Genomic DNA, 57,548 nt, shown 5'->3' with positions numbered 1-57,548 from the left:
TAGCCGAGGAGTTCCATGCCTCCGAGCGAGTCGATCCCCACATCGGACAGAAGCGTATCGGGCCGCAGCGCAACCTCTTTCGCCCGAGTTAAGCGGCCGACCTCTCCGGCGATGTCCTCGGCGATCCCCCGCCGACGCTCGATCGCACCCAGGCGCCGCTTTCCGCTTGCGGCGTCGATGCCCGACTCGCCGACGGAACCTTTGATGTTGACACCCGGGTCAGCTCTTTCCATCGCGGCACCGTTGAGAGAACGGATACGGGTGAGTTGACCTGACGCTGCTGTCTTGTCAATCGACCCAGGCTGCAAAAGTCCGCAACCTCGCCGAACTGCGATGCAGCTCAAAGCCTGTTGCTGCCGACCGCACAATCCAACGGTGAGCATCCGTGATGTTCAGAGAGCGAACGCTCTGCATGATCGACAAAAATCCGCACGCAGTCTCGGTTGCGTCGACTTCACCGTTGAGACGTTCTTTTTGGCTCCTTTGCAATAGGTTCTTATCAGCGACAAGGGGCCCGCACAAAATCGCGCCGCAAACCGGCTTCGGCTCGTCGTGAGTTTCCTCAGCCTACTTCTGAGCGTTCACCGAATTCGGGAGCGCGTAGTACGACGAATCGACCTCCACCATGGGAAATCGAGTCGCGTAGTGAAGCGTCCTCGTTCTTTCGAGTCATTCGAAAGTAGAGGTGGCAGGCGAGTGCGCCATTGCGTAGTGGATGGGGGATAGCCCGCCCAATGACCGGTGCGGGCGGTGGTAGTTGTAGTGGTGACGCCAGTCCTCCGCCATGCGCCGAACCTCGTCGAGGGTGGTGAAGACGAACCGATCCAGTATCTGGGTGCGGAACGTACGGTTGAACCGCTCGATGTAGGCGTTCTGGGTTGGCTTTCCAGGCTGGATGTGGAGCAGTTCCACGTGGCGGTGTCTGGCCCATTGCTTGAGCGCATCGCTGATGAACTCCGGGCCGTTGTCCAAGCGTAAGCGCGTGGGAGCGCCGCGAACCTCGACCCGTTCGTCCAGAGCGCGAATGACGCGGGCCGATGGCAGGCTGCTGTCGATCTCGATCTCGATCTCGATCTTCATCGATTCGCGGTTGAAGTCGTCGTTGACGTTGAAGGTGCGAAAAGCGCCGACCCGACCACAGCGCATCGGCCATGAAGTCGGCCGACCAGGTGTGGTTGGCGCTGAGCGGGATCTCCAACGGCTCGCGGATGCGCTCGGGCAAACGCCGCTTGCCGCGACGCGGCAGATTCAACTTCAGCGCCGCGTACACCCGCCAGGCCCGGGTTTGCCCCAGCCAAAAGGCCGCAACGCCGACTCGAACAACAACCCAAAGCCGTGCCCCGGGTTGTCCTTCAAATGAACCCCGATGGCCGCGATCAACGGTCCATCGTCGCGCACCCGAGGACGGTAATGCCGCGCCGAACGCGACAAATGCAGCACTCGATCGGCGCGTCGGACACTGAGCCCGTGATCGGTTTGCATCGCCAGACTCAGTTCCAGCCGCCGAGCCTGGCCTAGAGCTTTCGCGACATGACGTCCTTGAGCGCGTGGTGTTCCAGCGCCAGGTCCGCGTACATCCGTTTGAGCCGCGACAATTCGGCCTCGACGCCCTTCAGGTGCCGCAATTGCGACACCTCCATGCCCGCGTGTCATCGGAATATTGAGCCCACCAACCGACTGGAACGTTCCGGGTATGGAGTCCTTGTCACCTTGGACATCGCGGCCCGCTGTTATCAGTTTGCATCGCAGGCTCTTTTTGAAGGCGCCGACGGTTTGGCCGGAGATCAGCTCATGGCGGTGGAATCATTCCTGCTTCGCACACTGTTGAGCTCGGACGTCCGCAGTCTCGAAACCATGATCATGGCCGACAACCGATGTCGCTCTGCTCACTCACGATCACTACGTGATGCATCACAAAGTTTCCCGCGGAGATCGCGAACAACATGCTCCGACGCGAAACATTCATCGGAGATAGTCCGCCATGAAGCACTGCACTCCTTACGTGTTGCACGCAACACTCCTGGCTCTGCTGGCGCCCCATGCGTCGCAGGCGGACGCATCGGAACTGGGCTCGCTCGGTGGAAGTCGGTGCATCGCCATCGACGTCAACAATGCAGGCGCAGCGATAGGCCAGTGCCGAACCACGGAGGGAGACTTTGCGGTGACTTACTGGGCTTCCACCAGCGTGGCGGCAATGGCGTTGCCCGGATTGGAGTTCAACGGCCCGTGCACGGCATTAGGGATCAGCGGAAACGATGTAGTCACAGGTAACTGTGAGCGCGGCGAAGACGGCGAATCGTTTCCGGTGCGATGGCTAACGCCTTCCCTGCCGTCGACAACGCCGCAGACGTTGAATGCACGCACTGGCGACGACCGGGCCGAGGCGACATTCATCAATGCCGCCGGCACCGTAGCCGGCATTAGCACCAGTCCAGATGGAACGGACCACCCGGTGCTATGGAAAAGCGGCCAGATCCAGGCCACCTCCTTGCCGGTCCCCGGGTTGCTCCCGCCTTTGTTGTCGTCGATCACCGAATGTCACATCACCGCTCTCGGCGTTGCGATTGCGCCTGCGGTAGTCGGGTTCTGCGACCTGCGCCAAGGCGGGAGCCTCGCTGTCAAGTGGACGCCCACTACCTCGGGAGGCTATAGCGTCGCGTCACTGCCGCGAATTCCCGGCGGCTCTAACTGTGTCGCGGTGGCGGTCAATCCAAATGGCTACATCGCAGGTACATGCGAAGACCCCGTTGGAGATTTGGCGGCCGTGCGGTGGCGACTCTCGGGAGGGGCGCCAGCCATGCTGCGGGGGTTGCCGCGCGAAGCCGCCGTGGGCCAACAAGTCATGGCGGCAGACATCAATGCCACCGGCACCGTCATTGGCAATTACTACACTTCAGACGGGCTGCAGCGAGGCTTCGTTTGGGTGCCCACCGATGATCCGGCCACCGAGGACGGATTGGATCTCGGTACCCTGGGAGGAGCGGTGGTTCGTGTTCAACAGGTAAGCGATAACGGCACCATTATTGGAACGGCGGAGAGCCCTCAGGGCGCGTCGGCCGGTTTTGCCTGGAGCCCGTCGTCCAATATTCAGGATCTGGGCACTCTCGGTGGCACCTACAATCATCCTGCCGCGATCAGCCCCAACGGCATGTGGATAGTGGGCGCGAGCACGATCAGCAGTGGCCAGCGACTCGCCTATCGCATTGGCCCCATCCAAGCTGATATTCCGAAGTTGGTGAGGAGCGTCTCTCCGAAAATCATCTCGAAAGGCCTGATAGGTCTCGCGGGTCTTCCTTTTGAGACCGCATGGTGCGCAACACTTGGGAGAGAGAGTACTCACTGTCCAGGAGGTCGATGAGCTACGTCTTTCCTCCCTTCTTCTCGGCCGCCGCTGGCCCGAAACCATAACAACTGCCACACCCCGGTCACCCGAACGTACCGGAACTTGGCAATCGGGATCTCGATGATCTCGTCGGGATCGCCGTAAGCCGGTCCCGCCGAATAGACCTAGATGGCTTGATCCACCACGCGGCAAAGGACCGTCCCACCCGACTTCGCATGAGGGCAGTGGCGTGGCTTCAGAAGCGTCGCGACGACGTTTTCGGCACGCCTTCGTTCAATGTCGTTGAGCATGACGACAGCTTAGCGGCACCACCCTGACAGGGGCGACACTCAGGCCTTACTGGCCAGCCAACTCAGCGACGATCAGGCGTCTCGACCTGCACCAGCGACTCGCTAGTTGTAGCTGATCCCGACGTAAGCTTTCGGCGGCGCAGCCAAGTGCGGGATGAACTGCAATTGCAGGCTCGGATCAGCCGCGCGGTACGCCTCGCACTGCTCCTGCGCCTGTACGGGCATGGTCAAAAATCCCGCAACGAGAATCCATTTCATCTTATATTCCTTGCGTGTTTGGGCTGGGAGCACCCCGCCTCGGACGACTGGTAAAAATGCCGCTAATTCGACCGTCACGCTAGGGTTGCTGCGTGTCACTCGTACCGAATCGAAAAGAGCGATCGCTGGCAAAGCTGGCTTGCAGCCGGCCCACCCCGAGCGGATGATTGGGTTGGATCGCTCGCCGAGAACGAAAATGAATCCGAAAAGCGCCGAAAGCTGGCTCGGGTTGCTTGAATTAGCGTTTCGAAACGCCAATGCGTTCTACAGTGCCCTGCTGCTGGCATTGGCGTTCGACATTACGTTGACCATCTGCGGTCAGTCGATTCTTCAGTTGCGCTGGTCAACTCTAAACGAAGCTGTGTCGCCAGGAGCCGCAATCCTGTGCGCGCTCGGTACGCTCTTCCTTATCCATCATTCTGCACGCTTAGTTCAGTGCGTCCTTTCGATTCGGGAGTTGTTTTTGGATCGGATGGATAGGCTTTTTCGCTGGCTTCTCGATACGCCAGATGTATTGCCCCAGCCCCCTTGCCGCTACACGGTGTCGCTTGATGACGCCGAGCGACATGCCAGCAAGACTACGAACGTCGAACTAGCCCAAAAGGTGAAGGACGTCCGCGGTAGTCTTGTCGCAAAACAGACCATGAGGTTGATGGGCGCACGCTTGAGTGTCGTTTGTTTGATCTTGATCTTAATCGAGCTTGGTTTTCCGAACGGCACCTTTGTGGCCTCTGGCGAATATCGGGGAGCCCTCTGGCTGTGCCTAGCGTTCATCGCGGCCGTGCCGCTCCTCGAACTGCGTCGCCGGCACATCCAGGGGGACGGTCGGATAGAGTGCCCAGACCTGGCCTGGGCACTGACCTTGGAGTGGTACGCCGACCAAGGTCGAGAGCCACCTGGGCTCGCCTACCGGGCTGGCGTCATGGAAAGACTGCGCCGAACACAGCCCCGCTAGACTTATAAGCTGTGCTTCAATGTTCCTCGGCGTTCCCTTGCGTGAATAGACTGGTTTGAAAACCGTAGCCGTGGGCGCGCCAAATTTCGCGATCAAATCTGGCCGAGCCGAGCCGAGAAGCGGCTTCGGCTTGAATGAATTGTTGACCAGGCGCGCGATCAACTCTCCATTGATATCCCATCGATCTCACCGGCATCGTCGAAATGAACGGATAAAACGTAGTTCGTTACATCTTCAGGGAGCGAGAAATCGAAGTTCTCGATTTCATCCGCGCCCCAGTTGGAGCGAAACTCTAGTAAGCCGAGGACCGCGGACGGCTCAGGGTCGCTAGCCCCAAGGTGCTTTTGCCAATAGTCCCGAGGAATCTCTTCGAGATGATGCTTCACGAACATCGTGGCGCCATATTCGTCGGCTTCTGTCCCGAACGCTTGCTTGATGGCGGCGAGTCCCATATCCGCTCTTTTCTCAATTTCACTTGCCATGCTCCCTCCTCGTCTACCTAACGTCTGAACTAGGCCGAGCCGCAAAGCGGCTTCGGATTAAATGAATTGTTGCGCGCTACACGCTGATGCTAGAACGGCAACCAGCCTGCGCAGTGACTGAGCGATCGGCACACAGGCAAGCGTACTCGTAAGAATGAGTGCGTCATATCGCCTGGAAGTAATGACCTCAATAGCCGCCGCAAGCTCCAGGAGCTTGTGCTCTTTACCGGGAGCAACACAGAGCTCCAGGCTGTGCCTAGGCGCTTGCTCGATACTGGCGCCAGAGGAGACGGAATGGTGCTAATGCCCGCTTCCAACCCGAAGCGGACATTCGCGATGCGCGAGCCTGCCCAGCCTATTTCGAATCGATCGGCTCGATGTCGATCGACATGCCACGTACCGGCAGCTCTCCTGTGCGCTCCTGCACATCGGTGTCCGTCCTGAGCAAATAGCGATCAATGACGTGGGGCAGACCTTCTGCGGCCAGGATGTGCATGGCATCCGTCAACTGGAAATGCAGGTGCGGCTCGCGCGCGTCGCCCGAGTTTCCGATCCGGCCCAGCACTTGGCCGCGTCGCACGCGATCCCCTTTTTTCACGCCGATGGTTCCGGCCTGCAGGTGAGCGTAGTAGGCGAACTGCCCACTGCCCAGGTCGAGGACAACGTGGTTGCCGCCGATGTTGTCCATCATCACGGGGACGGCCGGACTGAAGCCGGTCGCAGTCCGCGGCACGTTGTCCGGCAGGCCATCCATCGTGCTCACGACGGTGGCGTCGGCTACCGCGAGCACACTCTGCCCGTAGGCGTGGTAGGCGCGGACATCGCGCGCGTCACCGGTGAACGCAGCGTCGTTCTTCATCCGCTTCCAGTCGATGGCAAACCGACGGGAGATGCGTGCGGTGCCGTCCATCACGATAAGTCCGCGCCGGTGGTGGGACGTGTTGCTGGGACCGTTCGCGACGATCCAGTCCACCCCCGATACCGGCGGCGCCAACACCCGCAGGGGGCCTTGCGCGACGTCTACGCGGGTTCCGTCCACGGTGCCATTGTCGAGAGCGACGCGGTGGGTCAGCCCTTGCGGCACCAGCGAGTCTTTCTCAAAGGCCAGGCACAGAAATGCGATGGCGGCGCTGCCAGCGGCCAGGCGGACGCCATCGCCTTTTTCGCCTGGAGCCGCTTCGTTACCGAACGTGGTGAGCAGCGAGCGCAGGGTCTCACGTTGGAACGCCGCAACGGGCGTTGTAGCCGAACGATCCGCAACCAGAACTTCAAGGCCCCGGATGTTCATCGGGGCATCCGACAAGTTCTGCAGATGCAACTCATAGATCAGGTAGCTTCGGCCTGCACTGGGGAAGGGCGCGGGCGCCAGGGGCGTGCGGATCTGGAGCTGCGGCGGGGGAAACGCGGTAGCGTCTGTGGTGATCGGCAGGGTTACCAGGTCAGTGCCGACGGTCCGACAACCCTCGGCAGGGTCGCCCACCGTCGCGGCCTCGGCGGTCATGCGGGCCCAAGCGGCCAACAGAAGGAGCGTCAACCAGCCGCAGGTGCGCGCAGTGGTCGGCATGGGGGTTGATCCTCAGTCATTCGAGAGGGGCATACGGTATCCAAGCCCAAGCGGCAAATGCGGACATACGACCCAGCGATCAGGACGCCGATTAGTACTGAACCGCGCCAGGTCCGGACACTGTTTCCTTCAGATCGAGCGATCCCTGGTCGAACATGTTTTTGTCCGCTTCTGAAGGCGGACCTTGAGTGCGTGGCGCTCCGGCTAATAAATTACGGTCTGTTACGATGAGGACGTAATTGGCCGAGCCGCGAAGCGGCTTCGGCTTGAATACATTGCTGGGCGGCGTGATCGGACGTTCGCGTCGACGTCGCTCAACTCGCGATATTTTCCCGCGCCGCGATTTCCTCGACGATCGTATCGATCGCCGCTTCCATGGCGTTGGCGGTCTGGTCGCCGCTCTGGTTGGTGATGACGAAGATGCCAAGATCGTATTTCGGCACGATGTAGATGTAGCACTGCGATCGCGGCACGCCGCCGTGGTGCGCGTAGTAAACGCCTTTCAACTGGCCGTCTGTGACAATGTTCCAGAAGTAGCCGATGCTGAACTCGGAATCGAATTTGACCAAGGTTCGATGCGATTCCTTCACGACAGGGCCATTGGCCAACTGGAACTTCAGGTACTTCATCATGTCCGGGACGGTCGCCTTCACATTCCCGGATGCGCCCCAGGGCAGCTGTGGCATCGGCGTGGTCGGAACCGGATTGTCGCTGTGGTAGCCGATGGCCAGCCGGTTCGCTTCGGCATCGCCGAGCCTGATACGGATGTCCGTCATTGCCGCCGAATCGCGGAAAAATTCGCGTAGTAGCGACTCGTAGTCGCGCTTGTAAACCGTTTCGAGAATATGCGCCGTCAGTTCTGTGCCGGAGCTGGAGTAGGCGTACTTCTTTCCGGGCATCCGCGTAATTTCGACGGCGTGGAGATCCTTGAAGAACTCCGCCTTGCCGTAGTGCGCGTAGATGACATTGAGTTCGCCGGGCGTGCGCCGGTCAGTGAAGTCGGCGAGTACCGTATTCGCGCGCTCGGGCAACATGTTCGGCAGGCCGCTGGTATGCGACAGCAGGTGGCGGATGCGGATGGGCTCGCCCTTATACTGCAGATTCGGATAGGGCTCGCTCAGATACATCTGGACGTCGTCGTCGAGACTCAGTTTGCGATCCAGGACGGCATGGGCCATCAGGGTTCCGGCAAGGGTCTTACTCAACGAGCCGATTTCGTAAAGGGTCGCGTCGGTCGGAGGGCTCGGCTTCCCCGCATGCATATCGCCGCGATGGCGGATGATTTCCTTTCCTCGGTACACGACCCCGATCGAGGTCGAGTGAAGCAGGGGCTGCTTGATCAGGCTAGCGGCGACTTCATCAATCTCGGTTTCCAGGTCTTTCGCCGGGTGCTCGCGCGGGTGCAGCCTGCGACCGAGAGAGCGACGGACAATATTAAGCAGCCAAGCCACAATCTGTTTCGAACCATCATCGAAGTCGCGTGCATGCGTTGGCGCCGTGAGGGGACATGGGAAGGGCGCTCAATATAGCCGAGTGCCGGAAAGATGACCGGACCGGGCGAGGTCTTCCCGGCACAGCTCTGCGTCCATGGCGACCTATGGGCACTCTGGTGACCGTCGGCAATGTCGCGCCGCTCGGCGAGCGTCAAGCAGCATTGCGCGACATCATCTCGCCCCTTGGCATCTTCGTCATTCAAGGCACGGAGCCCGGCGCCATCTCCCCGCTTGGCGATATGCCTCCCAGTTCCCTTTCCGCACGTGTTGGGTCCGATAGGCTCTAAGTTTGTTGAAAGCGTGAGTGCGCTGACCCAATGCGCTAGATATGTCGAGCCGCGAAGCGGCTTCGGCTTGAATGAATTGTTAGGCCTCATCCCTGGATTTGCACCAGTCAGCTGGGTACCTGGAGAACAAAGCGTAATACACGGCCTCAGACCATGAGCACTTGCCGCGGCCAACCAAAAACAAGCCGAGCATACTTGCAACTAGGACACAACCGATATAAATGAAAATAGGAATGCCGACCATGAAGGCGAGCAGTAGCCAGCCAGCAGTCGCGTTGAAAGGGACAGACCTAGTGACTGGAACACCAAGAACAGCGGTATACAAGTAGCTGAAGGACACGAAGAGAAGCCCGAAGCCAACCGCCACGCCAGCGAAGCCCACACAAGTGGTGAGAAGGTAGTAACGGGGCTGAAGCCTATAAGTCGCGGATTTGTTGGCGGCGAGTTCTCGGGGAAGTTTCATAAAGGGCCTAACACCAGAATTAAGCCGAGCCGCGAAGCGGCTTCGGCGTGAATGAATTGTTACGCACCACGGCCGCAGCTGTAGACCTGACGCTCCGAGAACTCTACGCGTTGACCAATTGTGAGGCCTGCTGGACTTTCGGGGAGAGCTGGCTCGAACCCGCAGATCTCGCCTGAGAAGCCGTAGGGTTGAAGGAGGTGTACGTTGCGAACCTGGACGAGCGTGTCTCCGGCCTTGAGCGTGACTGAATCCCCATTGGCGATCTCTAGCTTGGGTAGCTGTTGGCTACCAACGTAGAAGATGTTCTGACCAGCTGATCTTTCAATGAACATGAGGCCTCCATGTAGCGCCTAACGCCTGAAATAAGACGAGCCGCAAAGCGGCTTCGGCTTCAGTAACGAGCTAGCTGGAAATGCGCTGCACCATCATTGGCAACAGCTCGGCTTCTGTGGCGCCGAACGCCACGATGTAATTCAGTGGAGTGCCTTGAGACACAATCTGCAGCCGCACCGCGTGAGCATCGACATAACGCTGCCTCGTGAACCGCGCCAGGTTGCTAATGATTTGGCCATCGCTGACATGGACCTCTGTGAGCATCTCGGAATGAAGTCGGCGCTCATCAATCAGTTCATTGTCATCGACCGGCTTGAGGTAAAACCTAATTACGATCGCCTTTTCCTCAAGTACTACCTCGAATCGATCTGCCCCGATGGTGTACCCGCCGCCAGACTCGTAATTGAAGTAGACACTCGATCTGCCCTTACGTAGATCTTGCCGCACCAGGGTGCCGCTCTTGCCGGCTGAAACTTGAATTGGGTCAAGCCGTTTAGACATCATTGGCTTGCTCGGCGAAATAGAACTTCCAATAACCTTTTCCCTGGTCGACATCTGTCTTCCAGTGGCCGGCCGCGCAACTGAACATCTTGGCTCGGCCTGAAAAATCCGAAGCTATTTCCTCTCCTGAGACATCACCAATACCTCCATATGATTTCAAATGCGCGAGTGCGCCGGCAATAAGGCAAGCGTCAGACAAGGTTGGAGCATCAGCGTCTGCAAATTCATCCGACGTCAGGATAAGGAATGCCATCCTTTCTGCCAAAGAAACAATCGGATCGGAAAGAGGCTTCCCACTTCTTAGCCTGTCCACAAGCTGGGCGAACTCGGGCAGGGATGGGGCGCGGTTCATTTCTGATTCGCAGTAATCGGTAACGGCCGTAATTTCATCAAGGCTGCAATCGTTGAGGTAAAGACACCAAACTTTGACCCACGCTGTTTTTTCAGAAGGCAGCCTCCATTTTCGATTAAACCTATCGTAGCTGCGAGTAAGCGCAAATTCGATGCCATAATTCATATTCCCTCCTCTTCTGACAACTTCGGTTGCGACATGTCCACGAGGTGCGGGGGCTTCAAGCTCCAGTCGCGCACTTCGTATTCGCCCTTCGCGACCTTATTCAAGCACCCCCGTTTGTTGATAATCGCCGTTGCCGTAGATATTTCCTTTCTCCACTCGACGAGTGTGAGTCCAGAAGGAACGAGATAGCGACCGTATAGTAGATCCGCCATTTTACGAATTACGATCCGCCTTCCAGCGGGGAGCAAATTGACAAGTGAGTACATGAGTCCCAGGGCTGCGTGGTACGAAATTCGCCCGCCCAGCATGCCCAGTCCGCGGCATTCAGGACCTCTTTCACGTACCGATTGCTCCATCGCCGCGCCTGCTGCGAGCGACAAAGGCAGATTTTTGCGCTGCTCTTCACTCAGGGCCGTAGGCGCCGTTTCACTGAGCATCGCGTCGAGGTGTTTAAGTCGGTCAGTGGTGACATCGTTCGGAAAATCGAGACCATTCTTCAGCAAGCCGAAGCAACGGGCGCACAGCATATCGTCTGATATTGGGTCTCTTTGATGAGGCGTCAACATACAACAAGCCTCGCAGATATAGAGATCATGCGGCGCTCCGTATGCAGACTCTTCTGTAACATTGATCACTCGAGGTGCGACCCGCACCTGATATAGGGCGCTCTCTGGCCAATAGCATACGGCCCAGGGGAAGTCCGATATAAGATAGTCAATCCAGTACCTAGATAGAGGCCCAGACTCTTCTATCAGCCAGCAATTCCAATCCGGGAGCCATCCTAGCTGGACGCTACGAAGACCCAGCCATACAACGTCAAGGTTTGCCCGAATTATCTCGCCGGGATGTGCGTTGAGGTGAGCCCGTTTGGCTTCCTCAGAGAAGCCAGGCCTAGCCAATACGAGCTGATGGAATTTCCCGTTTATACTGCCAGCGCCGAGCCTTTCTGCACTGTATAAAGCAACGCATAACGTAGTGGCCCGGGAGTAAGCACAGAACAGTTCCACGTCGTCCATTTCTTCCGCGCCGCTAATAATAACTACGGGAGATTCCATGCCTCGGAAGCGAGAGAGGGAGAAAAATCGAACACGGGCATGCGGGGCCTTAAGCCAACCAAACTTGGACAAGACAACTATGTCCTCGGGCGCGACTCCGCCTGCCAAGATTTGAGTTATCGCGTCATCAACTCCGTCGCGCTCTTCTGCAACCAACTGTTCATTGACGGCCGCTTCGTCGAGTTCACGAGGAGATTGAAGCTGATAGGTCGGTTTCATTGCCGCCTTTAAGCGTTCAAGCACAGCTCTAGGTGACCTGATGGCATTAGTTAATAGAAATGCATCCTCTACCTCCATTAGTTGGCATAGCTCTCGCAGGCGAATTCGACGGCCTTCAAACTCAAAGACTTGCGTCTCATCGCAAGAGGCGAGGATCTGGTTGGCGCCATGCCAAGAGCAAAGCCATTGCATCCACTCGGGATGAAATGCCTGTGCCTCATCCACAAGTACAACGTCAAAACGTGGCAGTCTCCCTTCATTTGCCGCGGTGCGAATGTCGTCTAGGCAACCTTGGGACAGCCACTTTTCCTCCAGCTCATTTTTGTCACTCTGCGTGTATGTGCGACAGAAGGCATGCCATGTAGAGATGCGGAGTCTTTGATTACTGCCTATTTGCTCTCGAAGATTTGCGGAAAGGAGTGAGTTAAAGGTCAGGACCAGAACACTTTTACCCTCAGTGAGTAAGCGACGTGCTGCTTCGATGAGTATTAGAGTTTTACCAGTTCCCGGCCAGCCCGTGATGACCTGATTGCCACCGACCAACACATTGTCGACAATTTCGGTCTGATCTTCCGTCAATCTTAACCAGAACTTTCCATCCCAAGAAATTTTTGTTGCCCAAGATGGGGTGCCGTCGAACTCTGGACATAGAGCGTTAATAAGCACCGTCTTTCGCTTAATTCCAAGCGGCGGATTCCGTAAAGCTGACCGCCAGTACTCCATGATCCGAACTATTTGAGATCCGAATTCCGAAACACTACTCATGTCCATTAGCAGTGAAACTGAAGGGTCTACTGTGGTATCCGCCAGAGCCGGACTGGCGACTTTGCTTTTGAAATCGCTGTGAGGGAAAACTAAGGAGTATCCGATCCGCCAACGAAGCTTCGGGTCAACGCCAAGCCATCTCGCTAAACCATGGACATTGGATCGCAGCTGATGCACCGCGTGGGTCTTCAGACCGCTTTTAATGTGGACGAACGCCGCCCCTTGTATCCGATGCGCGCCGCCTTTCACTTCGATCGCAAGCACTCCCAGATCGGCATGCACGATCAAAAAGTCGATCTCACCAGTGGCTGCTTTTGCGCCATCAAGCTCGCGGGCAGCCGAGGCAAGCCACGGTAGGCTGTGTATGACGGTGAACTCGTCATCTAACTGCTCTTTAAGCAATCTATAGAGCAGCACCTCCCCCTTGCTGCCTGAGATTACTGGGCCACAGTTTGGAATCATTACAGCCAATCAGTCTCTCCTTGTCTGTTGGTTGCTCGAATCTAGTGTGAGATTTTACGCCTCAGTCATTCGCCCCTCATGCTTTTTTGCTCGCGTAGCCTCGTACCAACCTTTCCATGGTTGCTGGCGTTTGTCCTTTGGTTGCCCGCCCCGAAACCAGTTTTCGTTGATGTCCAGTGTCTCGATGCTCACGGCTTGCATCAGTAGATTGCACCCGCTCGCTATCACTTAGACATGGCTCGTGCGTGATCCAGGCATGGACGCATGCACGGAGTATGACTCTCTTAAATTCTCATATTCCGAGACGCATCCGAGGGCAAATCAAGCGGGTTGATGTGGCGCTGGGGTCAAAACGTCAAAAAAACTGTTGACTCAGACCATTGCTAAGTCACTGATTCGTATGGGCGTCCATTGGTCGGCCGACCACAGGTCCGGAGAAAACCGCCCGCAGAGAGGCGAAAAAATCGCCAAACAGCCCCTCTGCGGATAACCCGCCGACCAATGGAAAACGCCAAAAACCTCGGAAACAAGGCCTTTTTCGTCGTTGCGACGAGGCGTAGAAAAAGTTGGAACGGGAGGTTTGGCGCGCCCAAAGCACGCGGGGTCCAACTCTCTTGACGGGCTTAAACCGGCTTAAACCGGCTCCTGCCGGTTGCCGCTGGCGTCGGCCCTTGACCGGCGAGTTCCGCGGCGATCAAGCGGCCTTGGCGGTCGAGCCAGCGCGACACCCAGCCTGACGCCGCCGCCGCACCGATCAATGTGCGCCGCGCGTGCCTGGTGCCGCCGGATCGTTGCGACGCAGCCGCACTCACCACGGGTGCCGATGCTGGCCAGCCAGACGTCTGGATTGATGTCGGGCACGGCAACCAGATGCCGCGCGGTGGCTGGTCCCTGTGCTTCCCAGTGAAAGCCACGTGGCAGCGGCTGTAGAGTGCTGAGCGTATCCATGTGCCGAGCTTGCGCTACCCTGGTCGCGTCAGCCGAGATCCGATCAAGCCATGCCGAATAGCCGTTCCTGGCGCATCACTGCCATCGACAACCGGGGCGTACCAAGGCGCATCTGGTGCAAGGCGATCGAAGTCGCTGGCGTAGAGGTGGTGACCATGTACACACAGGACGGTCGAGCGCTGGAGCGTATCGACCGTGGGCACTACCGCAGCGACGATGATGTCCAGTATTTGTCGCGCGACGAGGATGCACCATAGGGCCGAACCCGCCTTGCCCAAAAAAAAAAGCCCCGCAGCGCGTTTTTTTTGCCAATAGCTACGTTCAGAACTCCAGGCGTCAATAGGGCACCGCGCTCAGCCTGATAAGCCTCATCCCGATTAGGAAGAAGCTGGCTCACCTCGTAATCAAGCGCGAAGGCGAGCTTGTACAGCGTCATTATCGTTACAGCCGCCCTGCCGTTCTCGATGAGCGATAGGCGCCCCGATCAATCGAAATAGCTCCGTTCAGCTTCGACATGCAGATCGCCCGGCAACACCCAAAGACACGGGCTTCGAAACAATTCGAGGCCCGTGTCCGTCCAATAACATCAGCGCAGATTGTTCCCGTACGAGATATGCATCGACAACTCGCCGTGATAGTCGTGCGAGTCGTTGCCCTTCACCTGCAGCGTCTGTCCGAGGCAGCTGTCGTCGTAGGTATTCGCGAACACGACCACGTTGTAGTACACCTTGGTTAGTGTCGAGTCGCCGATGCCCAGCGGATGCAGCCCCTGCTGTTGGATCGAATGGTTTATCGCCTCATCCGGCTCCAGCGGAAGCTGTGCGCCCTCAGTAGGCCGTTGCGGCAGATCCACCACGGTATAACGCGTGACGAACGTCCCTTCCGTGCCGGTCGGACTGAACGCACGCACGACGTAGTAACCCAAGCGCACCGTGCCCGGGCAGCGCTTCGTCAGGCCCACTTGCATGCGCACTTCTTCGACCAAAGAGCGCGTCTGCGTCGAGTGGTAATAGTTCAGCGGTCCCAGACTGTAGATCACCTTGCGCTGAGGCGGCGTCGTCCACCCGTAGGTGATCGGAATCGTCAGAGACTTTTCCTCCCTGGCGAAATATACGTTGCCGGGTAAAGCAGCATCTGCCTGAGCCAAAGCCGGAGAAACAGGAATCAGCGCCAGCGCCAAGAGAAATAGTTTCGAAGTGTTGAACATGATGGCCTCCTTGATGGAATCGGACCGCCGCGCCGGAACGGCGGCAACGTTACTTCCTGCGAGGCCCCTGCTTTACACGCCCCTACGCTGGAACCGGGAATGAAGCCTCTGGAGTCGGAAGCCACTCCGCTTCAGCTTCCGGCGTCCCCATCCCGTGATGCGGATTTTCATCTTTCGCCGAACATGACACCGTTGATTGAGCCGCGTAACGCCCGTGATGCCGGTTGCAATTCGATCACTGCGGGTCGGAAAAGCGCTCCAGACTGGTGGGCGTCGCGCGGCGAGCAGCGCGCGGGGTTGAGCAGAATCGTGGCGTGCGGAATGTGGAGATGTCCATCCCGTGCCCGATTAGCCCGACTTGATTCTGACGACGACGCGCTAGCCAGTCTGGAAAGGGGAGGCGGCTTGTTCAGGTTGAGGGACTGTCAGGATTCGTCCGTTACACCCGCCCAACCTACCGATCGAGCCCATTGAAGGAGTTCGATGCGGCTCCTGATGCCCAGCTTCTCAAATGCGCGGCTCCGGTGTGTCTTCACCGAGTTGACCTTGATCCCAAGGTGCATCGAAATGCTTTTGTAAGAGTGGCCAGACAGTAACAGGCGGAGCACGTCCACCTCCCGAGGACTGAGCGGGCCTAGCGGACTCGACGGCGATTCCCATTCCCGCACCTGTTCGAGAGATCCGATGAACTCCACGAAGCGCTGCCCCGCGGCCACACGGCGAACCGCGCGCACCACCGTCGCGCCACTCTCCTTGCTGACGAATCCCATAGCTCCAGCAGCCAGCAGGCGTCTCGGAATTTCTGGATCTTCGACCATGGACACCACGAGAATCTTCAGCCCTGAGTCGGCGTCCAAAAGTGCATTAATAATCGACAATCCCGTTCCATCCGGCAGATGGTAATCGCAGAGCACCACATCGGGATTGAGCGGCGGGATACTCTCGATGGCCGCAACAGCGCTACTCGCCTCGCCGACCACCGTGATGTCAGGTTGATCCCCAAGCAGGCTTCGCAGCCCAACGCGGACAAGCTCGTGGTCATCCACAATGAAAACTCGAATCACAGCGCGTCCTGGCCAATGTCGTCCTTGGGGACGCGACTTAGCCAAAGGAGTGCTAGAGCATTCAAGTCAATCATTTCAAATCTGCAAAACACCTCATCAGTTTGTCACCCATATGGGGGAACGTGTCGCCCAAATGGGTGACAAGAAAATAAGACTTTCCCTACATCTTTCGAAATTCGCGCATGTCACGCTTGCGTTCCACCCGAGAGGGAGGTATCAACGCACCGTCAGGTACACGCGCTGCGAGATCGCAGGCGTATCGGTGAACAAGGAATGTTAAATATGCCGAGAAAGCACACTAACCATATCCGAGCTGTCCTCGAGGTCAGCGCGCAGGATACGTCTGCCAAGGTTGAGTTGATTCAGGATCACCGGGTCACGGCTTATGACGGCGTCACGGCAGTTCACCAGCGAGGCAGCGTGGTTGGGTACTGCGCCATGACCGAGCTGCCGACCGAGGATTGGCTAGCGAGGACGTTCCTCATTGTCGATCACGGCGGTGCGGGCACGGCGATGGCGCTGGCGGTGGCCGAGCGAAAAAAGCAAAAGGCGGCAGCGGAGCAAGCCACGCGCGAGGAACAAGCCCCTCAAGCGGCTCCGACTCAAGCCAGCCCGGAGGTCGATGAGGCGTGGCCTCCGGCCAGGGCCGCAGTCATACACCTCGATCCCATTCTTGAAGAAGTCGTCGCGGTCGAACTTCAGACCGAGCACGCCGACAATCTGCTCTGGATATCGCGCCTGCCGAGCAGCGGATCGGTTGGAGGCTGGCGAGTTCGAATTACGAAAGGCCCGCGCCGAGGGATACGCCGCATGTTTCTCGACAAGGCGTTCGGCGGCGCTGCCGAATCGTTCGCCTGCGCACTTGAGTTCCGTGGCCCGCTACCTACAACCTTGCGCAAGAAATCATTGTAGTTCGTTTGCAGTATCTTCAATACGACAAGGAGTCAGTATGAAACATCGCAGCAGAGTGATCCATGGCTCCGCCAGGGGGGCTGCAATCTCGATCATGTTGGTGGCCGGCCTTTGGGGCAACACCGCAAGCGCCCAGATGATCACCAAGGACCCGACCAACTTCATGGCGAACATGGAGCAGGTCAGCAAGAGCGCCGTCGAGTACGGAAAGAACGCGGAACGGTGGAAGTCCACGGCCGAGCACTACCAACAGCAGTTGATCAAGCTGCAACGTCTCAATTTCGGGCAAGCGCAGAAGGAAGACAGCTTCGCGCTGCGGCCGCTCGACTACGGTATGGACGACACCTGCGCAGGGCCGGGGCGCGGCATCAAGGATCAGTTGATAGGTGCATTCAAGCAGATGGCACCGCAACTCGACGGCAATGTAGTGAACGAGCAGTTGGCCATCTGTCAGCGAATGGTCTATGCCGAGAATCGCAGGTACAACGACTCGGCGACCATGCTCAAGACACTGCTTCAGCGCAGCACGGAGTTCGCGCAAATCGAGCAGCAACGCGACGGCATCAGCGGCAGTCAAGGGGCTTTGGCCGCCAACGATAACGAGGCCCAGCGCTTCGTCGCACGTAACCAGCTCGATCTCGACTACTGGCAAGCTCGTATGAAGGCCTATGACGACTACATCGCAGCCTTAAAGGCAGACCACGCCCGCTTGGCTAAGCGTGCTCTGCAAGGCAAGAAGAGCGGCGGCGACGGATTCATCCCGAGCAGTTCGCTGAACTCGGTATTCGGCCACTGACATCCCTCCCTGCTCGGTAGACACGCAATGGATCTGTTAAGCATCACTTCCAATTTAATGGATTGGCTTTCCCCTTCCGCCGGTACGGGGATTGGGGACTACATGGGCTTTCGCCTCATCAACACGTACCTGACCTCGCGGATCGGCGACTTCGGCTTGGCGCTTATGGGCCGCATGATGAAGTTCGTTGCCGGCGTCGGCATCTCTGTCGTGACGTTATGGGTACTCGTCCAGGGCTATCGAATCCTGACCGGACAGCTGCGCGACCCGCTCATGAAGCTGGTGGTCGATGGCTTAAAGATCGCACTATGCGTCGGTATCGCGCCATCAATGGGAGTTGGCGGTATCAAGCTGCACACGTTCCTGACACACGACATGGACGAGGCCGTCCATGAACTCGTCACTGGGAACAAGGGCCAAACCACAGCCGATGCCATCGACCAGAACTTGGCCTACTTGCAGATTGCCATGACGGCGATCGATGGAGTTCAGGTACTCGATGGAAACCCGGAGCTACTTGAGGAAAAGCGCACAGCGAAGCTCCTCGCAGGGCTGGGAACCGCCGGCCCGGCCATTGCGGCGGGTGTCATGCTTCTTCTAATGAAGATCGTTGTCGCAATGTGGGTGGGCTTCGGACCATTGTTCATCTTCGCCTTGGCGTTCGATGCGACCAAGGCCATGTTCCACCGCTGGCTTCAGTACGGCCTTGGCGCACTTTTTACGATGGGGATGTTGAGCTTCATTTCAGGTCTGATTCTCGACCTGATGGTACGGATCTCGGCTGCCACATGGCTCATAAAGTTGACCAACATCTCAGGTGCGAGCGCTGGAGGCATTTCCGGTCAAGCCATGGAGCAGGGCGGTATGGGCCTGATACTTACAATGCTTATCATTTCCGTGCCCCCCGTCGCCGCGCACTTTTTCCAAGGGCAGGTCGGAAACTTCATGCACTTCTCCGCGTTCGGCAGCGGTAATCAGAGTCAGCCAGGACCACAGGGCCAACCGCCCGGTTCCTACAGCCCGCCGACGACAAGAAGCGAATCGTCCTCCCAGAGCCCGCAGGCCACAGGCAGAAGCTACGATTCAGGGTCTCGATATACCGCTGGGACATCATCCGAAACGCCCGACCCGAACGAGATCAAGAAGAAATGAATATCAAGGCCGTCATAGTAATCGCCGGAATCCTCCTTGTCGCCGATGGCGCTGCGCACGCGGAAGGCGGCTGCCCGCCTGGAATGATCCCCTATCAAGGCACCAACACGCAGTCCTGCGGACCAATTCCAAGCTCAGGTGGGCAAGCCACGCCGACCGGCCCCAAGTGGGCGTCACGTTGGGGAGCAATTGCGCAAGACAAAAACAGCGGAGTGCTCGGTGCAGTAGCAAATCGTGAGAACAAACGAACGGCGCAAAAGGATGCAGTCGCCGAGTGCGCCTCTCGTGGTGGAGTCAACTGCAAAGTTGAGCTTGCGTACACTAACCAGTGCGTCGTAACGATTCAGGGAAGCACGGCGATAAACAATTCTCGGGCGCCATCGATCGAACGGGCGACGCAGATCGGGATGGAGGCATGCGAGAGGAGAGGCGACACTGACTGCCATATCTACTACAAGGCATGCAGCCTTCCTGTCCGCATTCGCTGACTATATTTTCCTTACAACTAGTTACCGACTACAGCAATGGACATTGCCCTTGCTACCAGAACCTTCTTGAGAGACTCAACACCGTGACGAACTACAAGGGAATGACGTTCGGCCACGCGAAGTTGGCCGATACGGTCGCCGTAATTGCGCCGACTTCGATGTTCGTTTCGCTCGGGGTCACTGCGCTGGCTATGAGGTTGCAAGCAGATGTCCTTTCATCCATCGCCTGGACTCTCGCTATCGGTTCGGCGTGCTGCCATGCGTGGTTCGCTTGGTTGCGAACCACCCTGACTATTTCGCTCTATCAGCATCTGGCCGGCAGATGGCAGAGCAACAATGTTCCGGCTGTAGCCCCTGTTAGGCGGCGCGCCAGAGGGTTAGTGCTCGGCCCGGTCATGGCGTGGGTTATTTTCGGACTTCAGCTGGTGTGGGCGATGGTTCTGAATGTGAAGTACTTGTTTCCGATAACTCTGGCAGCCTACTCCGTCCTTATTGGAATGTCTGCCGCTTACTCACTTGCTTTTCTGCACTCCCATAAGGCACTGCGATCTGAAATTCAAGAACTACGCAGCGTGCCGCCAATCCGAAAAATCGAGCTTTGATGATGAAGCCTAACCCACACTTGGCCATCTTGGTTGCCGCGATAGCTGCGCTGCTAAGTAGCTGCTCCAATGCCGTCCGGGAACCAAAGTACGAAATCAACGGAGACCCACGACAAAGATACGTCGTGAGTGCGAAGATCAACGGAGCGCCCGGGGCGTTTAGCGTTATTTCTGCAAGCGTCACATATGAAGTCGGCCCGACAAAAGGATGCATGCCAGATGCCGAGCCGTTTACGGGAGTCTTCCCCACCCCGGATACTGCAAGCACCAAGTCGAAGGTCAACGTGGTATCTCCCTCTGAGTACACGTTCGACGTGTATTTAGATGGAATGGTTTCCAAGGATTACTTCGGGAAGGGAACTTGCACTTGGCTCGTTCAAAGTGCAGGAATCACGATAGCAAGATCGGCCAACCCTGACTTTCTAGGATTCGGAGCGTCCTTGAATGAAGCCGAGTTGAAAAGCGGGAAGCCGGTTGTCCTCTACCTCCCCCGGAAACCCTATTTCGATCCTCCAAAGCGACTTGACTCCACCATGTATCCCACAAGCGAGTCCGGCCTGACCGAGGATGTCTTGCGATCCGTTGGCCGATTTGACCCTGCTAACTCTTTCACTATCACGTTAACTGCAACTGCCAAGGATTGAGGCCATGACGATCAGTAGCGCTCATTACGCCGAACTCAGCGAAGCCGCCTACGACCCTCCCAAACCAGGCAGCGATGGTAAGCGCGTCAAGGAAATCGACGGGATCAAGTACACCGTCTTGGCGGAGGCCGACGCTCGTTCTGGCTACCAAGGCCTCATCCTCCAACGTGAAGGAACTAGGGAGATTGTAGTAGCGCATAGAGGCACGGAGTTTACCCGCCAGTTCGTCCAAGATGTCGCGAGCGCTGACGGAGGAATGGTTGCGCAGCGCGCTAACGCGCAAACTACGGACGCAATCGCCTTCACCAAGAAAGCCATGGAGCTGGGGCGCCAACAGGGCGTTCCAGTAACTGTAACCGGCCATTCACTAGGCGGATGCTTGGCCCAGATCACTGCGGCCAAGCTCGGACTCCAAGGTGAAACCTTCAACGCCTACGGCGCGGCCGATCTCAACATGCGCATACCCGAAGGCGGGCGCCAGGTTGTCAACCACGTCATGGCCGCTGACTTCGTGAGCTCCGGCAGCCATCACTTCGGCGAGGTGCGGGTATACGCCAATCGACATGATGTCTCCACGCTGTCGGTGGCAGGCTACGCCAACAATGATACGCGCCTTACCGATCAGCGAAACCTGCCGGTGGCTCTTGCATCAGGCGCACTTTCACACAGTCTTCATAATTTCCGAGATGTGGGCTCGGATGGCGCGAGGGACACATCAGTTCTTCGCGATCCTGAAACGCGCATCAACGCTCACCGTTTCGAAGCGATGATCGACAAATTCCGTGGCGATGTCTGGGCAATGCGCGAAGGAGCTTCCATTGGCGCTGCCGTCCTCCGTGGACCGATGGGTATCGCCGAAGAGATCGGGCGACACCTTCCCGAGAAGCGTCCGGAGAGCCCTTTCAAGGACGCGCACGGCGCGCTGCCTGCGTCGGAGCAGCGCGCAATCGATCCGCGCAACCCAGATCATCCGAACCACTCGATGCATAGCACCCTCCACGCCGGTATCGAACGAGAGTTCGCCCAACAAGGGCTTCCGCTCAACGAGACCGCCGAGCGCACGGCAGCGGCGCTATTGGTGAACTCGCGGCAAGCAGGGCTGGAGCAGATCAACCATGTCGTCGCAGGCCGCAGCACACCGGCCGGCACGGACCTTTTCGCCGTGCAGGGCGAGCTGGCTGATCCTGCGCATAAGCGGGCCCAGGTCAACACCGAGGTCGCGGCCCTGATCCCCGTCGAGAAATCCTTCCAGCAGCTGGCTGCCGTCAATCAGCAGCTGTCGCTGACGCAGGATCAGCAAAGCCAAGAGCAGACCCGAAACCAATCGGCTCGCACCGTCTAAGCGACTTTTCCTTCAACCCGACCTCAGCCGCACCGCCCCGTAAGGGGCGGCCAGGAGCGCTTTGTGTCCCAACTTCCGAACCCGGCGTATATGCATTGGAAGCTGCCGAATTGGCTACGCCGTTTTTTTAGGTACGACGCTCCCGCCGCCCGCGCGGCGGCCAACTATGAGTGCAAGCTCATGGCTGCTTACGCACGCAGCATTCAGTGGGGGCTACAGCCGCCGCGCTTTGAGCCAATTTCCTTCCGATACGCTTCCGGCGAAACCATCGCATCAACCCAGCGCCTACTGGACTACGGGCTGGGCGACCTGCGCGAAGACGTTATCGCTGCTCAGCGCTTCGGATTGATCGCTATGGTGCGCGGATTGTTGGAGGCGCAGCTGCGTGTCCGCGTGGCCTACACCTTGGGCTACGTGTGCTTGGATGGACATCGGCTCTGCCACACCCCCATCGAGGGGCTGGAACAGATGCTGCGCACCGGGATTGCGCCGGGCTCGCGCATCAACCTGCACGCCTGGCTGACGCTTCCCAGTCACGAAATTATGGACCCGACCTTCTGGGCGGTGTTCCCAGCGCACGCTCTCGCCGACGAGCGACAAGCCCGCGGACTGTTTCTGCATCCGGATCAGATGTCGGGGCGAAGTTACCACCCGCAGTGGGTGGGCGAAGGGTTTGTCCGAAAGATTGGTGTCCTCGAGGAGTACGAGGGATGGTAAGTACCAATGCGGTCCATTTCGATGCGGTCTGCCGAGGATCGCTGAACTGGCGCGTTTCGATCAATGGCGAAGACGACCACGTTCCGTTTGCGGGGCGCGACGCGTGCATCGGCGCGGCAACCGCGCGTGCGCGTCGCCACCACCTCGATCATTCGGTGACGACGGAGGTTTGGGTCGTCGGAGTTCACGGGCGTCGCGAATGCATCATGCGCTTCATGACGCCATCGGATCTGGAGGCGCTGCTCCAAGATCCACAACCGAGTTGGGAACTGCGTGAAGCCTGTGATCAGTACGGCATGTACTTCCCATGCGTGTGGCCGGGTTGACCGCGGATGCTGATTTTCTCCCGCAGACCGTGCGAGGCCATCAAGATTGGGGAGGACATCGAAGTCCGCGTGTTCCGAGTGCGCAACGGCGATGTTCGTTTCGGAATCACCGCCCCTCGCGACGTACTGATTCTTCGCTCAGAGCTTCTGGATAACCCCCGGCAAGCGGAGACTCCGTGTCGTGCGAAGCGAGGAAAGAACGTTGCTCACCGCGCCCGCCCCCGGCCGGTTGAGCGCTAACGGCGGTGGAGGCAGGAACCCGCCGGCCAATGGGGGCCGGCGGGTCGGGGCATCGGCTCGGCGTCGCCCTCCCCCTGGACCGATTTATTTAATGCAGTCTCATCTGTTGAGTGACTTGCGTCGCATAATAGTTGCAGCAATGCTTGGTTGGCGGGACGGGCAACGACTGCCGAGGCATCAGTTTCAGCCGCAACGGCTGACTTACACGGACGAACGGTATGAAAACTCAGTTATTTAGGTGGAGCCGCGGCAGGACATGGCGACTCGGGCTGCCTTGGGCCGCGCTCTTTGGATTAGCTTTCTCGCTGGGCAATGCCCACGCCCAGGGCACGGACTGGCCCAATGAGTACGCCAAGCGCGTGCGCTCGACCGAGAACGTTTCTCCTTTAGGCGACGAAGCCTTTGGTGACAAGGTCAATCTGTTTAATGGCACCGTGCGGTTTAGCCATGACCTGATCTCGCTGCCGGGCAATAGCGGATTGCCTGTATCGCTGGGAATCTTCCTGGACCCGCACGATATTACCGGCGGCGCGTTGAATGGTTCATGGGATATGGACATCCCAAATGTCAACGCCGTGCACCACAGCAAGAGCGCCGAGGCCAAGGGCTGGGTGCCTATTCCGCCGAACGTCGACAATGGTTACAACATCGAATTCGATCGATCAATGTTTTGGAGCGGTAACCGACTCGCGATCAACGGCGGTGGTGGCGGCGATCTACTGCAGATCACCAACGATCCCAAACGAGTCAAGCCCAACAACTCGGTGACCTACACCTTCACCACGAAGGACGGCTGGTACTTCTCCGAACTGCCCAGCGTGCAAAACGGTCCCGGCAAGGGCCTGATTGGTTATGCGCCAGACGGCACCAAGTACACCTTCGACTGGTTGGTGTATCGGCGCTATTCGTCGATCACTCACCCATGGGGCTACACCGTTGCGAACGCTTTGCTACATCGATACAAGCTCAAGCTATACGTAACCAAGATCGAGGACCGCTTCGGTAATTGGGTCAAGTACGACTGGGAGTATGACCATCCCAAACGTATCTACTCCAATGACGGCCGCGAGATCACGATGACGTATTCAGACGCCGTGCCGTATTTGTTCACGGGAAATTTCCAAACCGCCATCCGGACTGCGACCGCCAACGGACGGACTTGGTCGTTTCCCTACACGGCCGGCAATGGCGGCAATGTCGTCAACCCAGACGGCACGGAGTGGAAGTACGAAGGGCCTTTTCAGTTCAACACGTTCCGTCTCGATGTGGCGGAGTATCTGCTGAATCCGGACACCAATCAAACCTATCCCAAGAAGAACGTCCCCTGCTCCCCGGGCGCAGTGCTCAAGGACACCATCTCCAAGGCCCGCATCACCCACCCCTCCGGTGCGACCGCGGAATACGTCTTCAAGTCCATGCGCCATGGCCGGACCAGTGTTCCCTATGAGTGCGAGACAGGTTTCGATGAGGGAAACAGCCAGCGCAATCGTTATTCGACCCATCACGACACGTGGTCGTTGATCGAGAAACATATCGCCGGCCCCAACGTTCCCGAGCAGGTCTACACCTATGCGTACGAAGGGCTCGGCGAGGGTTATCAGACCCAGGACGAGTCGCGTTGGGACATCGGCGCAGGCTGGAATGCCAAGTACGCGCCGCCGGCGCCGAACTATAAGACGGTCACGGTGACCGAACCTGATGGCACGCAGAACGTCCACACGTTTGGTCGTGACCGGGACATCAATGAGGGACAATTGTTCAGCATCGTGACCCGCAAGGCCGGTCTAACCTACAAGATCATCCAGAACACTTATCTCTCGGAGTCCGAAGCGGCAAATCAACCGTTTCAGGCATGGGTCGGCACCAGCGGAGACGAATTCGCGGATCGCCTGCCCAACTCCAATCGGCCCGTGAAGTTGACCGTCACTAGTCAGGACAATGCAACGTTCAATCGGAACGTGAACGCGTTCGATGCGTTGGCGCGTCCGACCAACGTCAGCAAGTGGTCGTCCGGGACGTTGAGCGATCGCGGCCGGAGCGACACCGCGGAATATCATGACGACCTCTCGCTCTGGGTGTTAGACCAAGTCAAAAATGAAACCAATACCGACACGGGACGTGTGACCTCAGAAACCCAGTTCAACAGCAGTGCACAACCCAGTGCGAGATACAGCTTCGGGCGGCTGCTCGAGAGCTACACCTATCATCCGGACGGCACCCTGGCGACGGTGACTGATGGGCGCAACAACACGACTTCATTGAACAACTGGAAGCGGGGCCTGCCGCAGACGATTCAATATCCCGATCAGGCCAGCGACTCGGCGGTCGTGGATGACAATGGCTGGATCATGTCGGTCACCGACGAGAACGCATTCGCTACGTCCTATGCTTACGACTTGGCAGGGCGGTTGAAAGGGATTAACTATCCGACCGGCGATTCCAACGCTTGGTACGCCACCAACATCAGCTTCACGCGCCGCGACGTCACCGAGCACGGCCTAGCTCCGGGACACTGGATGTTGAGCACGGTCACTGGGAACCGGGCCAAGAATGTCTTTCTTGATGCGCTATGGCGTCCCGTCTTGACGCACGAGTGGGACGGCGCGGATCTAGCGGGTACGTTGCGCACTACCGCAACGCGTTATGACGACCAGAACCGGCCCGTGTTCACCAGCTACCCCGGCAATCAGACCACGGCGCCGACTCAGGGCACCTACACCGAGTACGACACCCTGGGTCGAACGACGGCGGTCAAGCAAGACAGCGAACTGGGCCTGTTGACGACCCGCACCGAGTATTTGCCGCAGTTGATGACACGGATCACTAACCCGCGCCAGCAACAGACTGTCGCCCTGTTCATGGCGTACGACCAGCCCAGCTACGAGTTGGCGGTTGGCATTAATCATCCCGAAGGCATGGCGACGGAGTTGCATCGCGACCTGTTTGGCGCGTTGACGATGATCAAACGCCGCAATGGAGATGGGAGTGTGCAAGCCATACGCCAGTATGTCTACGACGACAAGCAGCGTCTGTGTAAAACCATCGAGCCCGAGACGGGCGCGACCATCGTTGACTATGACGGTGCCAATAACCCCGCATGGTCCGCATCGGGCGTATCCGCCTCCTCGCCCACCAGTTGTAACCGCGACGAGGCGCTTGCGTCCGGCCGTGCTGCAGTTCGTACCTACGACAGTCGCAACCGGGTCAAGACCTTAGGTTTTCCGGACGGGCGCGGCAACCAGTTGTTGGACTACTACCCAGACGGCCAGCTCAAGCAGATCGTTACTTACAACGCCAGCGGTACCGACTGGGTATTCAATACCTACGAGTACAACAAGCGACGCCTTATGACGCGCGAGCGCCTGCAGTTGAACGGTGTCGACTGGACGATCGGCCAGACGTACACCAACGAGGGCAACCTGGACTCACACACCTACCCAGGCGGGCTGACGGTCCCTTACGCCACGAATGCGCTGGGACAACCGCGGCAGGCCGGCACGTATGCGACCGGCGTGACCTACTTCCCCAACGGTGGCATGTCCCGGTTCACTTACGGAAACGGTATCGTCCACACCCTGCAGCAGAACGCTCGCGGACTGGCCGAACGAAGCCGGGATGCCGGCAATGCTACGGTGCACGATGATAGCTACGACTACGATGCCAACGGCAACGTGGCCGCGATCAGCGACGGCGTGCCAGGCGCACGTGGCAACCGCACGATGAGCTATGACGGAGCGGATCGTCTGACCGGCGTGGCTTCAACCATGTTCGGTGCCGCCGGCTACACCTACGACGCGCTGGACAACCTGCGCAGCGTCAGCGTCGCCGGCACCGCTTTGGTGCCCGGGCGCAATCACGTCTATCTTTACGACAGTGCGAATCGCCTTGAACTGATTAGGACGCCTGCGGGCGCAGCGATGATCGCTCTGGGCTATGACGTGCAAGGCAATGTGCAGAATAAGAACGAGCAAGTGTTCAAATTCGATTTTGGTAATCGGCTGCGTGAGGCCGTGGGTAAGGAGACGTATCGCTACGACGGCCACGGCCGGCGGGTGCTGGCGACCAGCCCGACCCTGGGCAACATCGTCTCGATGTACGGCCAGGACGGCGTCCTTCGGTTCCAGCGTGATTACCGCAAAGAGAAGGATGTCGCCTACATTAACTTGAATGGCAGTCTGGTCGCCCGGGCCACCACGCCGACGGCTCCGGATGTTCCGGTCGTGAGCGCCCTTAGTTTTGTGCCGCAGAACACTAGTTACACCGTCAGTTGGACGGCGGTGACCACGTCGGGCCGTTATGAACTAGAGGAGCAGGCCAACGCAGGGGCTTGGTTGGGGCTCTATAGTGGCGGCGAGCGTAGCCGTGTGATCCCAGGCAAGGTCGAAGGCAGCTACGGCTATCGCACACGCGCCTGCAATACGGCCGGCTGCGGTGGGTGGAGCACAGCAGTCACCGTGGCGATTCAGCGCCCGCCGGCCACTGCGCCCGTGCTAACCGCGCCAGGAACGGCGTTGAACGGTCAGTACACCGCCAGCTGGTCGACTGTCGGCGGCGCAATCGACTACACCTTGGAAGAAAGCGCCAATAGCGGCGCCTGGGTCACTGTGTACAACAGTACCGGCCTGAGCCAAGCCTTCACGGGCAAACCGTCAGGAACGTTCGCCTACCGGATCAAGGCGTGCAACCCCACAGGCTGCGGCCCCACGTCCGCCGTCAGTTCCGTCACTGTGCTGTATCCCCCGGTTTCCGCACCGACCGTCAGCGCGCCGGCGCGAAGTGAGGCGGGCAGCTTCACGGTCAGCTGGAATGCGATCGGCAGCGCCGACCGCTATCAGTTGGAGCAGAACGCCTTGGGCGGTGGCTGGACGCTCATTCAGGACACGGGTGCGACCAGCCGCGCAATCGTCGGCGGCTCGACCGGTACTTACAGCTATCGGGTCCGTGCCTGCAATGCCGCGGGGTGTGGCGCCACCTCTGCTCAAGTGAACGTGCAGGTCTTCGGTCCGCCGTATGTTGCTCCCACCCTCTCCGTGGATTCAGTCAGCAACACGGGCACGTTCCCCGTCACATGGACCAATGTAAGCGTCGGCACTCCCACGACTTACCAACTCGAGGAAAGCCGCGAAGGCGCACCCTGGTCGTTGTTGTATGAGGAACCCGTGTTAGGGAAGACGGTGTGGAATCACGGCGACGGACGCTATGGCTATCGCGCTCGCGGCTGTAACGCAGCAGGCTGCGGCCCATTCTCCAACGCACAGTTCATTACCGTAGATCTGCCGCCCGCAATACCGGCCCTTACGCTGGCGGATTGGCTGCGTAACACCTTGAGCGGACGCATCGTCAACGACACCTGCACGGTGCGTTGGACCGCGTCGGCTAAAACCACCGCGTATGAACTGCAATCGACGGACACCGGGGCTCTGCTGTATCGCGGCACCGCCAACCAGATCGCATCTGCGTCCAGCGGACAGTATTGCGCGCTCAACTACGCGGTTCGAGCGTGCGGATCGGGTGGGTGCTCGGGCTGGTCGACGCCGGCCTATCCGGCTACCCGTCGCACTGTGCCAATGGACTGACTGGAGATCACGACATGAAATGGATATCCAAGCTCTTCGCGACGGCGCTCCTCGCTGTCGCCACCTTCGCGGCTCCGGCGCAGACGGTGGTGGAGTACATCCACACCGACGCGCTCGGCAGCCCCGTCGCGATAACCGATGCCAATCAACAAGTCATCGAACACAGCGAGTACGAGCCTTACGGCCTACAAGTCAATCGCACGATACAAGACGGACCAGGGTACACCGGCCACGTCAGCGATGCGGCGACCGGGTTGAGTTATATGCAACAGCGCTATTTCGATTCGAGCATCGGAAAATTTCTTTCGGTGGACCCTGTAACGGTTGACGTAAAGATGGGCGCAAACTTCAATCGATATTGGTACGCAAACAACAATCCGTACAAATTTATAGATCCCGACGGACGATATGTTTGCACTTCCGGAAAACCAGGCGCGCCATGCAGTATCGCACAAGTGGGCATGGTGGAAGGCGGCATCAAAGATATTCGCGCGGCAAGGAATAGCTACAAGGCCGGAAGTACGCAGTATAACGTCCTATCGCGAGCATTAAAATTCCTCGGAAAGGCCGGCGAAGATAACAATGTTACCGTGAACATCGACACCAGCCACCCCACACCTGGGAGCGCTAAAACTTCCGGCGGTAAAACCACTTTGTCCGTCAATCCGAGCTTTTCAAAACAAGTAGGCCAAGGAAATCCGGCAGTGGAGCGCGCAGATCTCGCAGCTACCATACTTCACGAAAGCAATCACGGTATCGATCAACGTAGATTTGGCATGGCGTACACTATCATCAATGTTAATTGGTCGGAGAAGCGCGCCTCCGCAGCTGAGGCAATGCTGTTCAAAGGACTGGGGCGAGATTCGGCAGCAGGACTTTGGACCAGGGCGAACGGAATAAATGCAAACGCCATAGAAAGGCAAGCAGATGCTTCCACGGCTATATGGCAGTGTGAATCTAGAGAAGGAGCCTGTAGATGAGAAAGCATTACGTGGTTTTGATAACGTGCCTAGTCGCTTGTGCCGCAGTGGCGTCGGATAATACTGAGACCGTGCGGCACATTCGCGCGTCAACTCGTTGCAGTGAACGACCGGTGCGCGTGGTTGCGTACCTCAACGCGAGCCGGCATGGCTCCTATATTTCCGATACTGTTGGCTCCACCAAAGGAATTATGTTGGATTTCGACGCGGCCTCCTCGGACGCATCCATCTCTAAAATGTTTACTTACATAGCCAAGCCACAGGACTATACGACTCGGACCTTTCACGCAACATTCCACGGGACATTGAAGTGCACATCCAGATCCAATCGACCCAGTGCAATAAGAGTTGATAGAGTCGATGGCGTGAAAATTAGCCTTATGAAAGACGCAATGAAATGACAAATGAATTAGCTTTAGCAAAGTCACGTACCGCGCGGGCTTCTTGCTAGCGATTGAAGGCAACGGATTCCGGCCCTTGGTAATCAGGTTGCGTTGAGCCGCTTAAAGGGCCTCGGCACTGAGGCCCTTACTTCGTCTCGAACCACCCCTGCAAAAAGGCCTTGATTCGGCTCTTAATCGGTTACATGGGCCAATGTGAGCGTCGGCACTCCCACGACTTACCAACTCGAGGAAAGCCGCGAGGGCGCCCCCCTGGTCGTTGCTGTATGAGGAGCCCGCGCTAGGCAAGACGGTTTGGAATCACGGTGATGGCCGCTATGGCTATCGCGTTCGGGGCTGTAACGCAGCAGGCTGCGGTCCATTCTCCAAAGCACAGTTCATTACTGTGGATCTGCCGTCCGCGACACCGGCCCTTACGCTGGCGGATTGGCTACGTAACACCCTGAGCGGACGCATCGTCAGCGACACACGCACGGAGCAGCCGGAGGAGGGAACGTTTCATGCAGTCAAAAAGTTTGCTGACCGTGGCGATGCTTTGCGCAAGTTGTTCGATGCACTCGCGTTCCAACATAAATCCAGCGCTTGCAGGTGGTGAACGACTTGAAGGACACCTCAGCATATTCCCAGGTGGGAGAGGGGGTGCTTCGTTAGTGGGGAAGGACGGCGTTTGCCATGATTTGGCGCTTCCTCCATCGATTCTTGAAGATACGCGAAGATGGGACGGAAAGAAGGTCGCTCTTGTCGGTGAAGCCGTTGCGAGGCCGCGGGACCCAACCGCTATCTACTACAAGATCCTTGACCGTGAGATCGAGGCCGGCGGTTGCGGCGATCAAACGATTTATGTCCGAAAGCTAACAAGATTGTGAGTAGTTCTTTTATCAACAAGCAGTGAATACAAGGCCGAGGAGCGGCAACGCCGCCCGTCGGCTTTTAAGATATGAAGTGGCAAGATTTTTTAGTGATGGCGCTACTCAAAACGGGATTTCGGTAACAAGCATTAAGGGGATCTTTGACGGATAGATGGCGCTGCCCTCCATTTCGTTTCCCGCGTCGAACCTAATCTATATAGAAGACGACGGCATCGAGCGAAAGCCACCCCATCGTGCCTGTAGTGGGCTGCGCAACAGCCACATCACCATTGCTTCGCACGTCGATTCGCGCGGGCGACTGCGCATCGCAAACGGCCACATAGATTTGTTGCGCTGGTGGTCTAAATCCAACCGGCAACGTGAATACCACGCTGCTGCCGACGCCGCCTTTGACCAACCCGCGTAGCTGCACGCGTGTGGCATCCTTGCGGTACGCGGCATTTGCGAACGCATCTCCATAATTGGCCCATGGCACATAGAGCGTCGGCAACAACCACGTCCCCTTACGCAGATCAGTGACAGCCGCCGCCGTGCTGCGACGAGTTTGCCCGCCTTGGACCACCGGAATGATTTCATCGCCGGTCAGCGCAGTCGCCGCCGGCAGCTGCGAGAGTTTCAGATTTGCCATGGTTACTCGATCAATAGATAGTCGCCCGCTTCCGACACCAGCTCATCGCCGGTCTCGGTGCGAAGCAGTCCGTTCTTGAAGTCGAAGGTGTGCGTTGCCTTCTGCCAGCTCGTCAGCCCCTCGCGGGTCGAGCCAATCTCTGCTCGCAATCGGTAGACGCCTTTCAACGCGGCGGCATATCCGGTGCTCGTCGTGGCGGCCGGGGTTTCCAGCACGCTGCCGGCGATGTCGTCCAGCAGTCGCAGCACATACGCCGTACCGGCCTCGGGGCCAATCGATCCTTGGCCATAGTCGACCAATTGATCGGCCTGTAAGCGTCGATCGCGGTGCGCCCAGGCGACGGCCAGGTCGCCCTCGATCGATGCCGGGTAGCGCTGCCCATTGAGCCTCAGATCACCCGGCGGGTACGGCCGCGCTTGTCGTTGGGCCAGTTTGACCGCATCGACTGGCGCCAGCGCAGGGTCCAGCATCGCGCTCGATGTCCGCGTCAGCAGCTTGGCCTGCACGGTCTCTCCCACGCTGTAGTCGGTGGAATCGGCGGCGGCGTAGTCATCAAAGAACCAAACCCGCGCCCCCGCTGCGTGCGGCACCGGCACCGTGTCCGCGCAGCCGCGGGCGATCGTCGCGATCTGCGCCTGCGGATCAATTGCAACCACCCGCACGATCTCGTCCTCCACCAGCGCAGCCGTGCCCGCCGCGACTTGATCCAGCCCTCGGCCGCCGGTCAGTTGCAGCGCAATGGTCGTCGCCGACAAGGCGCCGCCCAGTACCGCGGTCGGACACCAGTCGCCGATGCCGGCCTCGGTGTAGTCGCCGCTACTGACGCGTGTGGTCAGCACGTAGTTCAGGGCCAAGCCGGTCGGTTGTTCTGCGACGCTGGCCACGACACCCGCGTCTACCGGCAGGGCCGCCAGCGCTGCGGCATTCAACGAGGTGGCCAAGTCGCGGTAACTGGCTTCGATCAACCGCCGATTCGGTGACGGCTGCGGATTACGATCCGGCGGCGTCCAGACCGGCGGCTGCGGCTCCAGATAGACCGTCGCCGGCAACCCGAACACGTCCTGCACCGCAGCGACCGTGATCGTGCCTTCCGTCAACTTGCCATCATCAAAGGTGCCGACGCGCAGCACCAGATTCTCGATGCCGCGCAGCGGATCGCGGATGCGGAATACGCCGCCCGGTGCCAGCACGCCACCGCGCCGGTCAAATTTCAGCTTGAGCCGTTTCAACCCCGAACAGGCAATGGTCAGATCGCGCATGCCGACACGGGCGGCCAGATCAGCGGTAGACAGGCCCTTGTACTCGACCGTGCTGGAGGCGACACCGCCAGTCGCTTGAATGCCGGCCAGATCCTGCACGCGTGCCTGGCGCTCTTCATCGGAGACCGGGTCGTACCAGGTCACGATGACCTGATTGACCGCGCCGTCGGGCGCCGCAACCTCGTCTTCTTCAATAGCGAGCAGGCCGTTGCTGTAATCGAACAGCGGCAAGTCCTCGATCCGGTAATCGTCGCGAATCAGCTTCAACGTCAGCCGGCCGGTCGAGCGGTCAACGTACTGCGCCGCGCCAATGTGGTCGATCACGACCTGCATGAACTCGGCGATCGAAGATTGGCGGTTCCAGCGCAGGCACAGGCCAAAGCCCTCGGCCGACAGCGCATCGGCGGCGCGGCGATAGCTGGCGTCGTCCAGCAGGCCCCGGTCCAGCCCCCGACCCCAATCGCGGTTCGTCAGGCACTCGACCAGGATGTGCGCCGGATTCATCGCGCGCACCGCGCCATTGCCGAGCCAGATCACCGCTTTTTCCGGATACCACGATGCGCCGTCCCATCCGGCCAGCGCGCGACGCACGCGCATCTTCCAAGGCTTCGGATACGGGTTGTTCGCCGTAATCTGCCCGTCAAAGTATTGCGTGGTCACGCCGCGGAAGGCCGGGACGATGGCGCCATGCAACGCCGCCAGCACCGGCAGCACCGCCTGGTTCAGATCGCCCATCAGGACATCGAGCGTACCCTTGATCCCACCCTCGCCCTTGTCGCCACCGAACAGGTCGGGCTTGTTGATGAAGTTGCGGCTGGTCTTGGTGATCGATCCTTTCCAGGCTTCGCGATCACCGATCCTAATTTCGACGATCTCATCGAGCGGACCGCGCGACAGGCCCATGTGCAGACCGAACAGATAGCGATGTCCGACCGTCTGCTTCTTACTGCTGCCCACGCGCCGCCTCCTCGCGTGCGAAGGCGATGACATGCAGCGCCAGGGCGTCGCCGGTCGCTTGGAGCAGTTCGGCGTCGATCCCGTCGCGCACGAAGGCATTCCAGTCGAGACCGTAGTAGGCGAACCACTCGCGACCGCCTTGGGCGCAGAACCCATCGCGCACGCCAAATCCCGGCGCACGCCGCAGATGATCCAAGGTCACGATCACGGTGCACCTACTTCGCGGAACGCGCGCGCAGGAGATTCATGGCGAATCGAAACGCGCCGATGGAGCGTTGCATAGGGCAGGGACAGTTCCCGCGCCCAACTGGCAATGGTCTGCGTCTTCCCATCCAGCGTGACGCGCACATTGCGTCGCTGGTTGTTGCACTGTTGCTGATGACTCGCCCAGCGACAATTTCCAGGCTCGTAACCGCGCTCGTTGTCGATACGATCCAGCGAGTAGCCCGAGGGACACATTCCCATATCGCGCAAGAACGCTTCGAAGCTGGCTTGCCAACGATCACACACACGGATGCCGCGACCGCCCCAATTGCGATAGCCCGGCGCGTTAGGATTCGAGCACCGTTCTTTCATCTTTCGCCAAAGTCGGTATTCCAGAGTGCCCGAAGCACCATGACGAAGGCGACGGGCGCTCAACTGTTCGGCGCGGAGGCATCCACACGATCGGCTACGCCCGCTTTGCAGATGGCCGACCTGAACGTCCTTGACCGTTCCGCACTGACATTGCGCCCGCACATGAGTACCCAAGCGTCCACGCACAATTTGCCAACGACCGTACTGATCGCCGATATTCACTTGCCCTTACCGCCCTTTTGTTTGATCGGCACGGTGCGGTACTGACCGACACCCAGCACCATCCAGTCGCCGGTCCACACATCGCCGAACACCACCGCCTGCGGGGTGCCTTCGGTGCTTTGCGGGAACTGGAAATCGCCGAAGGCCGCGGGCGTGGGCTGCGGCGGTTTCGGCTGTGAGGCTTTCGACAAGAAATAGCTCACGACCATGATCGCGAGCTGGACCCAAATATGCATGCGGGTGTCCGGGTATTAGAAGATGGGGGTGCCGTCGAACGGCGATTTGCCGGGCAGTCCCGGTGCGCCGCCGTAGTTCGGGGCGTTCTTGAACTTGGCGTCGCAGATGGCGATGGTTCGACCGCAGCCGGGATACGCGACAACGGCCTGACCGACGCGCAAGCCATCGCCCGCGCCAAGCAACGTCAGCCGCTCTCCCTGATGCGAGCGAATGCCGCGCCGCTCCATGCCCGCCTCGCCCAAGTCCCAGGCCAGAAATCCACCCGCGAACCAGCCGTCCGGGTAGTGGCCGAACTCGCCCGCAGTGACCACCACCCCGGCGACCGTCGTCAGCAATACGGGCACGCGATGCGCTTCCGGATTTGCCTGACAGTTGCGGTCGTACAGGGTGTGCGGACAGCCGCGCGTCCAGGCCAACCGCAGGCCCGGCTGGGACAGCGTGGCATCCAGCGTCTGGCAGCGGATCTCGGCGCGCTCGGGCGCGGTGCGATTGATGCCGGCGATACGCCCCATCCATGCCACCTTCGCGTCGTCATCGCCTCCATGCAGGTCGCGAATGACCACGCCGATCTCGCTCGACGGGGGCAGTCCGCGATACAGGCGCACAAGGTCCAGATCGCCCGGCACGACAATCGTCAGCATGTCGCTGGCGACGCTGCCGGACTGGCGGATGCCATCGTCGGACGCAGCTACAGCGCGATACGTTTGGGTGTCGAGAACGCGGTCGCGGTCGCCGCCGGTGTAGCGGTAGCGCTGCGCGCCGCGCACAAACTCGTACAGCCGCTGCGGATTGCCCGCAGCAGTCGATCGTTCGAATTGTTCGTAGCTCATGTCGGAGCGGGGATGTCGTCAATATCGGGATCGCGCACGGCGCGCAGGACGATGGCGGCGTCGGCGCTACCATCGCTGTCGGTGTGGTGTTCTATTTCCGCTTCGTCGCTGTCGCCGCGGCTCAGCACCAAGAAGCTGATGCGGCGGATGTCGCGCGGGCGAACGTCCAGGCCGAGTGCGGCATCGAGCGTCAACCGCTCGATGTCGTCGTCCAAGGCCACCGCCGCGGTAATCCGGCGATGTAAGGCGACACCGCCGCGCAGTTCGATCCGCACATCGCGCCGTCCAGGCCGAAGGCCCGCAAACCGGCTTAAGCCCACGTTGGTCACATCGAGCGCCGTCGCGGTGCCGGCGACCGTGGTCAACAAGGTCAGGCCGTCGGCGTGGGGGGGCCGCCACACGGCGCGCTGTCGGCCACGCAGGGTGTACAGCCAGGACCGCACGGCGGCGCGCTCGGCCCGGCCGTGCATGCGCCAGCGGTGCGCTTGGGTCGTCGCCGCCCAATCGGCGGGGTCCACCACCCACGGCCGGCCGAACTCGTTATCCAAGCTCAGCAACGCGCGCTGCCAACCCTCATTGAGCCTTTCGGACTCGTCAGGGCGTTGTTCCAAGACCGGGTGGCCGCGGTACATCGCCGGCTCGGCAATCCCCGGCCAGTCGCAGGCTTCGACCACATCGAAACGGGCGCTGACCGACGCGGCCTGATCGGTCAGCCGGATGACCCTGGGCGGCTCGGCCAAACGCGCGGTCCGCACCGGATACAGCCGGCTGCCGCGCAGCCAAGCGCGCGTGGTCGGATGGCGCAGCGTAAGGGTGGCCGCGCCGATTGCCTCGACCTCGGCGACCTCCACCTCAAATGCGGTACGCCCGCGCAGCTGCACCAGACCACCGACGCGGAAATCGCGGTGCAGCGGATCGCAGGCGATGACCCGCACGCCGAGCGCATGGTCCTGCGCCAACCACTGCCCATCGGGCCAGATCGGCAACGCCCAAGTCCGTCCGCCCCAGCCGAACACGGCCAGATCGAGCAGCACGCGTTCGCGCCCGTCCACAATCATCGTGGCCTCGAATGAACGACGCGGCGCCGACCGCAAGCCCCTGCGCTGTTCGGCCGCAATAGGACTCGTCAGAATGTCGGTCTTCCATTCCAGCCGTTCCAACACGCCGCGCGACCAATCCGGCACGAACGCCCAAGCGACGATGCGCTGGCCGGTAATGACCACCGGGATCTCAGCGAAACCGTCGAACCGAAACGCCAGCGTCGCGGCGATGACCGGCGGACCGTCCGTGCCGACCGCGACCTGCCATGTCCGTCCCGACATCGGCGCGAACGGCAGCGGCGGTACACCGGGTGCGGTCAGCACGATCCCTTCGCCGCCGCTCAAGGCAGCATCGGTCAGGGTCAGCGCGCGGGCGCGGTACGCATTCCAAACGCGCACGGCGCGTTGCTGGACGCTGCTGACGTTGCCCAGGTTCAGCACTTGCGGCTCGACGTGGATGCGGTCGAAGAAGTCGTCGCCGAACATCGGCTGCGGTGCACCCGCACGACGGTCGATCACATGGTTCGGCACATCGAACGAAGGACGCCCAAAGCTCGGCTCGTTGCCGAGCGCAGCCGAAGGATGTCCGTCCCAAGCCGAAGGCGATTGGAAATAGTCGGCCTGACCGCTGAAGGTCAGCGGCCACAGGCCATTCCACATGTCCGTTATTTACTCAGTGATGCGATAGGCATACCCATAGACCCCGCTATTAGGCGTGCCGGTCGGGCCGTTCTTGCGGTGGACGGGGAAGACCTTCCAGCGATCGCCGCCCAGCGGCAACTCCTCACCGGGCGCGTAGCTGTCCAAGCGGATGAAGCGCAGATCAGGCGGGTGGCCGACGTCGGACCACAGGCCGGCGCCGCGCGGGACCGCGCACCACAACGGCTGCCCGGGCGCGCGACCGGTCAAAGTGCTGTGACCGACGTCCTTGAGGAGGTTGATCGGGCTGGCTTTGGACCGCCAGCCGCAGGTCAGCCGTCGCGGATCGTTCGTATCGCCGTTGGTCGCATGCCAGCGCGGGGCAATGCCGTCGAAATCGGCGCGAACGCGCGTCGCGGGCGTGGTGTAGTTGTAGTACGCCTCATCGAACCCAACACTGTGGTACGGCGCGTCCGCGCTGTTGATGTAATTGGCCGCGTAGTACCACGAACTTCCGTAGACGTACTGGCCGGTGTTGACCACGCCGGCCGTGACCAAGCGCCCCGTACCGAAATGCTTGAACGTGCCGGCCTGGGTTTCCAGAACGATGTGCAGGTACGGCTGCGGCGCGGTGCGGCCGAAGAAATAGACGGCGCTGTACGGCCCTTGCACATAGTTTGTCCAGGTCGCCGCGCTGGCTTCGTTCTGGAGATCCGCATTGGCATTGGCCGTGTAGCCGGTATGGCCAAACGCGCCCAGCAGGGGCGGGGGATTGTTGCCATCGCCGCCGCTCAGCTGCGACAGGAAGGTCGCGTGAAGCGTGCCGGCGTGCAGGCTCAGGGCCTTGCCGGCGCCCGCGGTGCGATCGCGCAGGCCATCGATCGTCCAGCCGGCGCCCTGAGCGAACAGCCGCAGTTTGTCGAGCAGTTCGTTGGGGTCATTCGCCGACGATGTGGAATACGCCATCAGTCCATCCTCAAGGCGAAGAAGTTGTCGGGTGAGATGCGAAACGTGTTCTGGAACGCCAGCCACGTCGCCCCGTCACGTTCGATGCGCGACTCGGACGCGGTCGAGAATCCCGTGGTCCAGGCGCAGCCGTCGAACTCGCCCCACGGGTGGCGGGGATTCATATTCCCCAAAATCAACGGAAGCAGCGGCGACGACTGATCAAGGTTGTCGCGCAGATAGGAACGGTCGCCTGAAGCCGACATCGCGCTTGGATACACCTTGCCGCTGATTTCAGTGTCGCCGTAGTCATTGGCGCTGGATGCGTAGCGATTGCTGTGCGGCCGCCACACGTTGTCGGGATAGTTCGCCATTAGCCCATAGCGACCCGGATCAAAGAAGCCGCGGAAGTTGGCATCGGTCGCATCGGGCGTCCCGCCCTCGACCGAGCCGCAGGCGCCGATCACCAGGGGATACTCATGAATCGAAGGCGGTTCGTAGGCATTGGCATAACCCAGGTAGGCGCTGACATAGACCGTACCGATGCGGGCGACGATCACCACGCGCTGCCCGTTGATCGCGAGCCAGTAGGCAAAAGAGCCGTTGCGTAGTGGAAGGTTGCGAAGACCGCTGTTATTGACCTGCGAGCGCACCCCGAGCAAAGGATTGTGATTACGGAAGCCGTACCAATTGAGGCTGTACGCCGCACGCGCCGGATCTTCGTACAGCTCTGCGCCAATGAAGATCGCCTTCGTACCGTCGAGTCCCGGCGCCTTCACGATCCACTGCGCACGATCCTCCAGTTCGTAGTCGGCGTTGAGATCGGTGTGGAACGACAGGTCGTTGACCTCCAGCGGGCCGGCACCGGCCGTTGCGGTGACCACCACCCGCCAGAACCGGGCGGTCGGCGGCGCGGCGCTCACGGCGAACGTGCGCCGCGCCCGCGCGCTCGCCCAGGTCACGCCGGTCCAGGCTTGCACCGGCGCCCAGGCACTGCCGCTGTCTGATCGTTGCAGCTCGAACGCTGCCGGGCCGCGCGCACCGCTGTCGCCGATGCCCAACGTCACGGCTCGGACCGACACCGGCCCAACCATCTCCGCACCGGCGATCGCCGGCAGGTCCGCGACCGCACGTGTGCCCCACGTATCGACGTTATTGTCGAAGAGCGCCGCCAGATTGGTGAAGTTGCCGGTGCGGAACGTCGGATTGCGCACGCCGAAGCGGCGCACCATCGTCCACGGCGGGGTCGTATTCAAGGTGAAGCGATCGCCCGCGACGAACGCGGCGGTGCCGGCGTTGATCCGAAAACGCAACCGTGCGTGTTCGAAGGGCTGGTCGACCGTGGCGACACCGAGGTCGCCGGCCGATGCACCCATCACCTGAAATCGACTCGCATCCAGCGCCGTGATCGTGAAGGCTTCGGCGATGGATGCGATACCACCGCGGTAACCACCGGTCGCGCCGTCGATGCCCGTCAGGGTGCCATTGCCGGCGCCTGAGGTGAGCAGACCCCAGGCATGTCCTTCGCCACACAGAGCGCCTTCGAGTTGACTGAGAAAATCGTAGTAATCGGTAGCAACGCCAGTTCGTAGAGTCATAGGGCACAAAAAAAGCGCGTCCGGCGAGGGTCCGGACGCGCTTAGCGGTGGGGAACAGGGGGGACCCCACCGCCGGGAAGCATCCTGCGGGGAAGCCTTCGCAAAGGTTGAGACGATCAGCCCAGGTCTTGCCTGACGGTGGGAGCATTTGCGCGAATCGTGGACAGGATCACTTGCCGCCCGGCCTGGGTGCCCATCACGTTCACGATCTCACGCGGGTCCAGGTACAAGACATTCGTGATCTGGCCCGAACGCCGATCCGGCTCGGCGCCACGCCCAGGCTGTTCGGCAACCGACCGACTGACCGTGGCAGGGGCGCGCGGCGCCGGGCTCACGAAACCACCTGCCGCGTAGCCGCGCAGGCCATCGATCGACGCCATACCGACGCGGTTGAACCGCTCAAGGAACGAGCGCGCGCCCGGTTGGCGCACGACTTCGCGCCGATGCACGAACTCGCCGCGATGGACCACGCCGGCCGGGGCGTATTTCGGTCCGATGCCGGTGAAGCCGCCGCTGGCGAAGAATCCCGAGGCCGTTTTTGCGGCATTGGCGGCCAGCATGGTCTTCGCCGCCGCCTGCATGGCAATTGCAGCAGCCATCACCACCCCACCGGCCGCGCCCAATGCAGCGGACGCGCCCGCGATAGGCAGGGCGTAGGCAGCGCCTGCCGTCGCCGCTTGCACCGGATCGGGTTGGGCGAGATCCGGGGTCTTGGCGCCGCCGATCTTGCCGATGACCGACATCAGTTTCGCGGTCGCCATCGCGGCCAATTGCTGCGCCGCCAGTTGCGCCATCGAGCGGGCCATGTCCTGCACCAGTCCCGTAAGCGCTTGGCGCAGCGTCAAGGTGCCGGTCGCCAGTCCTTCCAGCGCGTTACTCAAGCCGCTTTCGAAGCCATTGGTCAGCGTGACGACCAACTCGTTCGATTGCGTTTTGAGTGCTGCAACTTGCGCCGTCAGGTCTTTGACGCGTTCGATCGATTCAGGAGAGCCAGTCTTTGCCGCCAGTTGATTCATCTTCGGCAGCAACTGCTCGACCTCAGCCGCGGTCCGCGCATGCAGATCGATGAGTTCACGGCGCGCACCGATCTCGGTCAGCAATCCCGCCTGTTGCCGCGTCTGGATCGATTGCTCATCACGGGACTGTTGACCAAAGACGCGCTCGACCTGCCCCTGCAGATCGTCCAGCTGCGCCTGAGCCACTTGCGTGTCGATGCTCAGGTTGAGCTTCAGCCAATCCGAGGTTCGGCCCCGCTCCAGCAATTCGGCCAGGGACTCGCGATGCTCCAGCAGCAGCTCGCGCTGGCGCGCGGCGGCGGTGTCGCCGCGATTGCGCAGCAGCGAGAACTCCGCATCGCCGACGGTCTTGTCCAACTCATCGCTGGTCTTTCGCTCTTTCTTCTGTTCCTTCTCTTGATCCTTCTTGTCCCGCGCCTGCTGACGTTCGTCCGCTTTTTGCTGACGTACCGCGTCACGCTGGGCTTTGGTCTGCGCGCGCCCGGCGGCGGTCGCGGCCTCGGCCGCCTCGCGTTCGCGCACCTGCACATCGATGGCTTGCCGCATCGCAGCGGTCAGCTGCGTGGTGTCCTTGACGCCGGCTGCCTTGACCGCCTGATACTCCAAGGCGGCACGCAGACCCTTTTCGCGTTCGATCCGCTCGACCTTGAGCTTCTCGTTCTGGTCGGTTAGCGCCTTGGTGAAATCCCCTGCTTCCTTCGTAACCTGTAGGCGCGTGCGTCCACCGCTCGCTTGAGCGGTGCGCAGCTCGGTCAGCGAATCGCGGACCTGATTGAATTCTTGATTGGTCCGCGCGAGCTGGGTTTGAACGCGCTTGATCTCGGCGTCGACGTCCTTGCCGAACAGCAACCGCCCGCTGCTTTGACCGCCATCAAACTGGGCGCCGCCATAGAGCGGACCGATGCCTTGCCGAAGGATCTGAAGGTTCTCCAACTCCTTCTGTAGTTGCTGGCGCTGATCGATGAGCCGTTTGCCAACATCGACACCGGAATCGATGTCCTGCTGCTCGCGAAACCGCTGCGCCGCCTTGATCGTGCTTTCGAACTCGATCTTCGCCGCCTTCGCATTCGCGCTCGCCGTGGCAAAGGCGCTCGCAAGCAGGGTGACGCCGGTAATGGCCAGCCCGAGGGGGCCGCCCATCAGCGTCAGTACGGACGACAGCGCGCGCACGGCCACGGCCTTCGCGCCCACGGCCGCCGTCGCCGCCTGGGTGGCGGCCGTGGTGCGGGCCTGGGCGGCGGCCAAACCGGCTTCGGCGGCGGCGACCTGCGTGGTCCCGGTGCCCGACAGGGTCAGCGCGCGGGCACGCGCCAATTCGGCCTGCGCTGCGGTTTCCGCCGCACGCGCCTGGGCCAGTTCCTCCTGCGCCAACTGCTGGGTCTTGCGCATGCCGGCGACTTTCGCCGCGCCCGCGGTGACCAGCGTCGCGATCAAGCGGCCCAGCCCGGCGACGACAATCACGCCGACCACATTCGCCAAACCGTCAAAGTTCTGCGACAACCCTTGGATCGAACCGGCCACGACGGCCGACACACCCATCGCCCGATCCTGCTGACCGATGAAGCGGGTGAACGCGTTGTCGAGCTGGGTCAGACTGCGCTCGATCGTCAGCGGCAACTGATTGAACTCGGCGGCGATCTTCTTCGCCTGATCACCGGAGAACGCGGTGCGGAGCTGGTCGCTGGTGAGCTTGCCGGCTTCGGCCAGCGCTTTCAGCTCGCCCACGGTGACGCCCATGCTCTCAGCCAGTGCCTTCATCAGGCGCGGGCCGGCGTCGTTGACCGAGTTGAATTCATCGCCGCTCAGCCGACCGGCGGCGAACGCCTGACTCAGCTGCACGATGACCGAGGCCGTCTCGGCGCCGGTCGCGCCCGATACTGCCAACGCCTTGTTGATCGTCTCGGTCAAGCCGAGTACTTCGCGCTGCGATCCCCCCTGGTCTTTCAGCGCACCACTGAGGCGGCCGAACAGTGTCGCGGTCGCATCCAACTGCGTGGACGTGCGCTGCGAGATCGCGAACACCGCGTCCTCGGCCAAGTTGAAGCTGGCCTGCGACGTCGTCGCCAGCTTGATCTTCGCCGTAAGATTGGCGTAGCTGTCGGCCGCGCGCGCCAGGCCGGCGATGGCGGTGCCGGCGCCTTGCAATCCCACGAACGCCAGCAGCTGCGCCTTGGCCTGGCCGAGCTGGTGGCCGATGGCTTCGACACTGGATCGGGACTGTTCAAATCCCTTCTTCGCTCGGCGACCGGCGTTCTCGGCATCGTCACCAAAGACACGGGCCCGCACTCCCGCTTGTTGCAGCGCCTGGTTGAGTTGTGCGGCATTGGCCTTGATCAGCAGCGTGATCGTGGTATCGCGGTTCGCCATGAATCAGGGCTGCTTGCGCGCCGCTTTCGCGCCCCAGCCGCACAGGCGGCGGCCGGTTTCGTTATGGGCCAAAATCTGCCGGGCCGTCAGATCGGTCAGTTGATCCAGACGAGAGACCAGAATCGGACGCGTCCACTCGCACCCCGACGTCGTCACCGTCGCGCGACCAGTCGTCGTACAAGCGGTCAGCAGCGGAATCAGCAACGACCACTGCCATTGCCGCAGGGACACCGAGCCGAAGATCGCTGGACGGAAGGTGAAGGACATCGGTGTCGACCTCGTGTCGTACTTCGGTGTGGTCAATGACGCGCTCAGCTACAGCTGCACGCTGTTCGCTCGCGCCGATGCGCTTATCGGACTGCTTGCGCGCGCGTCGCGCGCCCTTCAGCCGACCCCAGCCGAACGCGGCCAACACCGCAGCGATCGCGGTCAGCACCGTGGTCGCCCAAACTTTCAGAGCGATCATGCGATCTGGCCTCCGGCTTTCTGATAGACCGCCAGCAGGGCTTCCAGCGGCACCTCGCGCTGCTCGTAGCCGGCATCGGGTAACGAAGCCCAGGTCTTGCGGGACTTACGCACGGCCGATTTGACCCAGCCCTTCTTGATGTCGGCCAGCGCGCCGTTCTCGCGCAGCAGTTCGATCGCGGCGCGATCCTGCGACGCCGGGCCGAAATCGGGCAGTCGCAATTTGTTGCGCAGGCTGTTCCAGGTTTTCCACAGGAATTGGTAACGGCCTGCCGCCGTAGAGTTGATGCGGTACTTCGGCAGCCACACCAGCTTGCGCGGATGTTCATCAAAGCCGGTAAAGCATTTGCCGCCAACCATCACGTCGTACCCGTCGTGTTCGCTGAAACGCTCGACGCCTTCGGCGTGGGCAATCATGTCGAGGAACGCGACGACGTTCTGACCGCCGGCCTGCTCAGCGGAGAGTTTCGCCATCGGCCCCTCGCTGCTGGAACAGGCGGCCGATCAGGCCCAAGATCAGCAAACCCGCGGTGACGCTGGCGGCAATGCGGTCGGGCACGTGGACGCGCAGGTCGTCGGGCAGATTCAACCAAACGCCTTGGAGGGCGATGGCGAGCGTCATCGCTTGCACGCTCAGGAAGCGCCACGCGTGGCGCCAGTTCTCGATGAGTTTCATAAGGGATTCCGTAGTTTTTGAATGAAGGCGGTGACGTCACGTCCGCCAGCGAAGCCGGCGTTGATGTCCTCGACGCGATCGGCGCGCAGCGCACGCTCGCGCTGGACCGCGATGCGATAGAACAGAGAGAGTTGGCGCGAGGTCGCGCGCTCGATCCACGGCCAATCAAAGCCGTGATCGATCAGGGTGGCGAGGACGCTGGGCCAGTCGTTGCCAGGACCGCGCGCCGCGTCTCCAGCGCCGCCAGCACGCGCTGCAGAAAAAAATCGGCGTTGACCGCCCAGAACGTCATCAGCAACAGATCGCCCTGCGCGGCATTGAGCGAATGCACCCATTCGACGGATTGATCGCTGGCTTGCGCCAGCAGCTCGACCGCGGCGTCCGGGTGCAGCGCACAGACGCGGTGCAGCCGATCCAGATCGACGTTGCCGTCCTCGGTCAGGCTGACCAGGCCGCCGACCAGGGCGGCCACCGATTCGTGCAGGCGCAGGCTTTCAAAGAAGCCCAGCTCGCGCACGGTCACATTGCGATCGCCCAACGGCAGCGTGCGGTTGGGCTGCAAGATCGCCAGTTCGTCAGCGACGGGCCCGGGCCGTTTGATCTTGCGCGCCATTACGACTTCACCAATTCGATGCGGCCGAAGCCGCCCAAGTCCGGGTCCAGCGACCGGGATTCATCGAACAGCGTCGCGCCCGACAGTTGGAGGCTACCCCATTCCTCGGAGATCAAGTCCAACTGTTCAATGGGATTGAACGCGACGCGGTAGAGCGTCACGCGGGCGCGGCGGCCGTTGACGGTGTTGATGCCGTCCAGGAACAGCATGCGTTCCTGCGGCGGCGTGTTGAACAGGGCGATGTTGACCGTCTCGCCGTGCTTATAAGTAGCCTTGAACGGCTGAGTGAATCCGTCGACCTTGCGCAGTCCGAGCAAGCCCGCCGAAGGCGATTCGGTCCACCAATTCGGTACCGGTACCGTGACCGGCGGCGTGGCGCTGTCGGTGAGCGACACCTCGCTGACCCAACCGCGGTCGAGCGCGACCATGTCGTTGGCTTTCAAGCCCGCCGGCAGCAGTTCGTTGCTGACCGCACCGGCCGGCAGGGTCGCCGGGATCGAGTACAGGCCCTCGGCCAGATTCTCCGGGGTCGCCTCGTCCAAGGTGAGATTGAGATTGGCGGTCTTGCTCTGGATCAGGCGGCCGTAGAGCAGGCGGTTGCCGCTGAACGATTCAGTCTTGTCGGAGTTCTGGACCTCCAGCGCAAGCTGGAGCTGGGGCGCATTGCCGACCCACCGCAGCGGGCCGGGCTTGCCATTGGGCTGACGCTGGGCGAGGTAAACCTTGCCCTGGAACGAAAACAGGTCTTGCGCGGCCATGGGGCAGCGTGGCTCCTATATATAAGGTGTAAGTGGGCGGCCGAGCGGCAGCCGATTCAGCGACGCAGCGAGCGCAGCAGCAGTCGGTCGATGTCGGCGGTGATCACGTCGAGGCCGGCTTGGGCCATGCGTTCGGGGCGGTCGCCCTTGCGCAGCATTTGCGCCAGCGACGGACCGTAGAGCCGAATGATCGGCGTGCGTGGAACGCGCTTATCCCCCGAGACCGGGGTCCGGACGAACGCGATGTCGGCGCCGCCGTGGCGGCGATGGAAGCCGCTGCGACGGAAGCCGCGCTTGCCGCGCAGGGCGGTGAAGTTCAAACCTCGGTCATCGGCGCTGCGTTTGGACGCGAAGTTCCGTAGGCCGACGCCGCGCGCGACGCCGACCAGTTCGACGCCCTCGCGCGTCGTTCGCACGCTGATGCCGGCGCGGATGCGTTGCGCCGACAAGGCGTACTCGGTTTGGATGTCACGACGGGCGATGACCGGCCAGCGACGACGCAGCGTGCCCAGCGCGCGACGCTGCGCGAGGACCACCTTGGCCGGGATCTCGCTGATGCGTTTGGCCACGTCGAGCGTGGCGTTGGCATCGATGAAGAGTTCCATCAGCGGCGATAGTGAATCGTCAGGGCGACTTGCACGGCCACCACCGGGAGACCCTCCGGGCGGTCGAGGAACACGATGTCCTCGACCTGCGCCGGCAGGGCGTGGGGCAAGGGAATCCAGTCGTCCAACGCATCCTCGATATCGGCCGCGATGGCATGCGATCGAGCATGGGCGTCGGTCAAACTGACCGGCACCGTCGCTTCGGCCAGGACTTGCAACAGTCGATGGCGTCCATGGGGTTTACTGGCGTCGCGCTGGATGCCGAGCGAGGCCAGCGTCAGCCCCTCGGCTTCATCGTCCGGGTGCTGCGCGGGTTCCAACGCGACGACGGCGCCGATGTCGGTGCGGTAGCCGGCACCTACGCGGATCTCGGTTAAGCGCTCCGCGACCCGCTCCAGCAATTGCCAAGTCGGGGCGGACTCAGCCATGAAGGACGACCTCATTGACCAGGCCGTCGTCGCGGACCAGCGCCTCGACCGCTTGGGACCGGCCGTCCAGGGTGACCGTGTCGCCCCGGCGGAACGTCCAATCGCGGTTGCGAACGACCACATGCCGAGCGCGGCCGATGACCTGCTGAAACTCGCCCAAGCGCTCGACGCCGTCACGCACGATCAGTTGGGAACGTACCGGTGGGGAGCCGGCACGCTGAACGAGCGCGACGACGCCGAGCGTGTCAAACACTACCTCGTCCATGGTCACGAACGCGTTCACGGCTTACGCCTTCAGCTTGGGCAGCAGCGCTGGGCGATGGCACATCGGGAGCGGGTTCGACTGCGTGTGCAGGTCGGTGCCGCGATCGAACTTGCGTGGCGCCTGCTTGCTGTAGAGCAACTGGCCCAGGGTGTTGACACTCTCGTTGAAGTCGGCCGGCGCCACGTAAGTCGCGAACGTGTCCAACGTGCCGAGCGGGAACGCGTGGCCTTCGCCCTCGGCAATGAAACGACGGCTATTGCCCTCGCCGTCGCTGGCTTCGCCGGTGTATTCCTCGAACCGCACGCCCGCCAATCGGAAATCGGACCGCATGTCGTCGCGCAGCGCCGCACCCTCCTGCCAGCGCTCGTAAGCCTTCTCAACCTTGGGGTGTCCAGTCAGCGCGTCGAAGAACTCGGTGGACACGAGCACATGAATTCCGCTCATGCGCTCGCCAAGCAGCGATTGGCTCATGTAGCGCTTAAGGTCCAGGCACTTCTTGCGAACGTCGGTGTCCTTGTTGGCGAGCTGGAAGTCGAAGGTCTTGGGCGCGATGTTGAAGATATCGAACAGGTTCGCGAGTTCACTGCCATCGGCGTCCAGGATTACTCCCTTCAGGGCGCCCATCCGCAGATGCTCCAGCGTAATCGCGTGCTTGTTGCGCATGGTCTGCAGGTGATCGGCCATGACGCCCGCCACCGTCTCCAGTTCCGACTCGGTGCCGAACGCGCGGACACCGACGACCTCCTCGGGCAGCACTACGTCGTCGTGCGGGATATGCGGCACGTTGAACGCACGCAGGCTGCGCTTACCGCGCTTGCCCACGGTGCCGGGCGAGCCCACCGGCTGGGTCTGCAACAACGACAGCACGCCATTGCGTTCTTCGACCGTCACTTGGCGCGTGCGCACCGGCTTGACCGGAAACAGGTTCAGCTCATCCAGGCGACCGTATTGATTCGGCAGCAGGTTGATCGCGGTGGTCAGCGCACTCATCGAGAACGCCGGATTGTGGAACGGGTTGTTCATGGACATGGATCAGACTCCGTGGCGGACAAGTACGCCGAGGGAGCGCAGCTGCGCGACGGCGGCGGCACGTTGTTCAGCGGTTACGACGCGTGGCCAGACCAAGGCGTGATCGGCGACGGTGGCGTGGCGAGCGACGATCAAACCGTCCAGACTGGGCTCGGTGGTGGTCGAAATCGGCGCGATAGCCACGCCAGCGGCGACCTCCCGGCCGTCGGTGGCGGCAGGGTCGAGCGCAGCCATTTCACCGGTCGCGGTAACGCGACCGACGACCTGGCCGAGTCGCAGCACTTGGTCCGCGGCGACGGTGACCTGATCGCGCGAGTAGAGGTTGTCGGCCTCGAACTTGACCACATCGCCGAGGTTCAAGCCTTGGTGGACGGGCGGATACGTAGTCAGGCGCATCAGCGTCCCCTCCGCGCTGCGGCGGCACGGGGCTTAACCGCGTGAATGAGCGGGTTGTCGTCCAAGGACAGCGATGCTGAGGGAATCGATGCGGTCGGCGACAAATGGCTGGCGATCTCGGGCGACTCGGCCTTGGCCGCGAGCAGGCGCTGACGTGCGACCGCAGGGGTTACGCCTTCGGCGAGGAGCGTCGCGGTCAGCTGCGGTTGCCCGGCCAGCTCGCACAGTTCGGCGATCGCCAGGGCATCGCTGTGCGCTTGCGCGCGCACGGCGTCGGTATCGACGGTCGGTACCGTTGATTCAGGGGTAGACATCACAGGGGACTCCAAGAAAAGGGGACGCGCGGTGGCGTCCAGTTCGGTGTGCATTTGCTGGACGGCGTCGCTAAGGGTGCCGAGCCGGTCGGCCAGGCCGACATTGATGGCGTCTTGACCGAAGTACAGCGCGGCTTCGGTCTTGCGGACGCTCTCAGCGGACAAGCCGCGTTGATCGGCAATGGTCAGGACAAACAGTTCGTAGAGGCGGTTGACCTCGGTTTGGATCGACTCGCGCGCTTCATCGGTTAGCGCCGAATGCGGCGTGCCGTCGTTCTTGCGGTCACCGGCTTGGATGGGCGTGAATTTCAACCCCGCGTTGGCGTCCTTCTGCGATTGATCAACGTGCAACGCGATCACGCCAATCGATCCGACACCGGCGGTGCGCGTCAAAAACAACCGCTGACTTGCGCTCGCCAACGCATAGGCGGCCGAGAACGCCGCATCGTTCGCCACCGCCCAGATCGGCTTCACCCTGCCGGCGGCACGAATCTGGTCGGCCAGATCGAACAGGCCAGCGGCTTCCCCGCCCGGACTGTCGATGTCCAACACAATGCCGCGGACGGATTCATCGGCGAGCGCGGCGTCGATTCGCCGCGCGATCGACAGATAGCTGGTCAGACCCGACAGGGTGTCCAAGCCGACCGTGCGCTGGACGAGCGTCCCGTGGATCGGCAGAACAAGAATGCCGCGCTCATCGCCGAGCGTCGGTGCGCTGGCCACCAAAGGCGGTGCCATCTGGGGCGGCGGCAGGGTTTGCAGGTCGAATCGCGGTGCTAACACACTCAGGATCACGTCCAGCTTGACGCGCTGGATCAGCAGCGGCGTGTTGAACACGCGCGCCGCCAGGAAAGGCAGATCGGTCATTGGCAGGCGATAACTCAGAAGGCACCGGCTCGGCCGGCGCGGATTGCAGGGCACCGTTGCGGGCGACCTGGCGGGGATCGGTGTCGAGGACCAGGCCGAGGGCGTCGGCGCGCGCTGCATCCGCCGCGATTTCGCGGTCGATGGTCTCGGCGTCGTAGCCCGAACTGGCAATGGCCTCCGAGCGCGAGAGCAGACCCGCGCGGATCGCGAGGATCATCGCGTTGAACTCTTTTTCCGGATCGACCCAGCTCCAGCCCTGCGGTACCCATTTGCTGGCGCGGTACTGGCGCTTGCGACGCCGGTAACCCGGCAGTTCAATCGCGCCCGACAACACCGCCGTATCCAGAAACGCGTTCCAGATCGGGCGACACAGTTGGTAGACCAGCACCGTGTGCTGGACCATTTCGCAGCGGCGCCGAAACTCCAGCAACCCGGCGCGGATGGACGAGTAATTCACGCCGGTCAGGTCGCCGGTCAGCTGCTCGTAGGTAATGCCGATCGAAGCGGCGACGGCGCGGAACTGCGAGCGCAGGAACGCCTCGTAGCTCGCGCCCACATCGGCCGGCTGGGCGAAGGTGACGCTCTCGCCCGCCTCCAGAATTTGCAGGCTGCCCGGCTCCAGGCCGAGCGGCGCCGTCCCGTGTTCGTCAGGCGGTCCATCCCCCGGCAATGGATCTTCGGGGCCGTCGCGGGTCACGAAGCCGGCGAACATCGCCGCCGTCTTCTTGCGGACCAACTCGGCGTCGTCGTACTGATCCAGCTCGTGCAGCTTGACCACCGCGCGCGCGAGCCAGGGCTCGCCGCGAATCTGGCCGGGACGCAGCGGACGGAACAGATGCAGGATTTCCGACGCCGGAACCCGAAACGTTTCCATGCCGCCGTGACGCGACATCGGTGCCATCGCGCCGTCCTGCGGATGCGACAGGTAGAGGTGATACGCCACACGCCGGCCGAGTCGGTCGAACTCGATGCCGGCGCGGATCAGGTTGCCGTTGGGCTCTTCGCGGTTGAGGCTCAGCGGCAGATGCTCGGGCTCCAGTACCTGCAACTGCAGCGGAACGACGAGGCCGTCTTCCGGCCGACGCGGGCGCAGGCGGACCAAGCACTCGCCGCCTTCCAGCAGCGCGCGGCAGGCCAAGGCCTGCAATCCGTACAGATCGGTCAGGCCCGCCGCATCGGCCTCATCGCACCAATCGCGCCACAGCGCCTGCACCGCCTCGCGTTGGGTCTGATCGGTGATCAGCGATTGCGGCTTGATGCCGGTGCCGACCGCATTGGCGACGAAGGCTTCCAGCGCGGCGTTGGCCCAGGCGTTACGGCGAACGAGATCGCGCGAGCGCACCCGCAGCGCATCGCCGGTCGCCAGCAACGCGGCCACCGCGCCGGGATTGCTGGGCTGCCATGCAGTCGAGCGGCGGCCGTGGCCCGCCACCTCATGCACGGGCGTGCCTCCGAACATCGACGTTCGCAGCCGGGACCACCAACTCATGTCAGAAGCCCTTGGAGGTGGTGGTCAGCAATCGGCGGGCGCGTCGCGGTTGGCCCTCGGTGCCAGCGAGCGCGGCCTCGATCTCGCGGATCGCGGCCAGCAATTCATCGACGGAGCGGTACTCGACCAAGCGGTCGCCGAAGCTGACGCGGCGCTCGCCGCGCGCGAGCGCGTTGCGCAGCACTTTCAGTTGTTCGTGGGTATAAGGAAGATCGGTCATCGAATTGAGTGGTTAAGGTCTCGCGCTTTTGGAGCAAGACAGAAATGAAGAGGCCGCCCTAAGGGCGGCCCGATGGAATGCGAGACAAGTGGTAAAACGGCTACTCACGTTTGCTCACCGCAACAACGCGATCACAGACTCCCGTTCGGTGCGCTCCTAGGATCGACGTTGCGCTTGTGTGCACTTGCGCCCATACACGCTTGGCGACTTCCACTAACGCATCGGAGACATACGTATGTCGCCATATCGCTTCAGCAGTGTTGCCCTTGTGCTGGCATCAATAGGCAGCTTTCCAGTCGCCACATCAGCAGCGTGGTCGGACATGGGGACACTTCCACAAGGTGACATCTGCATCGGCATGGACATTAACGACCAAGGCAATGCCGTTGGGACCTGTCGCGACGAAGATGAGGATCTGGTCCCGGTGTATTGGCCTCGTGCTCAGCCACCAAGGCTATTGCCGCCTCTGGAAGCGGATGCGCTTTGCGATGCAGAAGCCATCGGAAATGACGGCACCATCGCTGGGAACTGCCAGGACGATGACGGTGAGTTTTTCCCGGTCCGCTGGTCAACGGCCACGTCAGTCCCAAGCGCACCGCAACGATTGAGTGCCCTGCCGCTGCATGTCAAATCCGGTTCCGTGTTAGTCAATCACTTGGGTATTGTCGCGGGATACAGCATTAGCAACGCGGGTGCGATACGCGCGGTCATCTGGAAGCGCGATCAGGTCTCAGCAACGGCGTTGCCTGAGTTAGGTCCGCTTCCCCCTTTGCTCCCGGCCAGCATTGGCTGCGAGGTCACTGACATGACCAATGGGGCCAGTCCGTTGATCACCGGGGTTTGCTCGCTCCGAGTGGGAGGGAGCGTGGCGGTGCGATGGGTACCGACCGGATTGGGCGGAGCTTATGTCGTACACACGCTGCGCCCGCTCGCTCCCGACTCAAGCTGCGCCGCGATTGCCATTAACGACAGCGGCCAAGTCGCGGGGCATTGCGAATCGGCCGCTAATGATCTTGCCGCAGTACGATGGGAAAGTGACGGAACGATGCTCGCCGTTCTGAACCGAGTCGAAGGCGTCTTTCCACAACAGCTTCAAGTCATCGACATGAATGCCTCTGGCCGCATTGTTGGCCAGTATCTAACTGCGTCCGGCCGCACGAGCGCCTTTGTCTGGATGCCTGTCGAAAATCCCGACCTTGAGGCCGCTGCGGATCTTGGAAATTTGGGTGGATTTTCTACATCCGTAACAGCGATTGCGGACAACAACGCGGCGATTGGATCGGCACAGGATGATGTAGGCGCAATCCGCGCAGTCATCGGTGGGGCCACACTCATCGATCTCGGCACACTGCCTGGAGGATTGGCCAGTCAAGCGATTGCCATCAGCGACAGCGGGCGCCACCTAGTCGGGATCAGCCAAAACGCTGAGGGTCAGTTCAGAGCCGTGCGCCAAGAGCGAAGCGACAAAAAGATGGAACAGCCTTCAGTGCCGAGGAAAGAACCCGCGCAGATCCATTATTCGGTTCTGAGTTCAGGCTCTGGACGGGACATGGTCGGCGGCACAACAAATACATACAGAACAATGTATCAATTTTTTACGTTCAAAAGATCAAAAACGATAGCTGTACGCGCTAAGAGTGCATACATAGATGCCAATCTATGGTCACTAATCAGGCAGTCGCCGATGAGCGGCATACTCGTAGGGAGAAAGGACGGCATTTAGTTTTCTTTGGTAGAGCCTGCGTATTCTCACGATCTAGGTGAACTAAGCATGTTGATCGCCAATGAACTTCTCCCCGGAATGCATACGAATCGATGTCATCCCATGAAGTGACTCGAAATAACCCGGCGCCCTCGACGCGGGCCAGAAATGGAAAGGCCGCCTGGGGAGGCGGCCTGTGGGGAGGGGTAGCTCGATGTAGGCGATGGCGTTGATGGCGTCGCTGCAGGTAGAACGCCAACCGTTCGCTCCATCTCGCGCCAATGGCGTTCCTCGAAGCGATCGACGCCGGCCTGCATCGCCGCGGCGCGTGCCATGACGTAACAGTCCAGCGCCTCGTTGCGATCGCGCCGCTTCTCCCACGCACGCACGGTGTAACCGTGGCGGTCGCGTCGGGAGATCAAATGTTCGGCGGTGAGCTGCTGGAGGAACTCGCCGTCAATCTTCGGCAGATGGACGTAGCCGGCCGGGAAGGCCGACTGTCCGTCCGGTCCGATCTCTATCGACAGGCGCAGCGCGTTGTAAAGCTCCAGCTTGGCGATACCGCCAGCGATCGCGAACAGTTTCAGGCCGCGTCGGATGCGCTTGCCCGGCACGCTGACATCCACCGCGGTCGGCGTGCCGATCAACGCTGCGGCACTACCGACGCCCTTCATCGGCAGCAGGCGTGGATCGCCGGCCGAGCGCGCGAACGCATACGCTTCCTGGGTGGCGAACCCGGTGTCCAGGCCCAATCGCGTTAGTGGCAACAGCGCTCCGCTGGCGTGGGTCCATTGTTCCGAAAGGATCGTGCCCAACTCGTTCCACACCGCGGCGCGGGCGGTATCGCCCATCAGCACGCGGTGCTCGACCAGCCAGGTCTCCCGGCCCCGGCCGAACGCCCACACCGATACTTCGATGCGGTCCTTCTGGACGTCGGCACCACCGGTCAGCAGCAGGCCACCGGCCGGCACGGTGCCGATGCGGTAATCCTCGCGACGCTCCAGCAAGCGTTCCCAATCGGGCGCTTCGCCTTCCTCTTCCCAGGTCTCGCCCAGTTCCGTGTTCTTGAACGCCTTCAGCGCGGTCGCCGAACCTTGCGCGGATTCCCATGCGGCGACGATGTCGGCCCAACTGCGCCAGCCGACCGGCGAGTATAGCGACGACAGGTGGTAGCCCGCCGTCTTTCTTTTGTTCTTCGGCGCGGTCGCGATCCAGCGCCCGTCCGCCAGCATCGCGGTCTTGTGGTGCTCGCCGATCGGCTGCTCGCAGACCTCGCACATGTACCGAGCCGAGCGCGGGTCGCCCCAGGTCCAGCGCAGTTGCTCAAACCGCAGCCATTGTTCGTGGCGGCAATGCGGGCACGGCACAAAGTACCGCCGCTGGTCGGACGCGAGATACTCACGCTCGATGGTCGAAGCGCCGGCAATCGTCGGTGTCGAGACCAACAGAATCTTGCGCCGCGTGAAGGTGCGGGTACGGGCTTCCGCCAATGCAACGGCGTCGCCTTCGCCCTCGACGTCACGCGGGTAACCGTCCACTTCGTCCAGGAACAGATACCGCACCGGCATCGAGCGCAGGCCGACCGCGCTGTTGGCGCCGGTCAGCACCAGGACGCCGCCGCGGAACTCCTTGGCCAGGATCGTGTTGCCGGCATCGCGCGCGCGCGAGGGAGCGATCCGCTCGCGTAGCGACGGCGACTCTTCGATCAGCGGGTCGATGCGCTGTTTCGAATTGCGCTTCGCCATCTCGACCGTGGGCGCCACCGCCATCATCGGCCCCGGCGCGCAGGCGATGACGTAGCCGATCCAGTTGTTGCCGCACTCCGTGCCCCCGACCTGCGCGCCCTTCATGAACACAACGCGCTCGGTCGCCGAGGCCGGCGACAGGTCGTTCATGATGTCGCGCAGGTACGGCGTGCGCGCGGTGCGCCAACGACCCGGCTCGGCCGACGACGTGCTGGACAACACCCGGTCGCGGTCGGCCCACTCGGAGACGTCAAGAAACGGATCGGGCGTCAGACCGTCGCGCCAGTACCGCGCAACGTCGTCCGAGCCGTCGTACAAGAATCACTCCAATCGCGCGACAAACTCGCCCAACTCAGACAGGTGTTGGCGCACCTCGCGCTCCAGCGCGACGTGCATCGTGTGCGGATCAATGCCGAGTTCGGCGGCGAGCATCGAACTGATGCGCGCCGGCCAGTTCAACCAAGCATCGCGTTCGGCCCGCGCCAGCGCGAAGACCTGCGACATGACCTGTGATCGGTCGATCAACTCGCCCTTGAGTTGGGCGATGCGCAGCTTGTGGTGCTGCGCCTTGAGGACTTCGTTGGCGGTGCGTGCCTGGGCATAGGTGTTGCCGCCGCTGGGCGCGCTGGACGGCGCTACCGTGCCGAGGTCGTCTCCCCCCAGCCGCGTTGCCGCGCGCGACCGCGCGGGCGGCGCAGAGGCCGACACTCGCTCCTCGGGCGCGCGCGTGCTGGCCGCCCAATCGGCGTCTGCGCGCGCCACGTTGATGGTGCCGTCCGCCTCGGCGGTGATGCGGCCGGCGGCGATGGCCTTGCGCACGGCGGTGTCGGACACGCCGCGATGGCGGCCGTAAGCACGGATGGAGATTCCCACGTCAGGATTCGATTCGGGTCAGCCTCCGCGACCGCCGGCCATCGGCGCAGATCAGGTAGTTGGAAGAGGGAACACCCCAGCGCCCATCGGGCGCTGGGGACTTGCCACTCCCGGCTTACTAGTTGCCCAGCGTCGCGTTAACGTCCGCGAGGATGACGTCCCAATCCGGCTCGGTCGGCAAGTCGACACCGGCCGTTCCGCAGAGCATGGCGACGACCGCCCAACAGCTTCGACTCAGCTTGCCAGCCGCCTCCAAATCTTCGCGCGCCAACGCGGCGGTGTCGTCGTGCGCCAGCATGTCGTGGATATCAACTTCAAACTTGGTCAAGCTGCGGGTGATGGCTCCAAAATTGCGATGGTGCTCGCTCATGTTCGTTCTCCCTGTAGACGCCGCGTTCTTGCGGCGTCCGCATGAACGCTTCCTTCCAACGCGATAGCAAGTGATTCCGCGACCAATTTCGCGGAAGAAGGAACACCCCAGCCATCCCGAGATGGCTGGGGTGTGCGCTCTCCCGTGGTCAGTTACGCGGCGCGCACATCGCCGCCATGATCGCTTGCTCCAAATGACGGATGGCGGCGCGCAGGCTGGTCTGGTACTTGGCGTCCGCTACATCCCATACCTGCATCATCCGGGCTTGTTGCACCGCCCGATTGAGCTGATGCACCGGCAATCCCACGAATTCCGGCTCCAATCCTTCGAAACAGCGCGTAATCTCGTCATGCAGCCAACGCAACGTCATCTCGTCCGCGCAGGTCTCGCTGGGAACCCAGCGCTTTGCGGACCAACTGCCGGTCTGCTCAATAGCGCGCTCCACCGGTGCCAGTTCTCTACGGCACTCGGTCACTAATCTCCTGACCATGTCCGGGTCGAGGCGGCGCGTTCGAATCGTATCGGTGCGCTCGGCGAGGATGCTGGCCAAGGCATAGCTGGCGAACAAGGTTAAGGCTGCGTCGGGCCGTGAGAACGTGTGGCCGGACCGCAGTATCCGCTCCACGTAATCGCTGAGGCTTCGAAGCTCAGCGTCGGAAATCATGACCTCGTTGTCCATGGCTTAGTCCCTGTAGACCGCGTTGTTGCGGCGTCGCGATGAACGCTTCCTTCCTCGAACATGGCAAGCGAAATCACGGACTGCATCGACCACGGACAGCAGGCAGACAGATATCTTGCCTACCAAGAAGAGGGAATACCCCAGCGCCCTGTGGGCGCTGAGGTAAGCGCTCTCACTTCATCACTCGGCCGCGTCGTTCAACTCCTGGACCACCGCCGAAAGGTCCATGTCCGGCGCGAAATCCAGCGAGCCGCGCTCGGCCAGTAGTTGGACGATGTTGAGGCAACTGGTGACCAATCGCTGGGCCGCGAGTAGCTCCTCATCGCTGAGCCGCTCGGGGTCGCTGTCGACCATGTCCTCCAAAACCTCTTCGCAATTGCTCAAAGCCAGCGCGGTGTTCTGGAATCGGCAGTAAGACATATTCGCCATCGTTGTTATCTCAAGTTCGCCGCGTCGTTGCGGCGAGCCCATGAACGCTTTATATGGACG

Annotated in this window: 56 protein-coding genes (1 of these 56 running past the window's edge); 16 read left to right on the top strand and 40 right to left on the bottom strand. The window is 61.1% G+C overall.

The annotated features are described in order from the left end of the window. The 3 genes from J7J50_RS02755 to J7J50_RS25075 form a co-directional block, all read right to left on the bottom strand. Positions 1-233 carry the 5' portion of a cytochrome P450 gene (locus tag J7J50_RS02755; RefSeq protein WP_215055364.1) on the bottom strand. Its footprint begins 2,344 nt before the window's first position, so only the first 233 of its 2,577 coding nucleotides appear in the window; it begins with the start codon at positions 231-233; its stop codon lies off the left edge, out of view. Positions 234-669: 436 nt separating this feature from the next. Beyond that, on the bottom strand, positions 670-1,080 hold the full coding sequence (locus J7J50_RS02745; protein WP_215055367.1) for an integrase core domain-containing protein: 411 nt from the start codon (positions 1,078-1,080) through the stop codon (positions 670-672). A 434-nt stretch (positions 1,081-1,514) separates the two neighbouring features. Beyond that, a complete protein-coding gene (locus J7J50_RS25075) occupies positions 1,515-1,640 on the bottom strand; it encodes a hypothetical protein (protein WP_285222264.1) in 126 nt (41 codons plus the stop codon). Between the two features lie 341 nt (positions 1,641-1,981). Here J7J50_RS25075 and J7J50_RS02740 point away from each other — a divergent pair, with 341 nt between their 5' ends. Further along, the gene (locus tag J7J50_RS02740) at positions 1,982-3,358 is read left to right on the top strand and encodes a hypothetical protein (protein WP_215055369.1); all 1,377 of its coding nucleotides are present in this window, start codon (positions 1,982-1,984) and stop codon (positions 3,356-3,358) included. Between the two features lie 377 nt (positions 3,359-3,735). Here J7J50_RS02740 and J7J50_RS02730 read toward each other — a convergent pair whose 3' ends face one another. Beyond that, positions 3,736-3,891 carry a hypothetical protein gene (locus J7J50_RS02730; protein WP_215055373.1) on the bottom strand — a complete coding sequence of 52 codons (156 nt, stop codon included), beginning with the start codon at positions 3,889-3,891 and terminating at the stop codon, positions 3,736-3,738. Positions 3,892-4,087: 196 nt separating this feature from the next. On the opposite strand from J7J50_RS02730, the gene J7J50_RS02725 reads away from it, so the two are divergent. Continuing rightward, on the top strand, positions 4,088-4,846 hold the full coding sequence (locus J7J50_RS02725) for a hypothetical protein (protein ID WP_215055375.1): 759 nt from the start codon (positions 4,088-4,090) through the stop codon (positions 4,844-4,846). A 158-nt stretch (positions 4,847-5,004) separates the two neighbouring features. On the opposite strand, the gene J7J50_RS02720 is transcribed toward J7J50_RS02725, so the two are convergent. The 6 genes from J7J50_RS02720 to J7J50_RS02695 form a co-directional block, all read right to left on the bottom strand. Continuing rightward, positions 5,005-5,328 (bottom strand): DUF2004 domain-containing protein, encoded by a 324-nt coding sequence (locus tag J7J50_RS02720; RefSeq protein ID WP_215055377.1) that lies wholly within the window; start codon positions 5,326-5,328, stop codon positions 5,005-5,007. A 355-nt stretch (positions 5,329-5,683) separates the two neighbouring features. Beyond that, positions 5,684-6,892, bottom strand: coding sequence for a M23 family metallopeptidase (locus tag J7J50_RS02715; protein WP_215055379.1), 1,209 nt, complete (start codon positions 6,890-6,892; stop codon positions 5,684-5,686). A gap of 314 nt (positions 6,893-7,206) precedes the next feature. After that, positions 7,207-8,343 carry a serine hydrolase domain-containing protein gene (locus J7J50_RS02710; protein ID WP_343222423.1) on the bottom strand — a complete coding sequence of 379 codons (1,137 nt, stop codon included), beginning with the start codon at positions 8,341-8,343 and terminating at the stop codon, positions 7,207-7,209. Between the two features lie 1,194 nt (positions 8,344-9,537). Then, a complete protein-coding gene (locus tag J7J50_RS02705; protein WP_215055381.1) occupies positions 9,538-9,972 on the bottom strand; it encodes a hypothetical protein in 435 nt (144 codons plus the stop codon). Beyond that, positions 9,962-10,486, bottom strand: a complete 525-nt coding sequence (locus tag J7J50_RS02700) for a hypothetical protein (RefSeq protein WP_215055383.1) — start codon at positions 10,484-10,486, stop codon at positions 9,962-9,964. Before J7J50_RS02700 ends, J7J50_RS02705 begins: the two co-directional genes overlap by 11 nt. Further along, entirely contained in the window at positions 10,483-12,987 is a 2,505-nt protein-coding gene (locus J7J50_RS02695; RefSeq protein ID WP_251044563.1) for an NERD domain-containing protein/DEAD/DEAH box helicase, read from the bottom strand. The genes J7J50_RS02700 and J7J50_RS02695 overlap by 4 nt, the downstream gene beginning before the upstream one ends. Positions 12,988-13,985: 998 nt before the next feature. Between J7J50_RS02695 and J7J50_RS02690 the strand changes: the two genes are divergently transcribed. Then, positions 13,986-14,192 carry a hypothetical protein gene (locus J7J50_RS02690; protein ID WP_215055388.1) on the top strand — a complete coding sequence of 69 codons (207 nt, stop codon included), beginning with the start codon at positions 13,986-13,988 and terminating at the stop codon, positions 14,190-14,192. Positions 14,193-14,521: 329 nt separating this feature from the next. Here J7J50_RS02690 and J7J50_RS02685 read toward each other — a convergent pair whose 3' ends face one another. After that, positions 14,522-15,142: a hypothetical protein gene (locus J7J50_RS02685; protein ID WP_215055390.1), complete on the bottom strand. Its 621-nt coding sequence runs from the start codon at positions 15,140-15,142 to the stop codon at positions 14,522-14,524. Positions 15,143-15,567: 425 nt separating this feature from the next. Further along, a complete protein-coding gene (locus J7J50_RS02680) occupies positions 15,568-16,206 on the bottom strand; it encodes a response regulator transcription factor (RefSeq protein WP_215055392.1) in 639 nt (212 codons plus the stop codon). A 282-nt stretch (positions 16,207-16,488) separates the two neighbouring features. Between J7J50_RS02680 and J7J50_RS02675 the strand changes: the two genes are divergently transcribed. The 11 genes from J7J50_RS02675 (at position 16,489) to J7J50_RS02620 (ending at position 29,981) form a co-directional block, all read left to right on the top strand. Then, positions 16,489-17,118: a hypothetical protein gene (locus tag J7J50_RS02675; protein WP_215097450.1), complete on the top strand. Its 630-nt coding sequence runs from the start codon at positions 16,489-16,491 to the stop codon at positions 17,116-17,118. Positions 17,119-17,155: 37 nt separating this feature from the next. Beyond that, complete coding sequence (locus J7J50_RS02670) at positions 17,156-17,914, top strand: hypothetical protein (protein WP_251044554.1); 759 nt, start codon at positions 17,156-17,158, stop codon at positions 17,912-17,914. Between the two features lie 27 nt (positions 17,915-17,941). Beyond that, positions 17,942-19,066: a type IV secretion system protein gene (locus tag J7J50_RS02665; protein WP_215055396.1), complete on the top strand. Its 1,125-nt coding sequence runs from the start codon at positions 17,942-17,944 to the stop codon at positions 19,064-19,066. After that, positions 19,063-19,554, top strand: coding sequence for a DUF4189 domain-containing protein (locus J7J50_RS02660; protein WP_215055398.1), 492 nt, complete (start codon positions 19,063-19,065; stop codon positions 19,552-19,554). Before J7J50_RS02665 ends, J7J50_RS02660 begins: the two co-directional genes overlap by 4 nt. Before the next feature lie 83 nt (positions 19,555-19,637). Further along, positions 19,638-20,156 carry a hypothetical protein gene (locus J7J50_RS02655; protein ID WP_215055400.1) on the top strand — a complete coding sequence of 173 codons (519 nt, stop codon included), beginning with the start codon at positions 19,638-19,640 and terminating at the stop codon, positions 20,154-20,156. Between the two features lie 125 nt (positions 20,157-20,281). Then, positions 20,282-20,800, top strand: a complete 519-nt coding sequence (locus J7J50_RS02650; RefSeq protein ID WP_215055402.1) for a hypothetical protein — start codon at positions 20,282-20,284, stop codon at positions 20,798-20,800. Between the two features lie 4 nt (positions 20,801-20,804). Continuing rightward, positions 20,805-22,142 (top strand): XVIPCD domain-containing protein, encoded by a 1,338-nt coding sequence (locus J7J50_RS02645; protein WP_215055404.1) that lies wholly within the window; start codon positions 20,805-20,807, stop codon positions 22,140-22,142. Between the two features lie 63 nt (positions 22,143-22,205). Beyond that, entirely contained in the window at positions 22,206-22,859 is a 654-nt protein-coding gene (locus J7J50_RS02640) for a hypothetical protein (RefSeq protein WP_215055406.1), read from the top strand. Further along, positions 22,853-23,185, top strand: a complete 333-nt coding sequence (locus tag J7J50_RS02635; protein ID WP_215055408.1) for a hypothetical protein — start codon at positions 22,853-22,855, stop codon at positions 23,183-23,185. Before J7J50_RS02640 ends, J7J50_RS02635 begins: the two co-directional genes overlap by 7 nt. Before the next feature lie 458 nt (positions 23,186-23,643). Then, positions 23,644-29,001: a hypothetical protein gene (locus tag J7J50_RS02625; protein WP_215055411.1), complete on the top strand. Its 5,358-nt coding sequence runs from the start codon at positions 23,644-23,646 to the stop codon at positions 28,999-29,001. Between the two features lie 14 nt (positions 29,002-29,015). Beyond that, positions 29,016-29,981, top strand: coding sequence for an RHS repeat-associated core domain-containing protein (locus J7J50_RS02620; RefSeq protein ID WP_215055413.1), 966 nt, complete (start codon positions 29,016-29,018; stop codon positions 29,979-29,981). Between the two features lie 1,457 nt (positions 29,982-31,438). Here J7J50_RS02620 and J7J50_RS02615 read toward each other — a convergent pair. The 11 genes from J7J50_RS02615 to J7J50_RS02565 all read right to left on the bottom strand — a co-directional run bounded on the left by J7J50_RS02615 (position 31,439) and on the right by J7J50_RS02565 (position 43,832). Beyond that, positions 31,439-31,879 (bottom strand): hypothetical protein, encoded by a 441-nt coding sequence (locus J7J50_RS02615; RefSeq protein ID WP_215055415.1) that lies wholly within the window; start codon positions 31,877-31,879, stop codon positions 31,439-31,441. 2 nt (positions 31,880-31,881) lie between these two features. Then, positions 31,882-34,095 carry a phage tail protein gene (locus tag J7J50_RS02610; protein WP_215055417.1) on the bottom strand — a complete coding sequence of 738 codons (2,214 nt, stop codon included), beginning with the start codon at positions 34,093-34,095 and terminating at the stop codon, positions 31,882-31,884. Next, a complete protein-coding gene (locus J7J50_RS02605; RefSeq protein ID WP_215055419.1) occupies positions 34,082-34,303 on the bottom strand; it encodes a hypothetical protein in 222 nt (73 codons plus the stop codon). The genes J7J50_RS02610 and J7J50_RS02605 overlap by 14 nt, the downstream gene beginning before the upstream one ends. Continuing rightward, the gene (locus tag J7J50_RS02600) at positions 34,300-34,893 is read right to left on the bottom strand and encodes a hypothetical protein (protein WP_215055421.1); all 594 of its coding nucleotides are present in this window, start codon (positions 34,891-34,893) and stop codon (positions 34,300-34,302) included. Before J7J50_RS02600 ends, J7J50_RS02605 begins: the two co-directional genes overlap by 4 nt. Next, positions 34,890-35,129, bottom strand: a complete 240-nt coding sequence (locus tag J7J50_RS02595; protein ID WP_251044555.1) for a hypothetical protein — start codon at positions 35,127-35,129, stop codon at positions 34,890-34,892. The genes J7J50_RS02600 and J7J50_RS02595 overlap by 4 nt, the downstream gene beginning before the upstream one ends. A gap of 15 nt (positions 35,130-35,144) precedes the next feature. Next, the gene (locus J7J50_RS02590) at positions 35,145-35,960 is read right to left on the bottom strand and encodes a phage BR0599 family protein (protein ID WP_215055424.1); all 816 of its coding nucleotides are present in this window, start codon (positions 35,958-35,960) and stop codon (positions 35,145-35,147) included. Continuing rightward, on the bottom strand, positions 35,957-37,441 hold the full coding sequence (locus J7J50_RS02585) for a hypothetical protein (RefSeq protein ID WP_215097448.1): 1,485 nt from the start codon (positions 37,439-37,441) through the stop codon (positions 35,957-35,959). The genes J7J50_RS02590 and J7J50_RS02585 overlap by 4 nt, the downstream gene beginning before the upstream one ends. A gap of 228 nt (positions 37,442-37,669) precedes the next feature. After that, the gene (locus J7J50_RS02580; RefSeq protein WP_215055428.1) at positions 37,670-38,605 is read right to left on the bottom strand and encodes a hypothetical protein; all 936 of its coding nucleotides are present in this window, start codon (positions 38,603-38,605) and stop codon (positions 37,670-37,672) included. Further along, entirely contained in the window at positions 38,605-40,182 is a 1,578-nt protein-coding gene (locus J7J50_RS02575; RefSeq protein WP_215055430.1) for a hypothetical protein, read from the bottom strand. The genes J7J50_RS02580 and J7J50_RS02575 overlap by 1 nt, the downstream gene beginning before the upstream one ends. Positions 40,183-40,298: 116 nt before the next feature. Continuing rightward, positions 40,299-43,565: a tape measure protein gene (locus J7J50_RS02570; protein ID WP_215055432.1), complete on the bottom strand. Its 3,267-nt coding sequence runs from the start codon at positions 43,563-43,565 to the stop codon at positions 40,299-40,301. 3 nt (positions 43,566-43,568) lie between these two features. Then, positions 43,569-43,832: a hypothetical protein gene (locus J7J50_RS02565; protein ID WP_215055434.1), complete on the bottom strand. Its 264-nt coding sequence runs from the start codon at positions 43,830-43,832 to the stop codon at positions 43,569-43,571. Between J7J50_RS02565 and J7J50_RS02560 the strand changes: the two genes are divergently transcribed. Further along, the gene (locus tag J7J50_RS02560; protein ID WP_215055436.1) at positions 43,822-44,055 is read left to right on the top strand and encodes a hypothetical protein; all 234 of its coding nucleotides are present in this window, start codon (positions 43,822-43,824) and stop codon (positions 44,053-44,055) included. The genes J7J50_RS02565 and J7J50_RS02560 overlap by 11 nt on opposite strands. Here J7J50_RS02560 and J7J50_RS02555 read toward each other — a convergent pair. The 12 genes from J7J50_RS02555 to J7J50_RS02505 all read right to left on the bottom strand — a co-directional run bounded on the left by J7J50_RS02555 (position 44,028) and on the right by J7J50_RS02505 (position 51,690). After that, on the bottom strand, positions 44,028-44,504 hold the full coding sequence (locus J7J50_RS02555) for a glycoside hydrolase family 104 protein (protein WP_215055437.1): 477 nt from the start codon (positions 44,502-44,504) through the stop codon (positions 44,028-44,030). The two genes, J7J50_RS02560 and J7J50_RS02555, sit on opposite strands and share 28 nt — an antisense overlap. Continuing rightward, positions 44,485-44,706: a DUF4175 domain-containing protein gene (locus J7J50_RS02550; RefSeq protein ID WP_215055438.1), complete on the bottom strand. Its 222-nt coding sequence runs from the start codon at positions 44,704-44,706 to the stop codon at positions 44,485-44,487. The genes J7J50_RS02555 and J7J50_RS02550 overlap by 20 nt, the downstream gene beginning before the upstream one ends. 181 nt (positions 44,707-44,887) lie before the next feature. Continuing rightward, positions 44,888-45,319: a DUF6631 family protein gene (locus tag J7J50_RS02545; protein WP_215097446.1), complete on the bottom strand. Its 432-nt coding sequence runs from the start codon at positions 45,317-45,319 to the stop codon at positions 44,888-44,890. Further along, positions 45,319-46,077 carry a hypothetical protein gene (locus J7J50_RS02540; protein WP_215059565.1) on the bottom strand — a complete coding sequence of 253 codons (759 nt, stop codon included), beginning with the start codon at positions 46,075-46,077 and terminating at the stop codon, positions 45,319-45,321. Before J7J50_RS02540 ends, J7J50_RS02545 begins: the two co-directional genes overlap by 1 nt. A 56-nt stretch (positions 46,078-46,133) precedes the next feature. Then, a complete protein-coding gene (locus J7J50_RS02535) occupies positions 46,134-46,682 on the bottom strand; it encodes a hypothetical protein (protein ID WP_215097445.1) in 549 nt (182 codons plus the stop codon). Then, complete coding sequence (locus J7J50_RS02530) at positions 46,682-47,110, bottom strand: hypothetical protein (protein WP_215059569.1); 429 nt, start codon at positions 47,108-47,110, stop codon at positions 46,682-46,684. The genes J7J50_RS02535 and J7J50_RS02530 overlap by 1 nt, the downstream gene beginning before the upstream one ends. Then, the gene (locus J7J50_RS02525) at positions 47,103-47,393 is read right to left on the bottom strand and encodes a hypothetical protein (RefSeq protein WP_215059570.1); all 291 of its coding nucleotides are present in this window, start codon (positions 47,391-47,393) and stop codon (positions 47,103-47,105) included. Before J7J50_RS02525 ends, J7J50_RS02530 begins: the two co-directional genes overlap by 8 nt. 3 nt (positions 47,394-47,396) lie before the next feature. After that, entirely contained in the window at positions 47,397-48,404 is a 1,008-nt protein-coding gene (locus J7J50_RS02520) for a major capsid protein (RefSeq protein WP_251044556.1), read from the bottom strand. Between the two features lie 3 nt (positions 48,405-48,407). After that, entirely contained in the window at positions 48,408-48,800 is a 393-nt protein-coding gene (locus J7J50_RS02515) for a head decoration protein (RefSeq protein WP_215059572.1), read from the bottom strand. Further along, positions 48,800-49,852, bottom strand: a complete 1,053-nt coding sequence (locus J7J50_RS24650; RefSeq protein ID WP_251044566.1) for a S49 family peptidase — start codon at positions 49,850-49,852, stop codon at positions 48,800-48,802. The genes J7J50_RS02515 and J7J50_RS24650 overlap by 1 nt, the downstream gene beginning before the upstream one ends. Next, a complete protein-coding gene (locus J7J50_RS02510) occupies positions 49,809-51,470 on the bottom strand; it encodes a phage portal protein (protein WP_215059575.1) in 1,662 nt (553 codons plus the stop codon). The genes J7J50_RS24650 and J7J50_RS02510 overlap by 44 nt, the downstream gene beginning before the upstream one ends. Position 51,471: 1 nt before the next feature. Beyond that, entirely contained in the window at positions 51,472-51,690 is a 219-nt protein-coding gene (locus J7J50_RS02505) for a hypothetical protein (RefSeq protein WP_215059577.1), read from the bottom strand. A gap of 235 nt (positions 51,691-51,925) precedes the next feature. On the opposite strand from J7J50_RS02505, the gene J7J50_RS02500 reads away from it, so the two are divergent. Further along, the gene (locus J7J50_RS02500; RefSeq protein WP_215059579.1) at positions 51,926-53,413 is read left to right on the top strand and encodes a hypothetical protein; all 1,488 of its coding nucleotides are present in this window, start codon (positions 51,926-51,928) and stop codon (positions 53,411-53,413) included. Between the two features lie 95 nt (positions 53,414-53,508). On the opposite strand, the gene J7J50_RS02495 is transcribed toward J7J50_RS02500, so the two are convergent. The 5 genes from J7J50_RS02495 to J7J50_RS02475 all read right to left on the bottom strand — a co-directional run. Next, a complete protein-coding gene (locus J7J50_RS02495; RefSeq protein ID WP_215059581.1) occupies positions 53,509-55,455 on the bottom strand; it encodes a phage terminase large subunit family protein in 1,947 nt (648 codons plus the stop codon). Between the two features lie 3 nt (positions 55,456-55,458). Further along, positions 55,459-55,971: an elements of external origin gene (locus J7J50_RS02490; RefSeq protein WP_251044557.1), complete on the bottom strand. Its 513-nt coding sequence runs from the start codon at positions 55,969-55,971 to the stop codon at positions 55,459-55,461. A 157-nt stretch (positions 55,972-56,128) separates the two neighbouring features. Then, positions 56,129-56,380: a hypothetical protein gene (locus J7J50_RS02485; protein WP_215059585.1), complete on the bottom strand. Its 252-nt coding sequence runs from the start codon at positions 56,378-56,380 to the stop codon at positions 56,129-56,131. A 148-nt stretch (positions 56,381-56,528) separates the two neighbouring features. Further along, complete coding sequence (locus J7J50_RS02480) at positions 56,529-57,059, bottom strand: hypothetical protein (RefSeq protein WP_215059586.1); 531 nt, start codon at positions 57,057-57,059, stop codon at positions 56,529-56,531. Positions 57,060-57,239: 180 nt separating this feature from the next. Then, positions 57,240-57,548 (bottom strand): hypothetical protein (locus J7J50_RS02475; protein ID WP_215059588.1); only part of this gene is annotated, 309 nt, incomplete at its 5' end.

Origin of the sequence: Lysobacter sp. ISL-50 (genome assembly GCF_018612875.1) — a bacterium.
Lineage (GTDB): Bacteria > Pseudomonadota > Gammaproteobacteria > Xanthomonadales > Xanthomonadaceae > Lysobacter.
This window is presented reverse-complemented; position numbering and strand designations above follow the sequence as displayed.

What these genes read in the sequence shown, in the direction of transcription:
- J7J50_RS02485 (WP_215059585.1), bottom strand. Translation starts at nt 56,380, where the DNA reads ATGAGCGAGCACCATCGCAATTTTGGAGCCATCACCCGCAGCTTGACC.
- J7J50_RS02660 (WP_215055398.1), top strand. Translation starts at nt 19,063, where the DNA reads ATGAATATCAAGGCCGTCATAGTAATCGCCGGAATCCTCCTTGTCGCC.
- J7J50_RS02500 (WP_215059579.1), top strand. Translation starts at nt 51,926, where the DNA reads ATGTCGCCATATCGCTTCAGCAGTGTTGCCCTTGTGCTGGCATCAATA.
- J7J50_RS02730 (WP_215055373.1), bottom strand. Translation starts at nt 3,891, where the DNA reads ATGAAATGGATTCTCGTTGCGGGATTTTTGACCATGCCCGTACAGGCG.
- J7J50_RS02675 (WP_215097450.1), top strand. Translation starts at nt 16,489, where the DNA reads ATGCCGAGAAAGCACACTAACCATATCCGAGCTGTCCTCGAGGTCAGC.
- J7J50_RS25075 (WP_285222264.1), bottom strand. Translation starts at nt 1,640, where the DNA reads ATGGAGGTGTCGCAATTGCGGCACCTGAAGGGCGTCGAGGCCGAATTG.
- J7J50_RS02535 (WP_215097445.1), bottom strand. Translation starts at nt 46,682, where the DNA reads ATGGAACTCTTCATCGATGCCAACGCCACGCTCGACGTGGCCAAACGC.
- J7J50_RS02505 (WP_215059577.1), bottom strand. Translation starts at nt 51,690, where the DNA reads ATGACCGATCTTCCTTATACCCACGAACAACTGAAAGTGCTGCGCAAC.
- J7J50_RS02670 (WP_251044554.1), top strand. Translation starts at nt 17,156, where the DNA reads ATGAAACATCGCAGCAGAGTGATCCATGGCTCCGCCAGGGGGGCTGCA.
- J7J50_RS02725 (WP_215055375.1), top strand. Translation starts at nt 4,088, where the DNA reads ATGAATCCGAAAAGCGCCGAAAGCTGGCTCGGGTTGCTTGAATTAGCG.
- J7J50_RS02645 (WP_215055404.1), top strand. Translation starts at nt 20,805, where the DNA reads ATGACGATCAGTAGCGCTCATTACGCCGAACTCAGCGAAGCCGCCTAC.
- J7J50_RS02715 (WP_215055379.1), bottom strand. Translation starts at nt 6,892, where the DNA reads ATGCCGACCACTGCGCGCACCTGCGGCTGGTTGACGCTCCTTCTGTTG.
- J7J50_RS02615 (WP_215055415.1), bottom strand. Translation starts at nt 31,879, where the DNA reads ATGGCAAATCTGAAACTCTCGCAGCTGCCGGCGGCGACTGCGCTGACC.
- J7J50_RS02565 (WP_215055434.1), bottom strand. Translation starts at nt 43,832, where the DNA reads ATGTCCTTCACCTTCCGTCCAGCGATCTTCGGCTCGGTGTCCCTGCGG.
- J7J50_RS02540 (WP_215059565.1), bottom strand. Translation starts at nt 46,077, where the DNA reads ATGGCCGCGCAAGACCTGTTTTCGTTCCAGGGCAAGGTTTACCTCGCC.
- J7J50_RS02580 (WP_215055428.1), bottom strand. Translation starts at nt 38,605, where the DNA reads ATGGCGTATTCCACATCGTCGGCGAATGACCCCAACGAACTGCTCGAC.
- J7J50_RS02515 (WP_215059572.1), bottom strand. Translation starts at nt 48,800, where the DNA reads ATGCGCCTGACTACGTATCCGCCCGTCCACCAAGGCTTGAACCTCGGC.
- J7J50_RS02570 (WP_215055432.1), bottom strand. Translation starts at nt 43,565, where the DNA reads ATGGCGAACCGCGATACCACGATCACGCTGCTGATCAAGGCCAATGCC.
- J7J50_RS02690 (WP_215055388.1), top strand. Translation starts at nt 13,986, where the DNA reads ATGCCGAATAGCCGTTCCTGGCGCATCACTGCCATCGACAACCGGGGC.
- J7J50_RS02720 (WP_215055377.1), bottom strand. Translation starts at nt 5,328, where the DNA reads ATGGCAAGTGAAATTGAGAAAAGAGCGGATATGGGACTCGCCGCCATC.
- J7J50_RS02635 (WP_215055408.1), top strand. Translation starts at nt 22,853, where the DNA reads ATGGTAAGTACCAATGCGGTCCATTTCGATGCGGTCTGCCGAGGATCG.
- J7J50_RS02545 (WP_215097446.1), bottom strand. Translation starts at nt 45,319, where the DNA reads ATGGCGCGCAAGATCAAACGGCCCGGGCCCGTCGCTGACGAACTGGCG.
- J7J50_RS02480 (WP_215059586.1), bottom strand. Translation starts at nt 57,059, where the DNA reads ATGGACAACGAGGTCATGATTTCCGACGCTGAGCTTCGAAGCCTCAGC.
- J7J50_RS02620 (WP_215055413.1), top strand. Translation starts at nt 29,016, where the DNA reads ATGAAATGGATATCCAAGCTCTTCGCGACGGCGCTCCTCGCTGTCGCC.
- J7J50_RS02705 (WP_215055381.1), bottom strand. Translation starts at nt 9,972, where the DNA reads ATGATGTCTAAACGGCTTGACCCAATTCAAGTTTCAGCCGGCAAGAGC.
- J7J50_RS02665 (WP_215055396.1), top strand. Translation starts at nt 17,942, where the DNA reads ATGGATCTGTTAAGCATCACTTCCAATTTAATGGATTGGCTTTCCCCT.
- J7J50_RS02530 (WP_215059569.1), bottom strand. Translation starts at nt 47,110, where the DNA reads ATGGCTGAGTCCGCCCCGACTTGGCAATTGCTGGAGCGGGTCGCGGAG.
- J7J50_RS02625 (WP_215055411.1), top strand. Translation starts at nt 23,644, where the DNA reads ATGAAAACTCAGTTATTTAGGTGGAGCCGCGGCAGGACATGGCGACTC.
- J7J50_RS02685 (WP_215055390.1), bottom strand. Translation starts at nt 15,142, where the DNA reads ATGTTCAACACTTCGAAACTATTTCTCTTGGCGCTGGCGCTGATTCCT.
- J7J50_RS02745 (WP_215055367.1), bottom strand. Translation starts at nt 1,080, where the DNA reads ATGAAGATCGAGATCGAGATCGAGATCGACAGCAGCCTGCCATCGGCC.
- J7J50_RS02575 (WP_215055430.1), bottom strand. Translation starts at nt 40,182, where the DNA reads ATGACTCTACGAACTGGCGTTGCTACCGATTACTACGATTTTCTCAGT.
- J7J50_RS02740 (WP_215055369.1), top strand. Translation starts at nt 1,982, where the DNA reads ATGAAGCACTGCACTCCTTACGTGTTGCACGCAACACTCCTGGCTCTG.
- J7J50_RS02555 (WP_215055437.1), bottom strand. Translation starts at nt 44,504, where the DNA reads ATGGCGAAACTCTCCGCTGAGCAGGCCGGCGGTCAGAACGTCGTCGCG.
- J7J50_RS02695 (WP_251044563.1), bottom strand. Translation starts at nt 12,987, where the DNA reads ATGATTCCAAACTGTGGCCCAGTAATCTCAGGCAGCAAGGGGGAGGTG.
- J7J50_RS24650 (WP_251044566.1), bottom strand. Translation starts at nt 49,852, where the DNA reads ATGGCACCGCCTTTGGTGGCCAGCGCACCGACGCTCGGCGATGAGCGC.
- J7J50_RS02550 (WP_215055438.1), bottom strand. Translation starts at nt 44,706, where the DNA reads ATGAAACTCATCGAGAACTGGCGCCACGCGTGGCGCTTCCTGAGCGTG.
- J7J50_RS02510 (WP_215059575.1), bottom strand. Translation starts at nt 51,470, where the DNA reads ATGAGTTGGTGGTCCCGGCTGCGAACGTCGATGTTCGGAGGCACGCCC.
- J7J50_RS02595 (WP_251044555.1), bottom strand. Translation starts at nt 35,129, where the DNA reads ATGCATATTTGGGTCCAGCTCGCGATCATGGTCGTGAGCTATTTCTTG.
- J7J50_RS02590 (WP_215055424.1), bottom strand. Translation starts at nt 35,960, where the DNA reads ATGAGCTACGAACAATTCGAACGATCGACTGCTGCGGGCAATCCGCAG.
- J7J50_RS02700 (WP_215055383.1), bottom strand. Translation starts at nt 10,486, where the DNA reads ATGAATTATGGCATCGAATTTGCGCTTACTCGCAGCTACGATAGGTTT.
- J7J50_RS02520 (WP_251044556.1), bottom strand. Translation starts at nt 48,404, where the DNA reads ATGTCCATGAACAACCCGTTCCACAATCCGGCGTTCTCGATGAGTGCG.